The 50180-nt window shown below is 67.7% G+C and carries 50 protein-coding genes and 2 pseudogenes; 26 read left to right on the forward strand and 26 right to left on the reverse strand.

All coding sequences use genetic code 11. The features are described 5' to 3' along the window. Positions 1 to 164 (reverse strand): annotated as a pseudogene (locus C8K36_RS25295) (3-ketosteroid-9-alpha-hydroxylase); the annotation flags it as partial. Between the two features lie 267 nt (positions 165 to 431). On the opposite strand from C8K36_RS25295, the gene C8K36_RS22915 reads away from it, so the two are divergent. Further along, entirely contained in the window at positions 432 to 1274 is an 843-nt protein-coding gene (locus tag C8K36_RS22915) for an alpha/beta hydrolase (RefSeq protein ID WP_258195565.1), read from the forward strand. 29 nt (positions 1275 to 1303) lie between these two features. On the opposite strand, the gene C8K36_RS22920 is transcribed toward C8K36_RS22915, so the two are convergent. Continuing rightward, positions 1304 to 2194 (reverse strand): D-alanyl-D-alanine carboxypeptidase family protein, encoded by an 891-nt coding sequence (locus C8K36_RS22920; RefSeq protein ID WP_107987352.1) that lies wholly within the window; start codon positions 2192 to 2194, stop codon positions 1304 to 1306. Positions 2195 to 2295: 101 nt separating this feature from the next. Here C8K36_RS22920 and C8K36_RS22925 point away from each other — a divergent pair, with 101 nt between their 5' ends. Further along, the gene (locus tag C8K36_RS22925) at positions 2296 to 2991 is read left to right on the forward strand and encodes a response regulator transcription factor (protein ID WP_107987353.1); all 696 of its coding nucleotides are present in this window, start codon (positions 2296 to 2298) and stop codon (positions 2989 to 2991) included. After that, positions 2988 to 4400 (forward strand): sensor histidine kinase, encoded by a 1413-nt coding sequence (locus tag C8K36_RS22930; RefSeq protein ID WP_107987354.1) that lies wholly within the window; start codon positions 2988 to 2990, stop codon positions 4398 to 4400. Before C8K36_RS22925 ends, C8K36_RS22930 begins: the two co-directional genes overlap by 4 nt. Here C8K36_RS22930 and C8K36_RS22935 read toward each other — a convergent pair. Continuing rightward, entirely contained in the window at positions 4345 to 5814 is a 1470-nt protein-coding gene (locus tag C8K36_RS22935; protein ID WP_107987355.1) for an NAD-dependent epimerase/dehydratase family protein, read from the reverse strand. The two genes, C8K36_RS22930 and C8K36_RS22935, sit on opposite strands and share 56 nt — an antisense overlap. Beyond that, on the reverse strand, positions 5811 to 7037 hold the full coding sequence (locus tag C8K36_RS22940; RefSeq protein ID WP_258195566.1) for an aminotransferase class I/II-fold pyridoxal phosphate-dependent enzyme: 1227 nt from the start codon (positions 7035 to 7037) through the stop codon (positions 5811 to 5813). The genes C8K36_RS22935 and C8K36_RS22940 overlap by 4 nt, the downstream gene beginning before the upstream one ends. A 262-nt stretch (positions 7038 to 7299) precedes the next feature. Between C8K36_RS22940 and C8K36_RS22945 the strand changes: the two genes are divergently transcribed. After that, positions 7300 to 8415 carry an acyl-CoA dehydrogenase family protein gene (locus tag C8K36_RS22945; protein WP_107987357.1) on the forward strand — a complete coding sequence of 372 codons (1116 nt, stop codon included), beginning with the start codon at positions 7300 to 7302 and terminating at the stop codon, positions 8413 to 8415. Positions 8416 to 8467: 52 nt separating this feature from the next. Here the strand turns inward: C8K36_RS22945 and C8K36_RS22950 are convergent, their stop codons facing one another. Further along, entirely contained in the window at positions 8468 to 9658 is a 1191-nt protein-coding gene (locus C8K36_RS22950; RefSeq protein WP_146176528.1) for an RCC1 domain-containing protein, read from the reverse strand. A gap of 110 nt (positions 9659 to 9768) precedes the next feature. Continuing rightward, positions 9769 to 10746 carry a DUF2889 domain-containing protein gene (locus C8K36_RS22955; RefSeq protein ID WP_107987359.1) on the reverse strand — a complete coding sequence of 326 codons (978 nt, stop codon included), beginning with the start codon at positions 10744 to 10746 and terminating at the stop codon, positions 9769 to 9771. Positions 10747 to 10931: 185 nt separating this feature from the next. Here C8K36_RS22955 and C8K36_RS22960 point away from each other — a divergent pair, with 185 nt between their 5' ends. Beyond that, positions 10932 to 13532, forward strand: a complete 2601-nt coding sequence (locus C8K36_RS22960) for a helix-turn-helix transcriptional regulator (RefSeq protein WP_107987360.1) — start codon at positions 10932 to 10934, stop codon at positions 13530 to 13532. 45 nt (positions 13533 to 13577) lie between these two features. Further along, on the forward strand, positions 13578 to 15200 hold the full coding sequence (locus tag C8K36_RS22965; protein WP_107987361.1) for an MFS transporter: 1623 nt from the start codon (positions 13578 to 13580) through the stop codon (positions 15198 to 15200). Between the two features lie 4 nt (positions 15201 to 15204). Here the strand turns inward: C8K36_RS22965 and C8K36_RS22970 are convergent, their stop codons facing one another. The 6 genes from C8K36_RS22970 to C8K36_RS22995 are packed head-to-tail and all read right to left on the reverse strand — an operon-like array spanning position 15205 to position 20709. Continuing rightward, positions 15205 to 16122 carry an urease accessory protein UreD gene (locus tag C8K36_RS22970; protein WP_107987362.1) on the reverse strand — a complete coding sequence of 306 codons (918 nt, stop codon included), beginning with the start codon at positions 16120 to 16122 and terminating at the stop codon, positions 15205 to 15207. Then, the gene (gene ureG / locus C8K36_RS22975; RefSeq protein ID WP_107987363.1) at positions 16119 to 16733 is read right to left on the reverse strand and encodes an urease accessory protein UreG; all 615 of its coding nucleotides are present in this window, start codon (positions 16731 to 16733) and stop codon (positions 16119 to 16121) included. The genes C8K36_RS22970 and ureG overlap by 4 nt, the downstream gene beginning before the upstream one ends. A 20-nt stretch (positions 16734 to 16753) precedes the next feature. Next, positions 16754 to 17443, reverse strand: a complete 690-nt coding sequence (locus C8K36_RS22980; RefSeq protein ID WP_107987364.1) for an urease accessory protein UreF — start codon at positions 17441 to 17443, stop codon at positions 16754 to 16756. Between the two features lie 7 nt (positions 17444 to 17450). Further along, entirely contained in the window at positions 17451 to 19622 is a 2172-nt protein-coding gene (ureC, locus tag C8K36_RS22985) for an urease subunit alpha (protein WP_107987365.1), read from the reverse strand. 18 nt (positions 19623 to 19640) lie between these two features. Continuing rightward, positions 19641 to 20399, reverse strand: a complete 759-nt coding sequence (locus C8K36_RS22990) for a sirohydrochlorin chelatase (RefSeq protein ID WP_107987366.1) — start codon at positions 20397 to 20399, stop codon at positions 19641 to 19643. A 4-nt stretch (positions 20400 to 20403) separates the two neighbouring features. Continuing rightward, the gene (locus C8K36_RS22995) at positions 20404 to 20709 is read right to left on the reverse strand and encodes an urease subunit gamma (protein ID WP_107987367.1); all 306 of its coding nucleotides are present in this window, start codon (positions 20707 to 20709) and stop codon (positions 20404 to 20406) included. A 348-nt stretch (positions 20710 to 21057) separates the two neighbouring features. Here C8K36_RS22995 and C8K36_RS23000 point away from each other — a divergent pair, with 348 nt between their 5' ends. The 5 genes from C8K36_RS23000 (at position 21058) to C8K36_RS23020 (ending at position 26110) form a co-directional block, all read left to right on the forward strand. Next, positions 21058 to 22662 carry an ABC transporter substrate-binding protein gene (locus tag C8K36_RS23000; RefSeq protein WP_107987368.1) on the forward strand — a complete coding sequence of 535 codons (1605 nt, stop codon included), beginning with the start codon at positions 21058 to 21060 and terminating at the stop codon, positions 22660 to 22662. Positions 22663 to 22742: 80 nt separating this feature from the next. After that, positions 22743 to 23696: an ABC transporter permease gene (locus C8K36_RS23005; protein WP_107987396.1), complete on the forward strand. Its 954-nt coding sequence runs from the start codon at positions 22743 to 22745 to the stop codon at positions 23694 to 23696. Further along, positions 23689 to 24525 carry an ABC transporter permease gene (locus tag C8K36_RS23010; RefSeq protein WP_107987369.1) on the forward strand — a complete coding sequence of 279 codons (837 nt, stop codon included), beginning with the start codon at positions 23689 to 23691 and terminating at the stop codon, positions 24523 to 24525. The genes C8K36_RS23005 and C8K36_RS23010 overlap by 8 nt, the downstream gene beginning before the upstream one ends. Next, the gene (locus C8K36_RS23015; RefSeq protein ID WP_107987370.1) at positions 24522 to 25448 is read left to right on the forward strand and encodes an ABC transporter ATP-binding protein; all 927 of its coding nucleotides are present in this window, start codon (positions 24522 to 24524) and stop codon (positions 25446 to 25448) included. Before C8K36_RS23010 ends, C8K36_RS23015 begins: the two co-directional genes overlap by 4 nt. Then, the gene (locus tag C8K36_RS23020; RefSeq protein ID WP_107987371.1) at positions 25445 to 26110 is read left to right on the forward strand and encodes an ABC transporter ATP-binding protein; all 666 of its coding nucleotides are present in this window, start codon (positions 25445 to 25447) and stop codon (positions 26108 to 26110) included. Before C8K36_RS23015 ends, C8K36_RS23020 begins: the two co-directional genes overlap by 4 nt. Here the strand turns inward: C8K36_RS23020 and C8K36_RS23025 are convergent. After that, positions 26088 to 26651, reverse strand: a complete 564-nt coding sequence (locus C8K36_RS23025) for a dihydrofolate reductase family protein (RefSeq protein WP_107987372.1) — start codon at positions 26649 to 26651, stop codon at positions 26088 to 26090. The genes C8K36_RS23020 and C8K36_RS23025 overlap by 23 nt on opposite strands. Positions 26652 to 26725: 74 nt before the next feature. Between C8K36_RS23025 and C8K36_RS23030 the strand changes: the two genes are divergently transcribed. Next, positions 26726 to 27292 carry a TetR/AcrR family transcriptional regulator gene (locus C8K36_RS23030; RefSeq protein WP_107987373.1) on the forward strand — a complete coding sequence of 189 codons (567 nt, stop codon included), beginning with the start codon at positions 26726 to 26728 and terminating at the stop codon, positions 27290 to 27292. A gap of 24 nt (positions 27293 to 27316) precedes the next feature. On the opposite strand, the gene C8K36_RS23035 is transcribed toward C8K36_RS23030, so the two are convergent. From C8K36_RS23035 to C8K36_RS23045, 3 genes are all read right to left on the reverse strand, one after another. Continuing rightward, positions 27317 to 28882 carry an acetyl-CoA hydrolase/transferase family protein gene (locus C8K36_RS23035; RefSeq protein WP_107987374.1) on the reverse strand — a complete coding sequence of 522 codons (1566 nt, stop codon included), beginning with the start codon at positions 28880 to 28882 and terminating at the stop codon, positions 27317 to 27319. Positions 28883 to 29045: 163 nt separating this feature from the next. After that, positions 29046 to 29372, reverse strand: coding sequence for a branched-chain amino acid transporter permease (locus C8K36_RS23040; RefSeq protein WP_107987375.1), 327 nt, complete (start codon positions 29370 to 29372; stop codon positions 29046 to 29048). Beyond that, a complete protein-coding gene (locus C8K36_RS23045; RefSeq protein WP_258195567.1) occupies positions 29365 to 30099 on the reverse strand; it encodes an AzlC family ABC transporter permease in 735 nt (244 codons plus the stop codon). Before C8K36_RS23045 ends, C8K36_RS23040 begins: the two co-directional genes overlap by 8 nt. A gap of 79 nt (positions 30100 to 30178) precedes the next feature. On the opposite strand from C8K36_RS23045, the gene C8K36_RS23050 reads away from it, so the two are divergent. Together C8K36_RS23050 and C8K36_RS23055 are read left to right on the forward strand one after the other, a co-directional pair. Beyond that, positions 30179 to 30613, forward strand: a complete 435-nt coding sequence (locus C8K36_RS23050; protein WP_107987377.1) for an Lrp/AsnC family transcriptional regulator — start codon at positions 30179 to 30181, stop codon at positions 30611 to 30613. A 514-nt stretch (positions 30614 to 31127) separates the two neighbouring features. Next, positions 31128 to 31952: a M23 family metallopeptidase gene (locus tag C8K36_RS23055; RefSeq protein ID WP_107987397.1), complete on the forward strand. Its 825-nt coding sequence runs from the start codon at positions 31128 to 31130 to the stop codon at positions 31950 to 31952. Between the two features lie 77 nt (positions 31953 to 32029). Here the strand turns inward: C8K36_RS23055 and C8K36_RS23060 are convergent, their stop codons facing one another. From C8K36_RS23060 to C8K36_RS23080, 4 genes are all read right to left on the reverse strand, one after another. Continuing rightward, entirely contained in the window at positions 32030 to 33568 is a 1539-nt protein-coding gene (locus tag C8K36_RS23060) for a fatty acyl-CoA synthetase (RefSeq protein ID WP_107987378.1), read from the reverse strand. 89 nt (positions 33569 to 33657) lie between these two features. Continuing rightward, a complete protein-coding gene (locus tag C8K36_RS23065; protein ID WP_107987379.1) occupies positions 33658 to 34029 on the reverse strand; it encodes a nuclear transport factor 2 family protein in 372 nt (123 codons plus the stop codon). Beyond that, positions 34026 to 34922: a helix-turn-helix domain-containing protein gene (locus C8K36_RS23070; protein ID WP_107987380.1), complete on the reverse strand. Its 897-nt coding sequence runs from the start codon at positions 34920 to 34922 to the stop codon at positions 34026 to 34028. The genes C8K36_RS23065 and C8K36_RS23070 overlap by 4 nt, the downstream gene beginning before the upstream one ends. A 358-nt stretch (positions 34923 to 35280) precedes the next feature. Then, complete coding sequence (locus C8K36_RS23080; RefSeq protein ID WP_107987382.1) at positions 35281 to 35874, reverse strand: TetR/AcrR family transcriptional regulator; 594 nt, start codon at positions 35872 to 35874, stop codon at positions 35281 to 35283. 189 nt (positions 35875 to 36063) lie between these two features. On the opposite strand from C8K36_RS23080, the gene C8K36_RS23085 reads away from it, so the two are divergent. From C8K36_RS23085 to C8K36_RS23115, 7 genes are all read left to right on the forward strand, one after another. Next, positions 36064 to 37254: a phosphotransferase family protein gene (locus C8K36_RS23085; RefSeq protein ID WP_107987383.1), complete on the forward strand. Its 1191-nt coding sequence runs from the start codon at positions 36064 to 36066 to the stop codon at positions 37252 to 37254. Next, positions 37254 to 38414, forward strand: coding sequence for a hypothetical protein (locus C8K36_RS23090; RefSeq protein WP_107987398.1), 1161 nt, complete (start codon positions 37254 to 37256; stop codon positions 38412 to 38414). The genes C8K36_RS23085 and C8K36_RS23090 overlap by 1 nt, the downstream gene beginning before the upstream one ends. Positions 38415 to 38442: 28 nt before the next feature. Then, entirely contained in the window at positions 38443 to 39390 is a 948-nt protein-coding gene (locus tag C8K36_RS23095; protein ID WP_107987384.1) for a tyrosine-protein phosphatase, read from the forward strand. Between the two features lie 269 nt (positions 39391 to 39659). Further along, positions 39660 to 40067, forward strand: a complete 408-nt coding sequence (locus C8K36_RS23100) for a VOC family protein (RefSeq protein WP_107987399.1) — start codon at positions 39660 to 39662, stop codon at positions 40065 to 40067. A gap of 92 nt (positions 40068 to 40159) precedes the next feature. Beyond that, entirely contained in the window at positions 40160 to 40894 is a 735-nt protein-coding gene (locus C8K36_RS23105; protein ID WP_107987385.1) for a polyprenol monophosphomannose synthase, read from the forward strand. A gap of 108 nt (positions 40895 to 41002) precedes the next feature. Continuing rightward, positions 41003 to 41404, forward strand: coding sequence for a hypothetical protein (locus tag C8K36_RS23110; protein WP_107987386.1), 402 nt, complete (start codon positions 41003 to 41005; stop codon positions 41402 to 41404). 91 nt (positions 41405 to 41495) lie between these two features. Next, positions 41496 to 41999: a hypothetical protein gene (locus C8K36_RS23115; RefSeq protein ID WP_146176529.1), complete on the forward strand. Its 504-nt coding sequence runs from the start codon at positions 41496 to 41498 to the stop codon at positions 41997 to 41999. Between the two features lie 13 nt (positions 42000 to 42012). Here the strand turns inward: C8K36_RS23115 and C8K36_RS23120 are convergent, their stop codons facing one another. After that, positions 42013 to 43203, reverse strand: a complete 1191-nt coding sequence (locus C8K36_RS23120) for an amidohydrolase family protein (RefSeq protein WP_107987400.1) — start codon at positions 43201 to 43203, stop codon at positions 42013 to 42015. A gap of 45 nt (positions 43204 to 43248) precedes the next feature. Between C8K36_RS23120 and C8K36_RS23125 the strand changes: the two genes are divergently transcribed. Then, the gene (locus C8K36_RS23125) at positions 43249 to 44622 is read left to right on the forward strand and encodes a glutamine synthetase family protein (protein WP_107987388.1); all 1374 of its coding nucleotides are present in this window, start codon (positions 43249 to 43251) and stop codon (positions 44620 to 44622) included. Positions 44623 to 44636: 14 nt separating this feature from the next. On the opposite strand, the gene C8K36_RS23130 is transcribed toward C8K36_RS23125, so the two are convergent. From C8K36_RS23130 to C8K36_RS23140, 3 genes are all read right to left on the reverse strand, one after another. Then, on the reverse strand, positions 44637 to 45347 hold the full coding sequence (locus C8K36_RS23130; RefSeq protein WP_107987389.1) for a DUF3592 domain-containing protein: 711 nt from the start codon (positions 45345 to 45347) through the stop codon (positions 44637 to 44639). A gap of 94 nt (positions 45348 to 45441) precedes the next feature. Then, on the reverse strand, positions 45442 to 46038 hold the full coding sequence (locus tag C8K36_RS23135) for a CHAP domain-containing protein (RefSeq protein ID WP_107987390.1): 597 nt from the start codon (positions 46036 to 46038) through the stop codon (positions 45442 to 45444). Between the two features lie 106 nt (positions 46039 to 46144). Next, entirely contained in the window at positions 46145 to 46729 is a 585-nt protein-coding gene (locus tag C8K36_RS23140) for an AMIN-like domain-containing (lipo)protein (RefSeq protein WP_146176530.1), read from the reverse strand. A 74-nt stretch (positions 46730 to 46803) separates the two neighbouring features. Here C8K36_RS23140 and C8K36_RS23145 point away from each other — a divergent pair, with 74 nt between their 5' ends. Both C8K36_RS23145 and C8K36_RS24945 read left to right on the forward strand, forming a co-directional pair. Continuing rightward, positions 46804 to 47418: a class I SAM-dependent methyltransferase gene (locus C8K36_RS23145; protein WP_107987392.1), complete on the forward strand. Its 615-nt coding sequence runs from the start codon at positions 46804 to 46806 to the stop codon at positions 47416 to 47418. Between the two features lie 123 nt (positions 47419 to 47541). After that, positions 47542 to 48531 carry a LolA family protein gene (locus C8K36_RS24945; protein WP_181319694.1) on the forward strand — a complete coding sequence of 330 codons (990 nt, stop codon included), beginning with the start codon at positions 47542 to 47544 and terminating at the stop codon, positions 48529 to 48531. A 26-nt stretch (positions 48532 to 48557) separates the two neighbouring features. Here the strand turns inward: C8K36_RS24945 and C8K36_RS23155 are convergent, their stop codons facing one another. Next, positions 48558 to 48869, reverse strand: coding sequence for an integrase core domain-containing protein (locus C8K36_RS23155; protein WP_107987393.1), 312 nt, complete (start codon positions 48867 to 48869; stop codon positions 48558 to 48560). A gap of 197 nt (positions 48870 to 49066) precedes the next feature. Between C8K36_RS23155 and C8K36_RS23160 the strand changes: the two genes are divergently transcribed. Next, complete coding sequence (locus tag C8K36_RS23160) at positions 49067 to 49360, forward strand: hypothetical protein (RefSeq protein WP_107987394.1); 294 nt, start codon at positions 49067 to 49069, stop codon at positions 49358 to 49360. A gap of 136 nt (positions 49361 to 49496) precedes the next feature. Here the strand turns inward: C8K36_RS23160 and C8K36_RS23165 are convergent, their stop codons facing one another. Next, positions 49497 to 49841: a transposase gene (locus C8K36_RS23165; protein ID WP_107987395.1), complete on the reverse strand. Its 345-nt coding sequence runs from the start codon at positions 49839 to 49841 to the stop codon at positions 49497 to 49499. Positions 49842 to 49953: 112 nt separating this feature from the next. Here C8K36_RS23165 and C8K36_RS25300 point away from each other — a divergent pair. Next, positions 49954 to 50180 (forward strand): annotated as a pseudogene (locus tag C8K36_RS25300) (HNH endonuclease); the annotation flags it as partial.

The raw sequence follows: 50180 nt of genomic DNA on the forward strand, positions 1-50180 counted from the left end.
GCGAAGACCACCAGCTTGGTGCCGAAGGCGTGGATCGAGTGCGGCTTGCCGTCGCGCAGGTCGCGCGTCAGCCCGACGCAGTGCCAGCCGCGCGCGAAGCGCTCCGGAGCCACGCCGGCCTCGATCATCCGAACTTCTTCGTTCTCCGTATCCATCGTCGTCATGACCGCTCCCCAAGTCCCTTTCAGTGAAAACGTTCGACCACCGATATCAATCATCCGTTTGATGATGTGTTCTGCTTCACACTGAAACACGTGTCAGTCGACTGTGGCACGAATCTCACTCAACGGGACCGAATCGGACCGTTTGTCCGCGATCGGTGACCAAAGTCCATACCGAAACGGCGATAACAGCTTCCGGCGACCATTCGGCCGAGCATCGTATTAGCCAGCACTGGGTACACATTCCACGATCTGGAAGGACCCGAAACCATGCCCGACACGCCAGACTTCCCGCACCCCGTTGTCGACGCTCCGCCGGTCATGTTCATCCACGGCCTGTGGCTGGCCGCGTCCTCGTGGGATCCGTGGCAAACGAGATTCGGCGCCGCTGGATTCCACACGCTGGCACCCACGTGGCCCGGTGAGGCGCCGAGCGTCACCGATGCCCGCGCGCATGCCTCCGACCAGGCCGGCAACGGCATCGACGAGGTCACCGCCCACTTCGCGGAGGCGATCGCACCACTGGATCGGAAGCCGATCGTGATCGGTCATTCGTTCGGCGGCCTGATCGCGCAGATACTGCTGGCCGCGGATGTCGCCGCGGCGGCCGTGGCGATCGACCCTGCACAGATCCAGGGCGTCAAGGCGCTGCCCCTCGCCCAACTCCGTGCATCATTTCCGGTCCTCGGCAATCCCGCGAACGCCAGGCGCAGCGTCACCCTCACCCCGGACGCCTTCGCGTACGGCTTCGGAAACACGCTCGAACGCAGCGAGTCCGACGCTCTCTACGAGCACTGGGCCATCCCTTCCCCTGGCCGCCCGCTGTTTCAGGCGGCGCTCGCGAACTTCCTGCCCGGATCCCCCGCCCACGTCGACACGACCGCACGGCGCGGGCCGCTCCTGATCCTGGGCGGCGGCCAGGATCACACCGTCCCCGAATCGGTGAGCCGATCTGCGCACCACCGCTATCACAAGGCCGACACCGACAACGACTACATCGTGCTGGCCGACCGCGGCCACTCGCTCACCGTCGACCACGGCTGGCCGGACGTGGCCGACACCGTGCTGGACTGGCTCGCGCAGAAGGGCTTCGGAGCCCCCGTCAGTCACTGACCTCGGCCAGTCACTGACCGCGGGCGGCGTCAGCCCGCGGTGCCCGCGATCTCGTCGAGCAGACGGGACGCCCGGTCGATCGCATAATTCGCCGAGCGTCCCTCGCCCTGCACGGCCCCCACCACGAGGCGGCCGGAAGCACCGACCTTCGCCGCAAACAGGAACACCCCGCCCGCCTCGTCGGTCGTGCCCGTCTTGAGTCCCACCACACCCGGTCGGCCGAGGAGCCAGTTGGTGTTTCGGACCACCCCGACACCGGACAGCGTCGCCGAGTCCCGCGCAACGATCTCGGCGATCACCGGATGCCGCACGGCCGCCGCCGCGAGCAGCGTGAGATCGCGCGCGGTGCTCTTCGTCGTCGCCGAGAAGCCGCTCGCATCGGCGCCCACCGTCGTCGAACTCATACCCAGTGACCGCACCAACTCGTCTGCGGCCGTCCGATATTCGTCGAGTGAACCGAACACCCACACCGCCAGGGTGTCCGCCAGATTATTGGCAGACGGCAGCAGCATGCCGACGAGCATCTCGTACTCCGTCAGCTCCTGTCCGGCACCTACCGCAACCGCCGAACCGCCCCGCGCGGCGTAGTCGCGATAGAGGTCGGCGTCGGCCTCGGTCATCGTCAGCGTCGGACCGTCCTCACCGAGCGCCAGCGGCATTCGCGCGAGCACGGTCAGTGCGGTGATGATCTTCGCGGTGCTCGCGGCGGGTTGCGGACGCTGCTGGCGCACCCCACCCGTGCGGATCTCCCCGTTCGCGTCGTCGACGAAGGTGTACGCCGTCGTCGCGCCGTGCCGGGACAGGCTCATCGGTCCGCCCGAGCCCGGGCGCGCCATCACGTCGACGAACCACAACGTGGCCCCCACCAGCAGGATCACAACGGCGATCGGGAGGGCGACTCCCCTACGAATAGTGTGCATGGGTTCACCGTCGCGTCCGCGTGTCCGGATTCTGCGGGTGTTCTGTCACCGTTCTGCTACAAGGTGTGGCGCCGATTGTGCCGGCGCCTGTGGCCCGGAGGATGGGCGCCATGACTGCGGTGCTGCTGATCGAGGACGACGACAACCTGCGCGACGCGCTGAGCCTCGCCCTGCACCGCTACGGACACACGGTGACACTTGCCGCGAGCGGTGAGGCGGGACTGTCGGCACTGGCGGACGGGCCCGTCGACATCGTCGTGCTGGACGTGATGCTGCCCGGCGTCGACGGGTTCGAGGTGTGCCGGCGGATCCGCGGCCGCAGCACGGTCCCGATCATCATGCTCACCGCACGCGGTGAGGACGTCGACGTCGTGTCCGGGCTCGAGACGGGCGCCGACGACTACGTCGTCAAACCGGTCCAGCCCCGCATCCTCGACGCCCGGATCAAGGCCGTGCTGCGCCGCGCCGCGGTGGTGGCCGTGCCCGCCGTCGACCGCGAGGTGCACGGCGACCTCGTCATCGACCGTGACGCCCTGACGATCACCGAGGGCGATCGGCAGCCCGAACTCACCCGAACCGAATGGCAATTGCTACTGGCCCTCTCGGAGCGACCCGGTCAGGTGTTCTCCCGCGAGCAGCTTCTCGAGAGGGTGTGGGGTTTCGATCATCTCGGTGGCTCGCGACTGGTCGATGCGTGCGTGCAGCGGCTGCGGGCGAAGCTCGAGAAGGAGCCGTCCAATCCGCGCTACGTGCAGACGGTGCGCGGATTCGGCTACCGGTTCGGCCCTGTCGCATGAACATTCGACGTCCGGGGCTGCAGGCCCGGCTCACGGCCCTGGTCGCCGCGGTCGCGCTGATCGCCGCGGTGGCGACCTCCGCCGCGGTGTACCTGCAGGCGCGGTCCAACATCTTCTCGACCGCACAGGACCAGATCCTGAGCGGGTTCACCGACACGCTCGATTCGGCGATTCCGTGGTTCGAGCAGATGCAGCCCGAGCGAGACCTGTACGAGTTCTCGGGCATCGGCGACGGGAGCACGGCCTGGTCGGGCGACATCCACATCGATACGTGGCCCCCCGGTACTCCCGAGCCGCCGCAGGAACTGCTCGCCCGTCTGCAGCAGTCGGACCTTCCGGTGTTCCAGCGCGTCGACAGCGGGGGCTCGCCGCTGTTCTACGTCGGAGGCCGCGTCGGGGAGCGCGATCTGCCGTTGGGGGCGCCCACGTACGTCACCGCCGTGTTCGGCCTGGGCGAGGCACAGGCGCAGATCGATTCGCTGGAACGCCGCGCGGCCGCGGTTGCCGTCGTCGTCTCGGCGCTGGCCGCACTGATCGGGCTGTGGACCGCACGGCGACTGGTGTTGCCGCTGCGCCGGCTCAATGCCGCCGCGGCATCGCTGGTACCCGGCCAGCCGCGACAGGAACTCACCGCCGGAGCCAGCCACGAACTCGCAGAACTGGTGGCGACATTCAACCGTGCCGCGGCCGAACTCGACCGCACCGTTGCCGATCTCGCCGCCAAGGAGGCCGACGCACGACGCTTCGTCGCCGACGTCTTCCACGAACTCCGCACGCCCATCGCGGCGCTGGTGGCGGTCGCCGAGGTCCTCGACGAGGATGCCGAGTCGATGGATGCCGACACGGCACGGGCCGCACGCATCGTCAGCCGCGGCACCGAGCGACTGTCCCGGCTCACCGAAGACGTCATCGAGATCTCGCGCTTCGATTCCGGCCGTGCGGGTCTCGTCACCGAACCGCACGACCTCGTCGAGGTCGTGCGGGAATCGTTGCACACCCGCGGATTCGATTCCCGGGTGCACCTGGACGTCGACGGCCCCGTCGTGGCCGTAGCGGATCGGAGACGCATCGACATCGTGCTCGGAAACCTCGTGGCCAATGCGTTCGCGCACGGGCGTCCTCCGGTGCAGGTCAGCTTGCACGCCGACGGCCACGACGCGGTAATCACCGTGACCGATCACGGCATCCCCATCTCGGCGGACGTGCGCGCGCACCTCTTCGAGCGGTTCTACAAGGCCGACGCATCCCGCGGCCGGACCGACGGCAGCGGAATCGGGCTGGCACTCGCCCAGGAGAACGTGACTCTCCACGGCGGAACCATCTCTGTGACCTCGGATTCCACGGGCAACACCTTCACAGTCCGGCTACCCCGCGCAGCACACGTGGCAACAGCGGATCCGCGGGATTGACCGGCGTCCGGATGACGCGACCGGTCAAACATGCTCGCAGCCGGGCGATCCGGCTCTTGCGACATCCCGAGTCCGTAGTCGACGAGTGAAGCACCACCGGGTGTCCGCCGAACCAGTTGCGCGCGTACGACACGGCGGATTCCACGGCCTCCGCCACCGACGCCGCCGAGAGCCGTCCGCGCGGGCCGGTGCTCAACCCGTGCCCCGGAAGATCGAGCAACACCACGTCGAAGCCGTCGCGGGCCAGCGCCGCCGCGGTGTTCGTCAGGTAGCGCGCGTGCAAACCCGGCGGCGCCGGAACCACCAGGGTGCGTCCGCTCCGCTCCGCTCCCGCGGCATGGATCTCCAGGTGCACGGACCCGCCACGGACGTCGACCTGCGCATGCTCGACCCGGCCGGTCTCGGCAGCTGTGAAGGTGGTGGCCGGTTCCAGCGCAGCCTCGCACGCCACTCTCCGCCTGAGCGCATCCACGTCGCGCAACAACGACTTGCCCCGCAGCAGGATCATCACGGCCGCGGCCTCGCGCGCGCTCAGCGTCGGCCTCCATCCCGTCGCTTCGGCGAATCGCCGCGAGCTGACGACCGTCTCACCGGCGGTCACCCACTGCCCGGAGAATGGACTCAGACCCAGCCGGAACGCGATGTTCGCGACCACGATCGCGGGCCCCTCCGGCACGTCGAGCAGACGCTGCCCCTGCATGGCCGCCAGCTCACGCACCATCACCCAACCGTCGGGTCCCACGTTGAACGGTCCGACCAGGTCGCGTTTGACGGCCCGATGGAAGGCGTCGGCGAGGTCACGCTCGTGCAGGAACTGGTAGGCCGCCTCGTCGGCGCGGGGGAAGGCGCCCACCGGCGCGGTGAGTTGGTCGATGCCGTCGTTCGAGAAGCTGGGCCCCACGACGTACGTGCACCGCAGCAGCGACACCGCCATCTCGCCGGGATGCCGGCGTAGCCACCACTCGACGTAGTGTTCCACCTCGGCCTTGTCGTGAAAGTAGTAGCGGTCGGGATCACCTGCCGGGTAGACGCTCTCGTCCACGGGCTTCGGGCGCAGTTCGGGACCGTACGCGTTGACGCTCGACGCCACCACTACCCGTCGGACACCCGCGCGGTGCGCGGAATCGATCACGTTGCGGGAGCCCCGCAAGTTGATGTCGTGCGTCTGCGCCTTGTCCCGGATCTCCTCCACCACGAACGCAAGGTGGACCACCACGTCGCAGCCGCGGAACACCTCGACGAGCCGTTCCTCCCGGATGTCCATCGCAACGGACTCGAGCTTGTCGTCGACGATCCTCGGCGCTCGGCGAGCAATGCCGACAACAGATTCCACCTCGGGATCAGCCAGCAGGACCGGCAGGATCACGGCGGCGAAGTCGCTCGTCGCGCCGGTCACAGCGACCCTCAAACTCATTTCGCGCCCTCGGCCACGGTCTGCGAGATGACGTCCACGGCGGACCGGAGGTGGTCGTCGGTGTGGGACGCCATGACGCACAGCCGGAGCATCGCGCCCGTTCTCGGCACCGCCGGATGCAACGCGGCGCTCGTGAAGATGCCTCGATCGAACAGACTGCGCCACAGCGCAATCGCTTCCATCTCGTCACCGACGTGCAACGCGATGATCGGAGACGTGGCGGTGCCGCCGTCAGGAACCGGGGACTCTGCCCCGACGTCGAGCCCCGCCTCCACCAATCCGGTACGCAACGTCGACGCGTTCGCGAGCGCACGATCGGCGCGTTGGGCACCCTCCTCGCTTCGGATCAGGCGAACCGCTGCCAGAGAGGCGCCCACGGCGGCGGGAACGCCGGACGTCGTGAAGAGGAAAGCCCGCGCATGGATCCGCAGCGAATCGAGCAGATCGTCCGATCCGGCGATGAATCCACCTGTGGAACTGGGGCTCTTCGAGAGCGACGCCATGCGGATGTCGGTGTCGTCGGCGACGCCGAACAGTTCGGCAGCTCCGGTGCGCCGGTCGCCGAAGATGCCGAGGCTGTGCGCCTCGTCGATCATGAGTGCCGCGCGGTGCCGCGTGCACACCGCCGTGATCTCCGCGAGCGGAGCCAGATCGCCCTCCATCGAATACAACCCGTCGACGATGACGAGCACCGCGCCGCCACCCTCGATCGGCTCGGACAGCACGCTGTCCAGGTCTGCGACATCGTTGTGCCGGAACTTTCGCACGGTGGCACCCGACAGCACCGCGCCGTCACGGATCGACGCGTGCGCCGCCGCGTCGACGACGATCATGTCGCCCTTGCCCGCGACCGCGCTGATCGTCCCGAGATTGGTCTGATAGCCGGTGGTGAAGACGATGGCGCCGTCGGTGCCGTGCCAGTCCGCGATTTCGGCCTCGAGCTCGAGATGGAGATCCATGGTGCCGTTGAGGAGTCGGCTTCCGGTCACGGCGCCGCCGAAACGATCGAGCGCGTCCTGCGCTCCCCGCCGGATCGCCGGGTGATCCGCCAAACCCAGGTAATTGTTCGAGCCGAGCATGATCTTGTCGGTGCCTTCCACCCGGACGACGGGCCCGGTCGCCGATTCCATCACCCGGAAGTAAGGGTTCACATCGGATTCGCGGGCCGCCCGCAGCAGGTCCACCCGCTCGTCGCCGTCCAATCGCCGTATCAGCCGGTTCATCGCCATCGTTTCGAATCTCCTGACAGTCGTCTGGTTTCGAGTGCTCCGGCGAGTGATTCGGAACGCAGACACGTCTGGATGGGCAGACGAACAAAGAGGGGTGATTTGGGAGCGATGTCCGAAACATGAGGAAATGCCGTTGATTTGGATCCCCGTCGACGCGGACAGACCCATCCGAACCCGCCCACGCTCCGAACCACAAATTGCACGATCCGCCGACCGGACGCACCGAGCTGTCCGGTCCCGACCGCAGAGGAGTGCCATGACCCGCCTGCTGAGCCGCGAACGCGAAACGCTGCAGTCGTACCTGCCCGGTCTCGTCGACTACCTGGACCGCACCCCGTTGCTCGAACTCGAGCGCAGGGGAAGCGACGCGATCGCACAGTTCCGTGACAGCGGAGGAACCGCACTGACCATTCCCGCCGAAGAAGGCGGGTTGGGCGCGTCCGCGTTGGAAGCGGTTCGGGCGCAGCGGGCGATCGGAAGTCGCTCTCCGTCCCTCGGGGCCGCGAGCACGATGCATCACCTCTCGTTGGCGACGTTGGCCGAGTACGCCCGCAGTTCCACCGAGGAGGACCGCGCCCTGGTCCGATCTCTCGTCGAACAGCGCACCGTCGTCGCGTCCGGATTTTCGGAGGGCGTCACGGGCGGCAGCGTTTTCGTCCCGACGATGCGGGCCGAACGCCGCGGCGACACCTATGTGGTGAACGGGAGCAAGAAGCCGTGCAGTCTGTCGACGTCGATGGACCTGCTCACGGCCAGTGTGGCGGTCGAATCCGGGGAACGCGCGATCGCGTTGATTCCCGCGACCGCGGCGGGGATCACGGTGCGCCCCTTCTGGGACAGCCCCGTCCTCGCAGGCGCGGAGAGCGACGAGGTGCTCCTCGAGGACGTCGAGATTCCCGCCGATTTCGTATTACTCAACGGCGCCGATGATCCGGACGGCCGGCACGAGATGACCGGCTATCTGTGGTTCGGAATGTTGGTGACCGCAAACTATCTGGGGGCGGCGAGCGCACTGCTCGAGCGTCTTCTCGACGCCGACAAGGGCGACTTCGAGGGCTACACCCGAGCCGCCGCCGACATCGAGAACGGCATGGCCGCCGTCGAGAGCATCGCCCGAGCAGTCGACGCCGGCGAGCGCGGACAGGACATCTCCGTACGTCTCCTGCTGTGCCGCATTGCTATCCGCGAGTCACTGGTGCGCGCTACCGCTGTGGCCATCGAATCCCTCGGCGGCATCGCGTTCATCAAGTCCCCCGACATCGCCTACCTCGCGGCGGCGATCCACGCCTTCGCATTTCATCCGCCGTCACGGCGATCGGTCTCCGAGTCGCTCGCCCGGTATCACGCGGGCGACGAGTTCGCGTTCGTGTAGCGACTCGACCGCCTGCCGTCCCGGGAATCGCGACCCCGGGACGGCTTTCGCATCAGCTACCCACGAACGCCGTCAGTGAACCGAGGTCCAGCGCCACCGCCGAACCTGTGCACGACAACCCGAACGTCGCGGACGAGAACGGGGACGACGACGCCGAACCCAGGCCCGACGAGAGGGACCCGGTCGAGGCCGATCCCGTCGCACAGTCGTTCGGTTCGAACTCCTGCGCGGGTGGCGCGGCAATCGCCAGCGTGTGATAGTCACCGCCTGCGATCGCGGTGTACCGCAGGCCTTCCGGTGCCGACTCGAACTCGCCGGCCTGCCCGTGCCAGTTCTTGCCCCAGCCGACGATACCGCCGTCCGAGGTGAGCGCCAGCGAATGGTACTGACCTGCCGCGACTGCGGTGAAGGTCTGGCCCTCGGGCGGTTCCGGCGCCGCGTCCTGGCCGTAGCGTGCGTAGCCTCCGGCGACGACGCGGCCGTCCGACGTCAGCGCCAGCGAATGCGACTCGCCCGTCGCGATCGCGACGTACCGCTGTCCCTCCGGTGCGGCAGGCAGATGAATGTTCGACGTGTTCGCACCGCCTGCCCAGTCCTGACCGGCACCGACGACCTCGCCGGTCGATGTCAAGCCGAGCGAGAAGTGCTCGCCCGCCGCGATCGCGGTGTACGTACGGTCGGTCGGCAGGTCATTCTCGTCGAACTCGCCTGATCCGAACGCCCGCGCCTGACCGGACTCCGTGAGCGCGAGGGAGTGCTCGTAGCCCGCGGCGATCGCCGTGAACCTCTCGGTCGAATCCGCCGGGCCCGAGCATTGACCGGATGTGTCGTCGCCGAAGCACACGACATCGCCGGTCGAGGTGAGGGCGAGCGAATAGTCCGGGCCCGCAGAGATCGCCGTGAACCGTTCACCGGTCGGCGTCGGCGGGGCGGTCGACTGCGGAGCGCTCCCGACACCCACGATCCGGCCGGACGACGTGAGCGCAATCGAGTGCTCACGCCCGCCTGCGATCGCGGTGTACGTCTCGCCGGTCGCCAAGGCCGGAAAACCGAGTTGTCCGAAGTCGCGTTCACCTTCGTAGTCGTCGGGTTGCCCACCCCAGGCGTGGATCTCACCACCCGGCGTCACCGGCACGCCGACGGGCGCGCCGGCAGCCGGCGCCGCCAGCACCGACAATCCCGCAACCGCGAGCACTGGGGCCGCCAGCCCGCGCATCAGCCGGCGTCGTGTCTCGAGCTCCACGTGCACTTCCTCCCGACGAGTCCGATTGGCGCCGACGGGTACTCCCGGCCGGCACTCGCATCATGACGCGCGGAGACAGTCGAATATCGAAGAATCAGACGAATTGCCGCTCAGTGCGCGAGGCTTCGGAGCAGGTCGTTGAGGTGCGTGCACGTATCCACTCCCCGGAACTCGCGCCGCACCTCCGCCTCGACGTCGCTGAGCGCGACCCCGACCAGTCGACCCGCACTGCCCACCGCACCCGGGCAGTCGGACCACGGCAACACGCGAGGCGTCGCCACCGCATCCCGGATGACGCCGGTCGCGGCATCGGCGGTGACGGCGAGTTCGTACTCGTGGATCACCGTCTCGACACCGTCGACACGCATGTACGTGTCACGGAACATCGCGTCGATCCGGATTTCACCGTTCTCGGTCCAGCGGTCGATCCTGCGCCGCCGACGCATCGCGTGAATTCCCAACTTCGGAGGCGTGCGCCGGAAGGCGTCGTCGAGCGGTGGCGCGACCGGACCGTCCGCGACCGGCCCGCGCCCACGCACCGCAATCGTCGCGATGAGCGCCCCTCCGCTCGCGTAGCCGGCGCATTGGTCGCCGACGGGTACGTAGCCGGTCCCACCGGCACCGGCACGCGGGTCCAGTTCGCGTTCGGCCGACACCGCGTGACCCGAGATCAAGGTGCCCACCGGAACGTCGTCGAGCAACAGGGCGAGCGGCGCATTCTTCTCGGAAGCGCCACCAGCAACGACGGACCCGACACGTCCGCGGAAACCCGCGATCGCCGACGACCCGACGAGGGTGTCCAGTCCCGACAGGTGAGGCGAGGTCTCGAGACGGGTGATCGTGCGTCCGTCGTGATAGTCGACGGTGGCCTCGAGAGTCGCTCCCGCGCGAACGGACTCCGCCGCAGCCGCATCGATCTCGAAGTACCGGGCCCACCCGCTCAGTTCGAGTGGGCCGGCCGCCCCGCCCCGACGCACAAGATCGAGACGCGTGACGAGACGCGTCGAATTCGCTCGAGCGACCGGCACATCGGCGCGCGGCCCACGAACAACGCCGTGCAACGCGGGATCCGGATCGTGCTCACTCATAGGATCGACCGTGCCCCATGCCGACGACCTGATCAACCGAAGGTCCCATCGGACGGAAGTCGAGGGTAGCGAGTGTCCCGGATGGTGCAGTTTGCAATGATCGTATGAAATAGGTTGTCGAGAGACCTCCCGAACCCGCCGTCGTCATGGGGATCGTGTGAGCCGAAACCGAGGGTGGTTTCCAGATGAGAGAGCGCCGAGAGAGCAGCGCCACGGGCCCGAAGCTCAGCCGCGGTGCCACATGGGTGCCGCCGCGCAAGCGGCTCCTTGCGCGTCTGGACCGGAACTCACCGATCACGGTGATCCGTGCACCACGGGGTTTCGGCAAGGTCGATCTCGTCGTGTCGTGGCTCGATTCTGCTCGATCGGAATTTCGTGCAGTGCTGTGGATTCCCGCGCCCGCGGAACCGATCACGTCGGAGGCGTTCTGGCAGTCCGTGATCGAACGCCTACGCTCGGCGGGCATCGTCGCGGAGGATTCCGGCCCGAGCTCCGACGGCATGCCCGCGGCCGGGAAGGTGCGAGAGTCGCTGGCTCGCAGCGGGGCACCGGTGCTGCTCGTGCTGGCCCGCGTCGATCTGGTTCACGACGGCCGGATCGAGGACGAGATCCTGCATCTGCTCGATCGGTGCCACAACGTCAACGTCGTTGCGACCGCCTGCGACCGGTCACTGTTCGGCGATCCCGTCACCATGGAGCCGACCCACGAACTGATTCTCGCCCGAGACCTGCTCTACACCCGCGAGGATGCGGCCGAACTGTTCGATCACGCCGAAATCGCGCTCAAGCACGGCGAACTGGATTACATACGCGAACGCGTCGGATCGTTGCCCGCCCTCATGCGCATCGCGGTCGTCGTCGTCAAGAACCTGCCCGACGTCCCGGAACGGCGTGAGCTGCTCGCGCACCGCCTCGACAGCACGATTGCCCGGTACGTGCAATCGACTGTGCTCGAACATCCTTCGATTGACGGTTACCGGGATTTCGTCATCTCCGTCGCGACCGCGCGGGTCATCACGGTGGACGTCGCCCGACGCCTCACCGGTGTCGGCGACGCCGCACAGCGCCTCCAGGTTCTTGAAACAGCCGGAATCGTCAACCATTGCGAGACGACGATCGAGGACGCGTGGGAGTTCGCGCCGGCCGTCCGGGACTGTCTCCTCGCCGCGCAGGAGCAGGCGGGTATCGACCGCGTCGAGAAGTTGACCCTTCTGGCCGAGCATGGCGTGCAGCGCGGGGACATCGCATCTGGACTCGCGTACGCCGTCGAGGCGGAGAACTGGGACCTCGCACTCGACCTGATCAACGACCACTGGGTCGGGCTCGTCGACTGCCACTTCGGCCAGCTGCGTTCGACTCTACGTCGGCTGCCGTCGGACCGACTCGATGCGTATCCCGCGATCAAGGCCGGACGCGACCTGTTCGTCCTGCTGGGCGCCCAGCCGACCATCCCCGCCGACGCGCTGCCGAACCAGCCCGCGGCGCTCGAGCAACTCGGCACCACCGAGAAGGCTCGGGACGCACTCAGCGTCGGGTGCGTCCAGACGATGATGCTCAGGCTCGGCGGCGAACACGAACGTGCGGCCGCATTGGCACGGCGGCTCACCCATCTGGTGCGGGGAGCGCTCGACACCAGGCCCGACGACATCGCCGGCCAGTTGCCGGTGATGCGCCTGCAGTGGGGCATCACGTACGAGCTTGCCGGAGCGTTCTCGGAATCCGCGGTGGAACTGAGGCTGGCACACCGCGGTGCGCTGGCGCAGGGAGTCGGCTTCGTCGCGCGCAACGCCGCAGGCAACTCGGCCATGAACTGGGCGGTGATCGGCGAACCACGTCGCGCCGAGGAATGGCTCGAACTCGAGGACGCACACCCCGACCCCGACGGCTGGCTCGAGCCCATGGTGAAGGTCGGCGGGCTCGTCGCCCGAGCCCTGGTGGCGATCGACCGACTGGACGTCGCGACCGCGGACCGTTGGCTCGACGAGCTCGGCGAGGCGTCTGAACGCGCCGAACTCTGGCCCTTCATCACCCTGGCGCACTGCCACCACGCACTGGCGACCGGACAGGCCTACACGGGCATGGCGGTGCTGCAGCGCGCGATCACATCGCACGCCGCGATCCTCCGCCCGGACTCGTTGATCGCGACAGTGATGGTGGCCCTCGAGATCGAACTTCGCCTGGCCCTGGGCGAAGGCAACCGCGCGCTGTCGATGCTCGGCGAGCGCAGCCTCGACGAGCCGGTACTGATCATCGCGGCGGCCCGCACCCACTTGCTTACCGGTAACCCCTCGACCGCCCTGGCGCTGTGCCGCAAGTGCGACTGGTTCAGCTACCCGTTCACCCGCAACCAACTCGAGGCGCTGCTCATCGAGACCGCCGCACACCGTGCCTTGAGCGAGCACGCCGCGGCGGCCCGGGCCTGGGCGCAGGCCGCCGCGATCGCGGACCGTACCGGACTCCTGGGGACGCTCGCGACGGTTCCGCGCGCATTGCTGGTCGAACTCGACGGGGCAGCGCAGACCCGGTCCACCGCGGTGGCCGCCTTCCTGGCGTCGGATGCTCGCGAGATATTCCCCGCGGCCGTCCATCACGTAGAACTCACCGAACGCGAGCGTGCCGTCCTCGCCGAACTCGCGAAGGGCCTGTCGACGCTCGAGATCGCGCGCACGCTGTTCGTGTCGACCAACACCGTCAAGAGCCAGTTGCGAACCCTGTACCGGAAGATCGACGCGCACTCTCGCGACGAAGCCCTCGAGATCGCGTACCGGACGGGTCTGATCGACTGAGGCCGATCGGCCCCGGGGATCGGCCCGGCCCTGCTTCAATCAGGTATGCCTGAAAGCACCGGGCATCGAACGGGTTCCCGGGCAATGCTCGTCCTGGCGACACTGTCGGCAGGACAGTTCCTCATGACCCTGGACAGTTCGGTCATGAACGTGTCGATGGCCATGGTCGCGTCCGACCTCGGCACCACGATCACCGGAATCCAGACCGCGATCACGTTGTACACACTCGTCATGGCCACGCTGATGATCACCGGCGGCAAGCTGGGGAGCATCATGGGCCGCCGCCGGGCGTTCGGCATCGGCCTCGTCATCTACGGCGCCGGGTCGCTGACGACGGCCCTGGCCCCCAACCTCGGCGTCCTGCTCGTGGGCTGGTCCCTGCTCGAGGGCCTCGGCGCCGCACTCATCATGCCCGCGATCGTCGCCCTCGTCGCCTCCAACTTCGCTCCCGAGAAACGTTCGGGTGCCTACGGTTTGATCGCGGCATCGGGGGCCGTCGCGGTGGCAGCCGGTCCACTGATCGGTGGGGCGGTCACGACATTCGCCTCGTGGAGGTACGTGTTCGCGGGAGAGGTCGTGATCGTGCTCCTGATCCTGCCGGTGCTGCGCCGGATCGAGGACGCGCCACCCAAGCGGGTTCGACTCGACGGTGTCGGGTCGGCTCTGTCCGTGATCGGCCTGGGGCTGGTGGTGTACGGCGTGCTGCGGTCCGGTGAATGGGGATGGCTGCGCAGCCGGCCCGGAGGCCCGGAGATCCTGGGTCTGTCCCCGGTCTTCTGGCTGGTCCTCGGCGGCATGCTCGTCGTCTACGCGTTCACGAGATGGGAGGCGTACCTGCTGCACCGCGGCCGTGAACCGCTCCTCGACACCCGGCTTCTCGGTAACCGGCAACTGTCCGGCGGGCTGACGATGTTCTTCGCACAGTTCATGGTTCAGGCAGGTGTCTTCTTCGCCGTCCCGCTGTTCCTGTCGGTGGTGCTCGAACTCAGCGCACTGCAGACCGGCATCCGGTTGCTCCCACTGTCCGTCGCCCTTCTCGTCACAGCGGTCGGCATCCCGAGGGTGTGGCCGCACGCCTCGCCGCGGCGGGTGGTCCGGATCGGGCTCGGCGCGATGACGGTGGGGATCGCCATCCTGGCCGGCGGCATGGATCCGGGCGCGAACGCCGGCATCGTCGCCGTGCCGATGCTGTTGATGGGCCTCGGACTGGGGGCACTGGCGTCCCAGCTCGGCGCGGTCACCGTCTCCGCGGTTCCCGACTCACGCAGCGCCGAGGTGGGCGGATTGCAGAACACCGCAACCAATCTCGGCGCGTCGCTGGGAACCGCGCTCATCGGATCGGTCCTCATCGCGACGCTCAGCGCGTCGATCGTCGCCGGAATCCAGAACGACCCGCGGGTGCCCGATGCCGTCCAGGAGCAGGCCACCACCGACCTCGCGAGCGGTGTGCCGTTCCTCAGCGACACCCAACTGTCGGGGGCGCTGAGCGACGCCGGCGTCGACCCGGCCGTCGCCGAGGCCGTCGTATCCGCGAACACCGACGCCCGCCTCGAGGCGCTGCAGGCCGCGCTCTCGGTCGCGGCACTGCTCGCCGTCGGGGCGCTGTTCTTCACCGGTCGAATTCCACGCCGACCCGTGGGTGCCGGCGACAGGGACGCCGACGACTGATCGGTCAGGTCCGCCGTATGTGCGGCGCCGGCACCCCGATCAGCAGGCGCCGCGCCGCGTCCCACGACCGGCGGACCACCTCGGTGACCGACTCGGTGTCCGGTCCGAGCACGCGAACCCACGCGCCGCAGTCGTCGGGCAGGACGCTCACGCCACCCCTGACCCCGTCTGCCGCAACCTCGAGCGCGGCGTGCAGGGTGTCGGCCAGAGCACGGGCATCGGCCAGCGGGGTGATCACGTAGAGCGTGCCCATGACGTCGTGGTCGCCGAAGACCGCAGGACCGGTCACGCCACCGTCCGACGGCTGCAACCTGACGGTGTCCACCGCGAGCAGGGTGCCGTCCGGACGGGAGATCTCGAGATCCGACGCGAACACGTCGTACTCGTGTCGCTCGTCGCGCGCCAACCGCCCCGCGAGGACGGTCTCACCGAACACGACCGTCGCCGACGGATCCACCGTGACCTCGGTCCGTTGATGCAGGCGCGCCCCGCCGAACGGGATGAGCGGCTCGGGCAGGTACTCGACGAAGGCCCCCTCCGCTGCCGTCAGTCGTACCGTCTGCGTCGCGTAGTCGGTGTCCATGCGCTGCACCTTCGTCGATGCCTGCGTCGTCAGATGCACGGATGTTCCGGGACCACAGTCGAATTCGAATCGCATTCGGTCACCCTGCACCAATCCGCCGCCCGTCGACATCAGGTACACGACGGGCAGGTCGGGCCGCTCGGGATCGACGTACAGCGGTCGCATGATCTGCAGCGGCGGCTGTTGCAGGCGGTGGGACATCTCCGTCCGATCGCCGATCAGGACGAAACCGAGTTCGAGGACACCGTTCTTACCGGGACTGCCCGGCGGCAGCGTCTCGGGTGTGCCGGCGTATCCGGCCACGATCTCCGGAACGTCGTCCTCGCGCGGCCCGATCACGGTTGTTTCCTGAACGTGTCGAGGAAGTCCGCGATCGCCTCGAGTCCTTGCCCCGTGAGGCAGTTGGTCAACTGGACGGGTCGGCCGTCGCGAACGCGGTACGCGTCGGACTCCATGACGGCGACGTCGGCGCGGACGTACCGCGCGATGTCGATCTTGTTGATCACCAACAGATCCGACTCGGTGATCCCGGGTCCACGCTTGCGGGGCATCTTCTCCCCCTCCGCGGTGTCGAGGACGAACAAGAACAGATCCACCAGGACCGGGCTGAAGGTCAGCGTCAGGTTGTCGCCGCCCGACTCGTAGAGCAGCGTGTCGACATCCGGGAACTGTTCCAGCAGTTCGGCACCCGCAGCCAGATTCATCGTCGGGTCGTCGCGCACCGCGGTGTGCGGGCACGCCCCCGTCTCGACGCCCACGACGCGGGCCGGGTCGAGGATGCCGTCGAGGGTGCGCCGGACGTGTTCGGCGTCCTCCTGCGTGTAGATGTCGTTGGTGATCACCGCCGGGCTGTACCCCCGCGCGGTCAGCACCGGGACCAGCGCCTCGATCAACGCGGTCTTGCCGGACCCCACGGGTCCGCCGATTCCGACCCTGAGAACATCGGTCATGCCTTCTCCTTCCACTGGTGTCAGCTGACGAACAGGCGGGCATCGGCCCGCTCGTGTCCGGCCGACATCACGTCGGCGACGGGCGTGCACCCGCCGAGATCGTTCAGGTTGCGACGCAACGCAGCAGCGGTGACCTCTTCGATCACGGGCGCCACGTCGGCCAGGATCCGTTGCGCTCGCAGATGATCGGTGAGCCGGAGTCGCAGTGCGGCACCGACGAGACTCGCCGCGAAGGCGAACAAATCCCCCGCCACGGCCTGTGCCGCGCCCACTCCACACGCCGCGGCAACCACCCCGGCCACCACCGGCTGAGTGCCGGGGGTCCGCTTGGCGGCCACGTCCTCTGCGAAGCGGTCGATCCTGTCGCGCTCGAACGTCTGTCGCGCGACGGACAGCATCTGGTGCCCGGTCCGGGTGCAGGCGCGCCGCAGTTCCCGGTTGAGTTTGGTCGCGTGCAGGCGCCGGTCCACGCGGAGCAGACCTTCGTGGTCGCCCGCCACGATGGCGGCGTGCGCGAGTGCCAACGCGGTCGCGTCGGCCGGACCCACCGAGTGGCGCAACAGATCCACCAGCAGAAAGGGAAGCGTCTCGGGCGTCACCGATCTGGTCTGCGAGTACCCCTCGAGGCCGTGCGAGAGCGTGTAGAAGCCTGCCGGGAACGACGAATCGGTGAGTTGCAGGGTCACGAGGAGGGTGGCCACGTCGATCATGACGCCCTCACACTATGTAGAACAGCTGGGTGAGCGGAAGGCGTTGCGCCGGTGCGATCGTCACCGTCTCGCCGTCGGCACGAACGTGATAGGTGTCCGGGTCCACGGTGATGTGCGGTGTCGCGGTGTTGCGGACCATGTCCTTCTTGCCGACCGAACGACATCCCCGCACCGCGACGACGGGACTCTGCAGACCGAGTTTCCCGGGCACGCCCGCATCGAGCGCAGCCTGCGACACGAATGTCAGACGGGTCGCCTTCATCGCCGCACCCAGCGACCCGTACATCGGCCGGTAGCGCACCGGTTGCGGTGTGGAGATCGATCCGTTGGGATCACCCATCAGCGACCAGCAGATCAGGCCGCCCTTGAGGATCAGGCTGGGCTTCGCTCCGAACGAGTGCACGGGCCACAGCACGATGTCCGCCAACTTGCCCGGCTCGAGCGACCCGACATGGTCGGCGACACCCGCCGCGAGCGCCGGATTGATCGTCGTCTTCGCGACATACCGCAGGATACGGTGGTTGTCGTTGCGGGACGTGCCGTCGGCGGCGGTGTCCTCGGGCAGCGGGCCGCGCTGGTCCTTGCAGTGGTGGGCAGTCTGGATCGCGCGGGTCCACGTCTCGCCGACGCGGCCCATCGCCTGCGAGTCGGACGAGAAGATCGAGATGACGCCGTCGTCGTGCAGCACCGTCTCGGCGGCGATCGTCTCCGCGCGCACCCGCGAGTCCGCGAACGAGACGTCCTCGGGGATGTCGTGGCGCAGGTGATGGCACACCATCACCATGTCGAGCAGTTCGTCGACCGAGTTGATCGTGTACGGCAGCGTCGGATTGGTCGACGCCGGAAGGACGTTCGGCTCGCCCGCGATCCGCAGGATGTCCGGCGCGTGACCGCCGCCGGCGCCCTCGGTGTGGAACGTGTGGATCGTCCGGCCGTCGATAGCGGCCAGCGTGTCCTCGTAGAAACCCGACTCGTTGAGGGTGTCGGCGTGGATCGCGACCTGGACGTCCATGTCGTCCGCGACACGCAATGCGGCATCGATGGTGGCGGGCGTCGCACCCCAGTCCTCGTGGATCTTGATCCCGCACAGTCCCGCCGCGATCTGCTCGGCCATCGCGGCCGGCAGCGACGTCGCCTTGCCGAGCAATCCGACGTTCACCGGCAGTTCCTCGAGGGCCTGCAGCATTCGGCCGATGTGCCACGCGCCGGGCGTGCAGGTGGTGCCCTTGCTGCCGTCGGCGGGGCCCGTGCCGCCGCCGATCATCGTGGTGACACCGTTGCTCAGCGCCTCCTCGACCTGCTGCGGGGCGAGGAAGTGGACGTGGGTGTCCACCGCGCCCGCAGTCGCGATCAGGTGCTCCCCCGAGATCACCTCGGTGCCCGGACCGATCACCAGATCCGGGTCCACGCCGTCCTGCGTGCGGGGGTTCCCGGCCTTGCCGATCCCGACGATGCGACCGGCGCGCACCCCCACATCACCCTTGACGACGCCGAGAACGCCGTCGAGGACCACGACATTGGTGATCACCAGATCCAGTACGCCGGATGCTTCCGTCGCGGTCGGATCCTGGGCCATGCCGTCCCGGATCGCCTTGCCGCCGCCGTAGACGGCCTCGTCGCCGAAGGCACCGAAATTGCAGTCGCGCTCGACCTCGACGACGAGGTTGGTGTCGGCGAGGGTGAACCGGTCGCCGACCGACGGACCGAACAGATCCACGTACGTGCGACGAGGCAGTACCGCAGGCTTCGGTTCCGGTCGGGCGACCGCTCGGTCGGGGCCGGATTCGTCGGCGGCGGAGACGAATCCGCGCTCACGGGCGCGACGAATTGCCTGCTCGCGGATGTCGGCATCGTCGAGGGGCATGACATCGTCTCCCCCGCCGTCGACCAGTCCGGCAAAGCCCGCAAGTTCACGTGTGCCGCCGTACTGGCACAGCGTGACCGTGCGGGTGTCGCCCGGTTCGAACCGGACCGCGGTGCCCGACGCGATGTCGAGGTGCATCCCGTAGGCGGCGGCGCGGTCGAACCGCAGCACCCGGTTGACCTCGAAGAAGTGGTAGTGCGAGCCCACCTGCACCGCGCGGTCGCCGACGTTCGACACGGTGACCACGACTCGGCGGCGGCCCGCATTGAGGGGCACCGGCTCGTCGGCGTACAGGTACTTCGCTCCCTCCGTCATGGGGGTGTCGCGTCCTTTCTAGTGGGTGTGGCCGTGACCGTGACCGTGAGCGTGACCGATGCCGGGGCCGGGGCCGTGGCTGTGGGCGAATCCCTGGCCGTGCTCGGCGCCCAGACCGTGGTCGATTCCGTCGTTCCCGTGTCCCGCCAGGTGGAGAGCGTCGGTCACCCGCGCCTCGACGACTCCGCGCAGCGCCGCGTCGCCGAGCAGGGGTCCGCCGTCGACCACTCCGTGGCGTGCAGGGAGACCGAGCCACGCAGGGACGACGGTGATCTCGGCGGCGCCCAACCGCCGGCATCGGTCGATCCCGTCGGCGAGGTCGGGGTCGCCGCCCAACAGCGCCACCTCCACCAGACCGACGGGTCCGAATTGTCGCACCAGCCTGGCGATTCGGAACAACTCGGCGTCCTCGAACGGGCTTCCCGCGGGTGCGCTGATCAGCAGCGCGTCGGTCGACGCCGCGACCGCGCGTCCGCGCAGCCATCCGACCAGGTGATCGGACTCCCCGAGCGGCCGCGCGAGCATCACCGGAGGTGAATCCGATTCCCTGCGAGCCCAACTCGCTGCGCGGGCCGCGTCCGCCACCAGGCCCGGATCGCGCCCGAGGGTCATCGGCACCACGCAGACCGGAGCGGACGACCCCACCCGCACCGCGTCGATCGCCTCGGTCAGGGCGCGCCCACCTGCGACGACGATCCACTTCGGATCGATCCGGCGCAGGTACGCGGGGTCCGGGCACTCGTGACCACACACGAGGATCACGTTCACGGCGGTCATCGACTCACCCGCCGATCGGATCGTGACACGACACGAGCTTCGTGCCGTCGACGAAGGTGGCCTCCACCTGCACCAACTGGGTCATGTCCCGCACGCCGGGCATCACATCGTCGCTGGTCAGCACGTGTCGCCCCAGCTGCATGCACTCGGAGACGGTGCGGCCGTCGCGCGCGCCCTCGACAATGGCCTCGCTGATGAGCGCGACCGCCTCGCCGTGGTTGAGCTCGAGCCCCCGCGCACGGCGGCGTCGCGCCAGGTCGGCCACGACGTGGATGTAGAGCTTGTCCATCTCCCGAGGACTGAGGTTCATGTGCGGGCACTGTCCGTTCTCATCCGCGAAGGGATGCCTCGTAGGTGGGTGCCGCGAACCAGGAGAAGCGAACGGGATGACCCGATCGCGAGCGCATGCAGCAGCTTCTGTTCCTGGAATCTGGCGGCGCCCAACATCTTACAGATTCGCCACGAGCTATCAAGCTCAGCCCTACCGGCGGGGATTCCCTACGGGGAGGAGTGGCGTCACATCGATGAGTCCGGAATGTGGCCGTACCGAGCCGAATTCGACGATCCGACTTGCGCACGGCTGCTACCTTCTCATCTGAACAGCCCTTCAGATATCGGCTACGTTCTCCCCTTCTCCACATCCACCCTCGGGAGGATCATGAAACTCGTTCCAGCTCTTTCTCTTTTCTCACTCGTTCCGATCGCCCTGGCCGGCTGCAGCGCGCCGGCGTCATCGGAGGACGGCGACGACACCGCGCTCGTCCTCGCCGACGGCTACGAACTCGGCAACTACAACCCCGTCGCCGGCTTCGGCGAGGCCGGTGAGGCCAAGGTCTACGACGGTCTCGTCCGACTCGACGGTGGCCGGGACACCGGAATCCCCACGCTCGAGCCCGCACTCGCATCGCAGATGCCCGTCCCGGACTCCGACGCGAAGGTGTGGACCGTCCGGGTCCGCGACGGCGTGCGGTTCACCGACGGCACGACGTTGGGCCCCGAGGACGTCGTCGCGACCTACCGGGCGATCCTCGATCCCGCATCGGCGTCGCCGCTGGCCACGTCCTACGACATGCTCGAGGCGGTGGAGGCGACCGGACCCGACACCGTCGAGTTCCGGCTGGCGTACCCGTACGCGCCTTGGCCCACCAAACTGCTACTCGGCATCGCGCCGTCCGAACGTCTCACCGGCGGTCCGGCCGAGCAGTCGCCCCTCAACAGCGATCCGGTGGGCACCGGCCCCTACAAGCTCGTCTTGCTGCGTCCCGACCAGGCGATCTACGAGGCCAACGAGGACTACTGGGACGGCGCGCCGCAGGTGAAGAAGCTCACCGTGGTCTACGTGCCCGACGACAACGCCCGGGCGCAGCGGATGGCGGCCGGCGAACTCGACGGCGCGAACATCCCACCGCTCCTGGCGAACACATTCACCGATCGCTCCGGATACCAGGTGGTCGCCAACACGTCGGCGGACTGGCGCGGGGTGACGATGCCTGCCGACAACCCGGTCACCGCGGACCCGACGATGCGGATGGCCCTCAACCTTGCGGTGGATCGGCGGGGGATGGTCGACAACATCCTCGGCGGTCACGGCCGCGCGGCGTCGACCCCGGTGCCGGATGTGTACGGCGACGCCTACGCGCCGTCTGCGACCTTCGCGTTCGATCGCGCTCGCGCCGAGCAACTGCTGACCGACGACGGCTGGATCCCGGGCGACGACGGGGTCCGCGCCAAGGACGGCGTCCGCGCCGAGTTCACCGTCATGTACTTCCCACAGGACACCCTCCGCCGGGACCTGTCGCAGGCGTTCGCGTCCGACGCGTCGAGGATCGGGGTGCGTGTGAACGTCGAGGCGGTGGATCGCGGCGTCTTCCCCGGCCAGCTCACCGCCAAGGCCGGACTGCTCGGCGGCGGCGACCTGCCGTACGACCCGGACACGCAGTTGTACTCGACGCTGCACTCGTCGTACGCGCGGCCGGGGGTGGGCAGCGGCTACGACAATGCGTCCGACTACGTGAACCCGCAGATCGACCGCGCGCTCGACGACGCCCGGCGCAGCACCGACTCCGCGGCCCGCGCCGCCGACTACCGCACGGTGCAGACCTCGTACGTCGCCGATCCCGGCTACGTGATGCTGGTGTTTCTCGACCACACCTACGTGCAGCGTGAGAGCGACTGGACCGGATCGGCGCCGATCCTCGAGCCGCACAGCCACGGCGTCGATTGGGGCCCGTGGTGGAACCTGCGGGACTGGGCCCGTCCGTGACGACGACGTCCGCCCCTCCCGAGGCCGTGCCCGCCGAGCCCCGGCGCGGCCTCCGGGTCCGGCGTCGTGAGGTGGCCCGAATGGCATTGCGCCGGGTCGCTTTCGCGGCGCCGCTGCTCGTGGTGGTGTCGGCGGGGCTGTTCGCACTCGCGTCCCTCTCACCGTTCGATCCGCTCGCCGGGTATCTCGGCGACCGCTACCTCACCACCAGCGACGCCGATCGCGCGCGCCTGGCGAGCGAACTGGGTCTGCACGACCCGTGGTGGACCACCTACGGGCACTGGGTGAGCGGGCTGCTGTCCGGCGATCTCGGCGTCTCCCGCAGCTTCGGGCAACCGGTGTCGACGGTGATCGGCGAACGGCTGCCGTGGACGCTGCTGCTCGCGGGCCTGGGACTGGGCCTGGCCATCGGGCTCTCGTTCGTGCTCGGGGTGTGGTCCGGCGCCCGTCCGAGCGGTCTGCTGGACCGGGTGGTGGCCCCGCTCGCCTCCGTCATACAGGCCACCCCGCCATTCGTGCTGTCACTCGGCGCGGTCGCAGTCTTCGCGCTCTCGCTCGGCTGGCTACCCGTCGCGGGCCTCACCGACGCCGGCACCGATCCGACGGTCGGTCAGGTCGCCGAACACCTCGTGCTGCCGATGGTCGTGCTCGCGGTCTCTCAGGTGCCGTGGCTCGCGATGTCGGTACGCCAGTCGGTACGCGACACGATCGGGTCCGACGCCGTCCGCGGTGCCCGCGCCCGCGGCATCCCCGAACGCACCATCCTGCTGCGCCACATCGTCCCGGTCGCGCTGGGACCGTTCGCGACCGTCATCGGCCTGCGTCTGCCCGAGATCATCGTCGGCGCGGCCATCGTCGAGGAGGTGTTCTCGTGGCCCGGGATCGCGGGAGCGGTGGTCACGTCCGCGCGCGAACTCGACTTCCCGCTGCTTGCAGCGCTCACCGTCGGCACGACGCTGATCGTGCTGACCGGATCCCTGCTCGCCGATGTGGCCCTGACACTGCTGGACCCGCGGGTGAGCGCCGATGGGTAGGTTCGCTCGCATCGACCGACGACTGCTCCTGTCGGCGATCGTGCTCGTCGCGATCGTCGCGTACGCGCTCCTGGTGCCGTGGCTGGCCGGCGTCGACGATCGACTCACGGATTTCGCCGATGCACGACACGCTCCCAGCGGCGAGCACTGGTTCGGCACCGACAACGCCGGACGCGACCTGTTCGTCCGCGTCGCCGCCGGTCTGCGGATCTCGCTGCTCATCGCCGCGGTGTGTGCTGTGGCCTCGACCGTGCTCGGCACCGGGATCGGCGTGGCCGCCGCAACTTTCGGCGGCCGGACCGACCGTCTGGTGATGCGCGCTGTCGACGGCATCAATGCACTCCCACACCTGCTCCTGGGCATCGTGATCGTGGCCCTGTTCCGGGGGAACATTCCGGCGATCATCGCCTCGATCGCACTCACCCACTGGACGCAGGTCGCGCGCATCGCCCGCTCCGAGGTCCTCGGGGTGCGCGGTCGCGAGTACGTGGACGCCGCCCACCTCGCCGGCGCTGGACGTCTACATGTGATGCGACACCATCTCGCCCCGGCCGCGGCCGGACAGGCGCTCATCGCCGTCGTACTGCTGCTGCCGCACGCCATCTGGCACGAGACGACGCTGTCGTTCCTCGGTCTCGGCCTGCCACCCCACCAGCCTTCACTGGGAACGCTTCTGCAGGAGGCACGTTCGACGCTGCTCCTCGGCGGCTGGTGGACGCTGGCGTTTCCGTCGCTGCTGCTGATCGCGGCCACGCTCGCGGTTGCCGGGATCGGGGCTGCGCTGCGCGACCGGATCAGCCCACCGATCGTCGAGAGGACTCCACGATGACCGCTGCCCTCACCGTCGACGGCCTCACCGTCCGGATCCCGGTCGGTAGCGGAGTTGTGCACGCCACCACCGACGTGAGCCTCGACCTCGATGCCGGGCGCGTCCACGCCCTCGTCGGCGAATCCGGTTGCGGCAAATCGATCGTCGCCTCGGCCGCCTGCGGACTACTGCCGTCGCACGCGCGGGTGTCCGGGTCGATACGACTGAACGCAGACGGCGACTCGGTGGAGATGGTCGGCGCACCCGAGCGCGCACTACGGCCCGTGCGTGGACGCAGGATCGCCCTCGTTCCACAGTCGGCGGCGACGTACCTGACGCCCGTCCGCACCGTGGGCTCCCAACTGGACGAGACGAGGCGGCATCTCGAAAGCCGTTTCGGTGTAGTAGAACTTCTCGATCGCGTCGGACTGGCCGCCGGCTGCCGCGACCTGTACCCGCACGAGCTGTCCGGCGGGATGGCCCAGCGAGCGGCGATCGCGTTCGCGTTGGCGGGTGACCCGGAGGTGATCGTCGCGGACGAACCGACGTCGAGCCTGGACCCCGCTCTCACCGAGAAGATCCTGACCTTGCTCGACGCCTGCGCCGCCGCGGGGGCAGCCGTCCTGCTCATCACGCACGACATCGCCGCTGTCGCCGGGCACGCGGATACCGCCTCCGTGATGTATGCCGGACGGATCCTCGAATCCGGTCCGGCTGCAGAGGTTCTCGATGATCCCTGGCACGACTATACGAGGGACCTGATGGCCGCACTACCCCACAACGGGCTGCACCCCATGCCGGGATCGCCGCCCGAACTGACCGACCTGCCCGACGACTGCGTCTACCACCTGCGCCGACCCGGCTCCACGTTCTCGGGCGGCCCGACGCACCTGCTGCGCTCCGGCGACCGTGTGGTGCGCACGCGAGTGGGAGGCCGGCCGTGAGCCTGATCGCCGAGAACATCCGTGCCGGACACGATCCGGCGTCTCCCGTGCTCGACGGCATGTGCATCGAGATTCCACGCGGCCGAACGATGGGCCTGACCGGACCGTCGGGTGTCGGCAAGACCACGCTGGCCCGGGTGTGCGCACTGCTGCACCGCCCATGGTCGGGAACGGTGTGCGTCGACGGGGTGGAGGTGCCGACCCGCGCGGACGCACCGCCCGAGACCCGACGGTCCATCGCGATGCTGTTCCAGTCGCCGCGCCAGTCCACGTCGCCGCGTCTGACGCTCGATCGGATCATCGCGGAGCCACTCGCGCTGTCCCGCACACCACGCGGCGAACGGGATCCGGTGGTGCGTGACGCCGCTGCACGAGTCGGGCTCACCGCCGATCTATTGCGCCGGCGGCCGCATCAGGTGAGCGACGGACAGCTGCAACGCGTTTGCCTTGCACGAGCTCTGGTGCAGCGACCGCGCTACCTCATCTGCGACGAGATGACCGCGATGCTCGACCCTGCGACCACCGCGGCCCTCGTCGCGGTGCTACGTGAGGAGACGCGAGCAGGGCTCGGCGTGCTGGCCGTCAGCCACGACCACGCCCTGCTGAGCGCGTGGGCCGACCACGTCGTCGAACTCCCGGTCAGCGACGCGCGTACTCGGTGACCGCAACGCCGGACTCGAACGTCCGGGTGTCGACCACATTGAATGCACCGGGGCGGTAGGCGCCCGGCGCGAACATCGGGATGCCGTCGCCGAACAGCACCGGATGACGTTTGACGACGATCCGGTCGATCTCGTCGACGAGCAGGCTCGCGAGGACGCCGCCGCCGCACAGCCAGATGTCCGCACCGTCCGCACGCTTGATTTCGCGCACCAACTCGACCGGATCGGCGCCGGTCGCCTCGAGATTCTCGCCCTCGGCAGTGTTGTTGCGCGAGAACACGATCTGGCGAAGATGGCGGTACGGGCTCCGCACGCCGGGCAGACCGACCGCGTAGGTGTTCCACCCCATGAGCACGGTGTCGAACCCGGTGCACGGCTGCGCGATGCCGAGGTGCGCTGCGCCGTCGGTGGGCAGCGCGTCGGCGAAGCGTGCGAGGTCCGCCATGTGGTCGCCCTCGAGGTCGAACGCATCGAACTGCCCACCGGGACCGGCGATGTAGCCGTCGAGACTGGCGGCGACGTAGTACACGAGCTCACGCATTCCGACTCCAATCACTACAACTGTTGTGGACGACAACGTACAACACATGTAGTGGTTCCGCTAGCATGTCCCGCATGGTGCGCAACGACGAGCGTCGGCAGGCCCTCGCCGACGCGGGCCTGACGGTCCTGGCCAACCAGGGCGCCCGGGGGCTCACCCACCGTGCGGTCGATCGCGAGGCCGGCGTGCCCGCGGGGACGACATCCAACTACTTCCGCAGCCGGGACGCACTCGTCGCCGGGTTGGTCGAACGCATCGGCGAGCGACTGACGCCCGACGAGACGGTGCTGGCCGGGCTCTCCGCCCGGAAACCGAGTCGCGAACTGTTCGCCGACTACCTGCGCGACATCGTCCGGCGGCTCACCGAGAATCGCGAAGTGACCGTGGCACTGTTCGAACTCCGGCTCGAGAGCACCCGCAACCCGGAGGTCGCTGCGATGATGTCCGATTGGGGCAGAACGGGTTTCGAGGCCGATGTCGCGTACAACTCGGCCGCCGGTCTGCCCGGTGGCGCGCGCGAGATCGCGCTGTTCCACTACGCCGTCGACGGCCTCCTCCTCGACCGACTCACCACGCCGCTCATGCCCGACACCCCGACGGACGAGATCGTCGACGCCCTGGTCGCCGGGCTCCTGCCCTGATCGGCGGGATCGACTGCAGAACAGTCAGTTCCGGAACATCGACCCGGTCTCGTTGAACCGCTCGTGGAACGAGAGAGCCTCGCGGAGCAGGTGCGGGGTGTGGCCGGACGCCGGGGAACGCTCGGCCCGGTCGACGTAGTCGAGCAGCATCGCCCGGTACTCCGGGTGCGCGCACTTGTCGATGACGACGCGCGAGCGCTTGCGCGGGGACAGGCCGCGCAGATCCGCGAGACCCTGCTCGGTGACGAGCACCTGGACGTCGTGCTCGGTGTGATCGACGTGCGGGACCATCGGCACGATCGACGAGATCGCGCCGCCCTTCGCGGTGGATGGGCTCAGGAACATCGACAGGTAGCCGTTGCGGGCGAAATCGCCTGAGCCACCGATACCGTTCATGATCTTGGTACCCATGACGTGCGTCGAGTTCACGTTGCCGTAGATATCCGCCTCGAGCATGCCGTTCATCGCGATGATGCCGAGGCGCCGGACCACCTCCGGGTGGTTGCTGATCTCCTGCGGCCGCAACACGATGTGCTTGCGGTAGAAGTCGATGTTCGACATCAGTTCGTCGATGCCGGCCTCCGACAGCGCCAACGACGTCGCCGACGCATACCGCACCGTGCCGTGCTTGATGAGGTGCAGCATCCCGTCCTGGATCACCTCGGAGAAGCAGGTGAGCCCTCTGTGCGGCCCGGCGTCGAGACCCTGCAGCACCGCGTTGGCAACGTTGCCGATGCCGGACTGCAGCGGCAGCAGGCCGTCGGCGGGCAGGCGGCCCTTCGACACCTCGTACTCGAAGAAGTCGAGCACGTGCGCGGCGATGGCCTGGCTCACCTCGTCGGGTGGGGTGAGCGGGCTCGCACTGTCGCGGGCGTTGGTCTCGACGACCGCGACCACCTTCCTCGGATCGACCCGCAGCGTCGGTTGACCGATGCGGTCCTCGACCGAGGTGATCTGGATCGGCTTGCGGTACGGGGGCAGCGCGGTGCCGTAGTAGACGTCGTGGATGCCGGTCATCGCCTCGGGCACCCACGAGTTGACCTCGAGGATGACCTTGTCGGCGACGTCGAGCCAGGTCTTGTTGTTGCCGATCGACGCGGACGGGATCAGCTCACCCGACTCGGTGATGCCCGCGACCTCGACGACCGCCACATCGACGTTGCCGTAGTAGCCCTCCCACACCTGCTGCGCGACGTGCGACAGATGGATGTCGACGTAGTCCATCCGGCCGCTGTTGATGTTGCGGCGCGCGGTCGGCTCCGACTGGTAAGGCATCCGCAGTGCGATGCCGTCGACCTCGGCGAGCAGTCGCTCGGTGCCCACGGACACCGAGGCACCCGTCAGGAGGTTGATCGTGAAGTTCGATCCGGCGCCCCGCACGGCATGGATGCGGTCGGCGAGGGCCGGGACGATCGCCTTCGGCGTGCCCGCGCTCGCGAAGCCGCTGATCGCGACGGTGTCGTGGGGATGGATGAATTCGACGGCGGCCTGGGCGGAGGTCACCTTGTTCCGGAACACCGAGCTGCGGATCCTGCCCCCGCCCGAGGCGGCGTTCGACAGCGATCCGGATTCATCCACGTGCGACGTCACAGTGACAAGGCTAACTCCCGACACGCCGGTGAATTGCCCGCCTCACATCCATGAAAACCCTCTGACATGCGATTTTCGGCCCACGGCGCGTGTTCGGTGTCGACGACGCGGCCGGTCTGTGCGACGAGCGTGCGGATTCTCGCGACGAACAGCGTTCTTCAGTTCAGCCGAACACCCAGTTGGCAAGAACCATGTAAGCGGCAGTGCCCCCGACGATGCTGAGCAGCGCGTGCCGCCGCCACAGGTGCAGACCGATCGTCACGGCGAGCGCGACGGACGCGGGCACGAGCGACGACGGCGCGACCGAGACGTTCCGCAGCGTGTAGACCGCGAGGATCAGCATGATGCCGACGGGCATGTGGGCGCCGAGGTAGTTCACCAGTGCGGACGAGCGCAGTGGCGCGATCACCGCGAACGGCACGGCCCGCAGCGCGAAGGTGACCGCCATGATCACCGCGAGCGCCGACAGGATGTACGGGATGTCAGGCACGGGCCCGCCTCCGCCGCTCGAGCGCGAACCGGGCCAGCAGTGCCGCCACGAACAGCGCCATCGCGACCACCAGCATCTGCTCGCGCGCCACCACCAGCGCCACGAGCGCGCTCAGCAGCGCCAGGACCGGGGTCGGCACGTCGGAGCGCACCCGGAACGCGTCGACGGCCAGCACCACGAACAGCGCGGTGAGCGCGAAGTCGAGTCCGGCGAGCTGCATCGGGATCGCGTTGCCGACGACTGCACCGACGACACCGCCGAGCACCCAGTACAGCTGACAGAACACCTGAATGAAAAGGATGTGCCGGCTGCTCAGGGAACGGGGATCCTTGGCCGCGGCAACGGCGTACGCCTCGTCGGTGAGGGCGTACATGCTGTAGAGCCGCGCCACTGGCCCCTTCACCCGATGCAGCGGGAAGGACAGTCCGTAGAACACGTGCCGGAAATTGACGAGAAACGTTGTCATCGCCACCGACGCAAGCGGCGTGAGCGCCAGCACCAGACCGATCGCGAGGAACTCGAGGGAGCCCGCGTAGATCGTCAGCGAGAAGATGGGCGCCCACCACCAGTCGAACCCGGACTGGACGAGCAGCAGCCCGAACGCCAGGCCGAGCGGGAACAGTCCGAACCCGACGGAGACGGTGTCGCGGGCTGCGGCACGGATGTCGGACCGGTGCGAGAGGTCGGGCGTGGTCTCGAGGCCCGAAACGGGAAACGCGCTGGTCACGAGGAAATAATAGTGCCGAGCGCATGGCATGTGGTTGCCGGATATTGCCCAACGAGCCCGCTCGGCGCAATATTCTGCTGTGGATGATCTCGATCGCGCAATATTGCGTGAGCTGCACGCGAATGCGCGGCTCACGAACGCCGAACTGGCCGACCGCGTCGGGCTGACGCCGTCCCCCTGCCTGCGCCGGGTGCGACGGCTCGAGGCCGACGGGGTCATCGTCGGATACCGGGCCGTCGTGAACCCGGATGCCGTCGGACGCGGCTGCGAGGTGATCGTCAACGCCGAGATCGTCTCGCAGGACCGCAAGACCGTCGAGGCGTTCGAATCCCAAGTCGGCGCATTCGACGAGGTAGTCGAGTTCCGCCGGATGATCGGTCTGCCCGACTACTTCATCCGCGTCGCCGTCGCCGACCTCAATGCGTTCGAGGTGTTCCTGCGCACCAAGCTCATGGAACAGCCGGCGATCTCCAAGATCGAGTCGCACCTGACGATGAAGAAGCTCAAGGGGTAGGCCCGGATCCACCCGCTCCGAAGCGGCTCCCATCCGGCGGCCCCGCGTCCCAGTGCGGGGTCGAATTCGCGCGTCACCCTGCCGGACAGCGGGAGATCGCTGTCACATTCCGACCGTGCGGGCTGACAAGCCCGGCGTCGAAACCGCGCCTTTCGCGCGTCCGAACACGACCGTCCAGCCTGAATCTGTGTCACAGTGACGTAATTCTTCTCCCGCGATGGCTGACGGCGTCCTGACCTCGTACCACGCCGGCCCGACCCTCGATAACGACCGGTTGGCCCCAAGCTTGTTTCCGGCATTCGGACGCCCGAACTCGGCCGCCCAAACGCGCTGACCTGCGACTTTCCTGAATACCGGTCGGTTCTTACCTCATCAAGATAAAGATTCGATCACGGTGGACGAGTCGATACCTCTTTGTTACTTTTCCGTGACGAAAGACCCGAGGTCGCGGTTCCCGACTGGGCCGACCAGAGACACAAAAGAGGTAACCACTGTGGCCACTCCCCACAGGACGATGAGTTTCGAAAGCTTGACCGTCGCCCCGAAGTCCCTGCTCGGCCGCCGCTCCTTCAAGGCAACGGCAGTCGCCGTCACCACGGGCGCCCTCCTTGCCGGCAGCGTGCAGATCGGCGCGGCCACCGCGGCCGCCTCTCCCCTGCGCCTTCCCGCCGGCGACAACGTCCAACTACAGCTTCCCGCAGGCCAGTTCCTGCCCGGACTGAACGTCCCGTCGCTCGCGGATGCCTCGGGGACCGGACCGCACCAGTGGACCCCGACATCGGCCGCCTGGTGGAAGCCCGCGCCCAAGCTGCAGGCACCCGCCCCGGCGCCCGAGCCGCAGGCCGTCCCGATTCCGGCCCCGATGCCCGCGCCGCTTCCGCTGCCCGTCCCCGAGGCGGCTCCGGTCCCGGCCCCCATGCCGGCCCCCGTGCTGCTGCCGCCCCGCCCGGCCGTCGTCCAGCCGGTCGCCGGATTCCTGACCTCGAGCTACGGCCCGCGCTGGGGCACGCACCACAACGGCATCGACATCGGAGCCGACATGGGCACGCCGATCCTCTCGGCAGCCGACGGCGTCATCGTCGACGCCGGCCCGGCATCCGGCTTCGGACTGTGGGTTCGCGTCCAGCACACCGACGGCACCATCACCGTCTACGGTCACGTCGACACCTTCGTCGTGAATGTCGGCCAGCCCGTCCTCGCCGGTGATCTGATCGCCACCGTCGGCAACAGGGGACAGTCCACCGGACCGCACCTGCACCTCGAGGTCTGGAATCCGAGCGGCTATCAGGTCGATCCGCTGATCTGGTTGCACGACAGCGGAGTTGCCATCACCTGGTGACGGATACCCCCGCCACCTCGATCCACGCACGACGGCCCGGTCCCCCACATCAGGCGGGGCCGGGCCGCCGGACGCCGTCAGACCGGATCGAGCTCGGTCCGGAGCTCCCGCTTGAGCAGCTTGCCACTCTGATTGCGCGGTAGCGCCGCCACGAAGCGAATTCGCTTGGGTACCTTGAACGGTGCGATCCTGTCCCGAACATGATCGACGAGCACGTCGGCGGTCACCGCGTCCGGATCGACGTCGTCACGCAGTACGACGACGGCCGTCACCGCCTCGATCCACTTCTCGTCGGGCACCCCGATCACCGCCACCTCCGCGACCGCGGGATGCGTGTAGAGAGCATCCTCCACCTCGCGGGAGGCGACGAGGATGCCACCGGTGTTGATGACGTCCTTGATCCGGTCCACGACCGTGATGTACCCGGCGGCGTCCCGGGTCACCATGTCGCCCGAATGGAACCAGCCGTCCCGGAACGCCTCTGCGGTGGCCTCGGGATTCTCCCAATATCCCTGGCACAGTTGCGGAGAACGGTAGAGAACCTCCCCCGGTTCACCGTCGGGCACGTCGTTGCCGTCCGGGTCCACCACCCGGGTCTCGACGAAGAACACCGCACGCCCACACGACGACGGCCGCTGCTCGTGCTCGTCCGGGCCCAGAACCGTTGCGAGCGGACCGATCTCCGACTGCCCGAAGCAGTTGTAGAACCCCAGCGCAGGGTAACGCTCCCGTAGCCGGTTGAGCACGGTGACGGGCATGATCGACGCACCGTACTGCGCCTTCCTCAGCGAGGAGAGATCGCGCGTGTCGAGATCGGGGTGGGCCGCGAGTGGCACCCAGACCGTCGGCGCGAGAAACAGCGAGCCGATCCGATCGGCCTCGATCCGACGCAGAATCTCGGGAATGTCGGGCGACTGCATCAGGTGCACGGTCGCCCCGACCGACAGGTAGGGAAGCATGAACACATGCATCCCCGCCGAGTGGTACAGCGGCATGCAGATCAGCGGGTTGTCGTCGCAGCTCAGTCCCAGTGCGATCACCGACGACACGTACTCGTGTACCAGCGCGCCGTGAGTCATCATGGCGCCCTTGGGCTTCGATGTGGTTCCCGACGTGTAGAGCAGCTGAACGAGGTCGCCACCCGATGCTGCCGCGGCCACCTCCGGAAGGTCGCCGGCACGCGCCCACTCGAGCAGGGACGCGTCCTCGTCGCGGAGAGCGACGACGTGGTCGACCTCGACGTCGGCGCGCACCGATTCCAGGGTTGCCCGCAGCGCCGGGTCCACCAGCACGGCACGCGCGCCGGACTGCGACAGCAGGTAGTGCAGTTCGTCGCCGGTGAGCGCGTAGTTCACCGGGACGTGGACCAGACCGGCGCGGGCACAGGCCAGGAACCCGATGACGTACGCGTCCGAGTTGACGCCGTACCCGGCCACCCGGCCGCCGGGCGCCAGCCCGAGTCCGAGCAGGCGCCCGGCGGCGCGGGTGACGGCGTCGTCGAGTTCGCGGTAAGTCCAGTGGCGGTTGCCGAAGATCAGCGCAGTGCGATCGGGTTGCCTGGCGGCGGCCCGTCGGAGTACTCCGTCGACGGTATCGAGACGCGGATCCTCACTCATGTGACGCAGGTTATAGGACGTCCAACTATCGCGTAAGGGGTTTCTTTCCCGCCACCGTTTGTGTAGCTTCGCGGACCCCGCGCGCGAGGTCAGCCCCCGAACGCCGCGGTGATCGCTCCCATGTCGAAGTAGTCCCGCCATGCGGCGATCTTGCCGTCGACCACCTCGAACACACCCATCACCGGCAGCGGCGTCTCCTTGCCGAGTCCGCGGAGGACGTCGGTGCGCTCGTTCATCACGATGCCGTCGGACTCGACCTGCTTGTGGATCTGGAAGTCGATGCCGTCGAATGCGGCGAGGAAGCCCTCCAGGAACTCCTCGATCGCGTCGCGGCCCTTCACTGGATCCATCGGAATATTGTGGTACACCGCATCTTCGGTGAAGTAGCCGGCTATCACGGCGGGGTCCGGGTTCGACCACAATGCACAGAATTCGGTGACCAGTTCCTCGGCAGCGCTCATGCGTTCACTCCTGTTCGCGTATCCAGTTCCCGAGCGGTTCGGGTGAGGCTCTCCATGTAATGCGCCCGCTCGTCGCGGGTGACCGCGGATCTCAGCGGGCCGATCTGCAACTCCCACGCCGGGCGGCCGTCCGCCCCGAACACCGGCGCCACGAGATAGCTGACGGGGTGCGTCCGATCGCTCGCGAGATCAGCTGCGCTGTAGGGCCTTCCGCTGATACTGCCGAGCAGGTCCACCACACGACCGCGCAGCGCATTCCGCGAGGGGTCCTCGCCGAGATGTTCCACCACCTCAGCCAGCACGTCCAGCATTCCCGGGTCGGCCGCGCCGATCCCCCACATGCCGACCCCCGTGGTCCGGATCTGCTCGAGCACCTCCGCGGTCTCGGCGCGGACTGCGGCGGGTGCGGTGTCGAGCCAGGCCCGACGGCGTGCCGGGTCGGCAAACGCGATCACCGCCGCGCCCGCGGGCGCCCGCAGCGGCAACCCGGTGCCGGCGGAGATGCCCGCCGGTAGCCGTCCCCGGCCCGCGTCGACCGCGAGGAACGTCATCTCGCTGGTCGTCACGACGCCGAGCGCCGCACCGCAGTCGACCTGCGCCGCCAGCCTGGCGAGTGCCGCATCGAGCCCGGCGGGCACACCGGCCGCAACGCGCGCGGCCTCGCCCACGCCCGCGAGGCGCGGACCCAGTCGGTACCGAAGATCGGCATCGCGCCTCGCCCACCCGTGGGTGTCCAGGGAACCCAGCACAGCCCCCACGGTCGACCGGCTGAGACCGAGGGCGTCGGCCACTTCCGCGATGGTGCACGCGTCGTCCCGTCCGGCCAGCAATTCCATGATCGCCACCACCCGATCGGTGGGCGGCGATCCGGTTGCACCCTTGTCACGGTCCATGTTTCCTCCCACCCTCGCCACAGTAACCGATATTCGCCTACTGCGACACGAATATTCGTGTCGCTGCGTGGATGATCCCTTCGATGGCGACCGGTCCGGTACCGGGAAAGACATTGCAGGGCATGGCCGGCCGGGAGCATCGCGGCAACCGCGCCATCGTGTCGCCGCCGAACAGGCGCGGGTCGCCAGCCAGGTCGGTGCCGCACTGCGCGGACCCAATTCCCCGCTGGTGTAGTGGAATCAGCAGTAACGGCACACAGTAGCGGGACAATGGCGGTATGACTTCGTCTCGCCGCCTCGCACTCGTTTTTGCCATCGCGGTCGGCGCCTGGGGTATCTGGCCGGTTGATCCGGCCACTCACCGGGGCAGCACGCCGTTCAACAGGATGTCCACGAGCGACGACGCGAGCCGCCCCTGGTCCTCCACGTCGCGCACCGACTGAGCGAATATCGCGGTGCCCGCGATGAGGTCGAGTAGCACGTCGGGGTCGATGCCGTCGCGTAGTTCCCCCGCGTCGACTGCTCGAGAAAGCCGATTACCCAGTTCCTCACGGATCACCTCGAGTTGATCGGTGATGAGCGCCTTTCGCAGCTCGGGGTCTCGACGCCCCTCACTCATCAAGCCCGGCACTGCTTCTCGAGCCGCGGGGCCGCCGAACAGCGCCACCGCGCCGTAGGCGAGCCTGCCCAATTCCTCGGAGATCTCCTGATCGGAGACGTTCTCGGACTCCATCACCGGGTACACCGCGTCGTGCACGATGTGCGCCTTCGACGGCCAACGACGGTAGATCGCGGGACGGCCGACGCCGGCGCGGGTGGCGATCTTGTCGATCGAGGTTCCGGCATAACCGTTCTCGACCAGAAGTTCACGCGTTGCCTGCAGGACGGCCTCGTCGATCGCGGGGTTTCGTTGCGGCCCAAGCCGGTGTTGCGCTTGCCGCTGCCTGGACATCGAATGAAACCCCTTGCGTCGAAGTGTGATGGCCGTTACATTGTGTCACGTCGTAGTCGATACGCAATGTATCGACTAGAGCCGTCGCGCCCCGCGGACACCCCGAGGCTGTCGACCGATCTGCCGTTGGACCGCTCCACCGCAGCACGCCGCTCTCACCATGCTTCCCCGACCATCGAAGGGTCGCCCATGAGTTTCGAATACACGACCGAGGATCGCGACTACTCGGAGATGGCCAGGCCCGGCCAATCCCGAACGGATCCCGCCGAGCTGGCCCGTCGCCTGCAGGCCTGGCTGCGCACCAAGCTGCCCGCCGACGCCGAACCCGAGGTCACCGACGTCCAGGTGCCGGCCGCGAACGGCATGTCCAACGAGACGATCCTGTTCGACGCCGTGTGGCACGACGACGGCGAACGACGTCACCACTACCTGGTGGCCCGCATCGCGCCGGCGCCGTCGGGGGTGCCGATCTTCCCGTCCTACGACCTGGACCAGCAGTTCGAGGTGATCAAGGCCGTCGGCGCCCACTCGCCGGTGCCGGTGCCACGCGTCTACTGGTCCGAGACCTCACCGGACGCACTCGGCGGCGAGTTCTTCGTGATGGAACGCCTCGACGGCGTGGTTCCGCCGGACGTGATGCCGTACAACTTCGGCGACTCCTGGCTGTTCGCAGGCTCCCCCGCCGACCGCACCCGCCTGCAGGACGCGTCGGTGCGCATCCTGGCCGATCTCCACGCGATAGCCGCACCCGCGCAACTGTTTCCGAGCCTCGTTCCCGAGGCCGGCGCCGACGAGGTCACCGCGGATGCCGCGCTGCGCGCGCACGTCGACGGCCAGCGCCGCTACTACGAGTGGGCCACCGCGACCGGTCCCCGCTCACCGCTCATCGAGCGCGGCCTCGCTTGGCTGGACGCCAACTGGCCCACCGTCACCGGCCCCGCCGTACTGTGCTGGGGCGATTCGCGGATCGGCAACATCATCTACCGCGACTTCGAACCGGCGGCAGTGCTCGACTGGGAGATGGCCACCCTCGGCCCCCGCGAGATGGACCTGGCCTGGATGATCTTCATCCACAGGTTCTTCGAGGACCTGGCCACGATGGCCGGACTTCCGGGACTGCCCGACTTCCTGCGCCGCGACGACGTCGCGGGCACGTACCGTGACCTCACCGGACACGAGGCTCGCGACCTCGACTTCTACACGCTGTATGCCGCCTTGCGGCACGCAATCATCATGTTCCGCGTGCAGAGTCGCGCAGTCGCGTTCGGCCAGGCCGAGGCGCCCGCGGATCCGGACGACATGATCCTGCACCGGAAGACGCTCGAGGAGATGCTCGACGGCGTCTACTGGGACCGCATCGACAGCGAAGGAGCGGCGTGATGCTTTCACCCATGGACGACTACCCGGTGCACCAGATCGCCGAACCGATCCGTCACGTCGGCACGTCCGACCGTAATTTCTACGACCGCTACTACTTCAACTGTCACCCCGGCCTCGATTACGACGGCGAACCACTGTTCCTCATCGTCGGGCTCGGTCAGTATCCGAATCTCGGTGTGACGGACGGGTTCGCGGTACTGCGACGCGGAAACGACCACATCGTGGCCCGGGCGTCCAAGGCGCTCGGCTCCGACCGCATGGACGTCACGGTGGGGCCGCTACGGCTCGAGGTGCTCGAGGGCCTGCACCGTCTGCGTGTGGTGCTCGAGCCCACCCCCGAGGCGCCGGACCTCTCCTTCGACCTGACGTTCGAGTCGGACGTGCCGGCGTCGCTGGAGGCCAGACACTTCCACCGTCAGCTCGAGCGGGTCACGTTCGACACGCAGCGCTTCGTGCAGACCGGACGCTGGGCCGGAACCCTCACTGTGGATGGCGAGATCATCGAGGTGACCCCGGATACGTGGCGCGGCAACCGCGATCGCTCGTGGGGCGTGCGGCCGGTGGGTGAGGCGGAACCGCCCGGGCGCCGGGCCGATCCGTCGATCGCGGGTGAGCAGAACTTCTTCTGGATCTACTCGATCATGCAGTTCGAGGAGTTCTCGATCGTCGCGATCATGCAGGAGGACCGGCAGGGTCGCCGCGTCGTACAGGACGCGACCCGCATCTGGGCCGACCGGACGCGTGAGCCGGAATGGCTGGGCCGTCCGGAACACGACCTCACGTTCATCCCGGGGGGACGCGAGGTGGCGGCGGCCACGCTGACGTTCCACCGCCCGCAGGGCTACGGGAAGCCGGACCAGATCCTCACCGTTGCTTGTGAACCCGTCCTACCCCACTACCTCGGCGTGGGCACCGGCTACGGGCTGGAACAGGACTGGCGGCACGGCATGTGGCAGGGCGAACTCGTGGTCCAGGGCGTGCGCGAGAAGGTCGCAGACATCGAACCGTGGAAGAAGATGTTCTGTCCGGTCGACAATCTCGCTCGATTCACCCTCACCGAGAACGGCGAGCAGACCGTGGGCTCAGGCCTGTTCGAGGTCGCGATCATCGGGCCGTGCGATCGATACGGCTTCACCGGAATGGCTGACGTCGCGAACTGATTCACCCCACCCCCCGAAAGGACCCACAATGCGGATCGGTTCTTCACGAATGCTTGTGCGGACGGCAAGTTCCGCCACCACCGTTCTCCTCGCCGGTGGGCTGTTGTTCGCCGGGACGGGCGCCGCAACCGCACTCGATTTCGGCTCGCTCGCCACCGGTTCGTCCGGCTCCCTCGGCACCGGCTCCTCCAGCACACCAATCGATCCGACGGATCGTCTCGCCTCGATCGCGAACTTTCGCGACGTCGGCGGCAACGAGGGACACGGCTATGCAATCGGCTTCGGACAGCACCTGAAGCGCGGCGTCGTCTACCGGGCCAACGCCCTCTCGTCCGCCACTGACGCCGACCTGCAGACGCTCACCGATCTCGGCCTGATCTCCGTCCTCGACATGCGCGGCCAATCGGAGATCGACAACCCGTTCGTCGGTGGCCCCGACAAGATCCCGGCGGGCGCCGACTACAGCCATATCCCCATCGAGTTCGGGGATCTGGTCCAACTGGCGCAGACCATCCAGTCACCCGAGCAGGGCCGCCAGTACATGGTGGACGCGAACCGCAGCTTTGTGACAGACCCCCTCAAGCGAGCCGCATTCAAGCAGGTACTCACCGACATCGCGGACGCCCCCGGCCCGGCGGTGTTCCACTGCTCGGCAGGTAAGGACCGCACCGGATGGGTCGCGGCGCTGCTGCAGCAGATCGGCGGCGCGTCTGCCGACACCGTCATGGCGGACTACCTGCTCAGCAACGACTACCTGGCGGGGGTGAACGCGCGGACGCTCGCACAGATCAGCGGCGCCCTCGGTGAACAGGCCGCGCTCAACCTGACACCCGTTCTCGGTGTCGACGCGAGCTACCTCGAGGCCGGGCTCGCGCAGATCCGCGCCGACTATGGCAATGTCCTCGGCTACCTGACCGACGGGCTGGGTCTCGATACCGGGACGCTCGCGAAGTTGGCGATCAAGATGCGGGCCTGAGCTCGACAGAACTTTCGGAGCTCGGCCGGTCCTGCCCCCGATCGGGACCGGCCGGGCTCCGATTCATCTCAACGACCGACCAGAGCGCGGCGGCGCACCAGGACGGCCGTGAGCACGGCGAGCGCCGCGACCGGGGCAGGGCAGCGAGGGCCGAACCGGCCCGGTCGATGATCATCACCCGGCCGAACCTATCCGCGCCGGGCCATATCGGCGGTAGCGTCGTGCTGCGACACGATCGAGCACGTACCGGCGAACCTCAGGAGTATCCCGTGGCCTCTCGTCTCAACCCGTACATCAGCTTTCCCGGCACCGCGCGCGACGCGATGGAGTTCTACAAGGGCGTGTTCGGCGGCACCCTGAACATGAGCACGTTCGGCGAGTTCGGCGCGCCCGCCCCCGAGGACCAGATCATGCACGGCATGCTCGAGACCGGCAGCGGCTTCACGATCATGGGTGCGGACATCCCGCCCGGTATGGAACGCACGCCCGGCACCGACATGGCGGTCAGCCTCAGCGGCGACGACGCCGACGAACTGCGCGGCTACTGGACCGCGTTGTCCGGTTCCGGAACCGTCGACGTGCCCCTGGAGAAGCAGATGTGGGGCGACACGTTCGGAGCGTGCACCGACCGTTTCGGCGTCTCGTGGATGGTGAACATCACGGAACCGGCGTCCTGACTGCGACAACGGCCCAGGTGAGTTGCCATTGCCTGCATTCATGACCACACTCGCCTTTGCCCTAGACGACAGAGCGTGATCAGGAAGGTCCCATGGACAGCAGCTCGCCGAAGACGACCATCGTTGTGCCCACGTACAACGAGCGCGACAATCTGCCGAAGCTCGTCGAGCTGCTGGCGGCGCTGGAGGTCCCGGACCTGCACCTGCTCGTGGTCGACGACAACTCCCCCGACGGCACGGGTGAGATCGCGGAGAAGCTCGCGATCGATGCCACGTTCCCCATCGGGGTGCTGCACCGCACCGAGAAGGACGGCCTGGGGCGCGCCTACGTCGCCGGGATGACCCGTGCGCTCGCGGAGGGCGCAGACATCGTCGTGCAGATGGACGCCGACCTGTCGCACCCGGCCCACGTCATCCCCACCATGATCCGCACCCTCACGACCACCGACGCGGCTGTCGTCCTCGGCTCGCGGTACGTCCCGGGCGGCGCCGTGGCGAGCGACTGGCCGTGGCACCGCAAGGCGCTCTCCGCGTGGGCCAACTTCTACGTCAACGCGATCCTGCGCCTCGGCGTCAAAGACGCGACCGCCGGCTTCAAGGCGTGGCACGCCCGCACCCTCGAGGCCATCGACGTCGCGTCGATCCACAGCAACGGCTACTCGTTCCAGGTGGAGATGAACTACCGGACCACCAGCCGCGGCATGCGGATCGCGGAGGTCCCGATCCGGTTCGAGGAGCGCATCGAGGGCGTCTCGAAGATGAGCCTCGGTGTGCAGCTCGAGTCGGCACTCGTGCCGTGGAAGCTTCGATTCGGCAAGAAGCGCTGATCGGGGTCGATTTCACCCGATCCGGGTGAAAGAGCCGACGGGGCCGTGCCGATAGCGTGGCGGTGACGAACGATCCACCGTCGTCGACGTCGACACGAAGGGGTTCGTATGAGCTTCCCGCGCACGTCTGTCACCGTGGCCGCGCTGGCCGGCGCCGCGTGCCTGGCCTTCGCGCCCAGCGCCGCCGCGGCAACGACGTACCAGGTGACCGTGGTGCCGCCGATCGGCACCGTCTTCAGCAGCACGATCACGACACTCGCGGTGGTCGTGTCCCCCGCCCCGGGGGGCGCCGACGCCACCACCCCTGCGGTCCTGGACATCACCGAACCCGACGGCGACACGACCACCCTCACCGTTCCGCTGACACTCGGCGGCGCGACCCAGGCCATCCGGGTCCACGAGGCGGGCCGCTACACGGTGGTCGCCACATTCGCCCCGCCGACGAGCGAACCCGCCACCAGCACCATGCTGTTCGACGTGACACCGTCGCCGTTCGGTAGCGCGTCCTGAGCCAATTGGACTGCAGTGCAATGATTTGTGGGTCGATTCGTCTGCCGGAAACGCGGCTAATGCGCCAGCGGGGCGTTTACTGTCGCGAGGTATGAACTCCTCTCGGCTGTGGCCGACGCTCATTGTTGCAGCCGCCGCGATGGTGGCGGCCGGGTGCTCGTCCGCTGACCCGGCGGCGGAATCTTCAGCAAGTGAAGCGGTATCGGTGACCGTCGAGCCGGTCGCAGAATCAGACGGATGTGCCGCCGCACCGACGCTGCAGGACGCTCTGTACGGGCGCGACTGGCTTGACGCCTACAGACTGGACTCCTCCGCGGTTGCAACCCTTCGGCGGTGCCACTACTCGAGCACCGCGCAGGACCGAATCGACCTCGTGCCGCCGTCATCGGCCATCACCGACGGTGTCGAGGTGCAGCGGATCATCCTCTCGCTCCCTGAGTCGACCGACGTCGGCCACCGCTGCGGCCCTGGTGGAGACTTCGTCTACAACTTCGACGAGTACACCGTGCTCGACCAGTCCGAAACACCAGTCGCGGCATTCCAGATCAGCGAGAACGGCCCCTGCGGGATCAACAACGTGGTCCCTTCCAAGTGATGCCGTGGCAGGTCTAACCGGATCCCGTTCGATCGCCGAGGCGATAGGCCCTGCGCGCGTTTCCCTCGGCGATCATCCGCGCGACCCTGATCGCATCCGATTCCGTCCATTGATCCTGAGCAACCACGGTTTCCAGATACTCGGACAGCGCTTGCCGAAACACTTGCGCGCCGACGTGGAACAACTCGGGCAGTCCGTATCCGTCGGTGGAGAACAGCACCGAGCCGAAAGGGGCCAGCTCGAGCAGTTCCCCGAGAATCCGTGCTGCACCGGCAGTCCCGACGTTGTGTAGCGAAAGACCGACGTCGACGAACACATGGTCGAACACCTGCGCCAGGTAGCCGGCGTGGCGATGGAACGGGTAGTTGTGCAGCAGCATGATCGGGACGTTCAGGGCCGCCGTCGCGCGTAGCAGCGGCATCAGCAGGAGCGGATCGGCGCGGGCGAGGTCGATGTCGGCATCGCCGTAGCCCACATGAAACTGGATCGGCACTCGCGTGTCGAGGGCCGTCCAGATCAGGAACCGGGTGAGAGTCTCGTCGACCATTCGGGGCGGTAGACCACGCTCGATGTCCGACGCCCACCGCACCGACGCGGTGAAAACCGCAGCATCCGAAGGATGTTCGGGAGCGAGGTCCAGCCCCACCCGGTAGGCGGCGACGGTCTTGAACGCCACGGCCGTCCGGGCGGCCCGCTTCACCTGTTCACGGCACCGATCGGCGAAGTCCCGCGGACCGTGTTCGATCATCACTTGTTCGGCCAGCGCCTCGAGGCGGACCACCTCGTGCGCAGTGGCCCCAGTGCACGCCGCCAGTTCCTCGGGTGTGGTCGAGTGTTCCGGTGAAAAGCCCGTGTCGACGAGATACTCGGTCACGCCGGTCGAGCGCAGCAGCAGACGATTCACCTCGTCGGGGCCCAACTCCGCTCGGCGCGCGAGATAGGTGTCGGGGTCGGCGTGCGGCTCGAGGCCCAGCACCGGCGCGCACAGCCTGCGCACTGCAAACCCGATCTGGGTGTCGAAGAGGCTGCCGTGCCACGGTCCGGGGCCGTCGGCCTCGCACAGCAGCGACTCGAACTCGGGGCGAGTGAGCGGCGTGCGCACGATCCCGTGGCAGTGATGGTCGACGAGCGGGACAGCTCCGACCAGCGCCGCAATCCGGTCTCCACCGTGATTTCCGCGCGTATCGTCTCGGAATGGCGCCATCAGTGTCATTGTGCCGCCGATCGGGCCCGGTGCGAGGGGAATGCGATGGATCGACACGAACGTGACCGCAGGGCCCTCGAGGCCGCGCGGCTGACCCGGCAACTAACGGGGCGCGGTGTCGTGGGCGTCGCCCTCGTCTGGGTGGACAACAGCGGCGTCAGCCGGACCAAGGCCGTTCCGGTAGAGCGGTTCGAACGGGCCGCGACGTGGGGCGTGGGCGCCTCCCCCGTGTTCGACGCGTTCACCCCCGACGACACCATCGTCGCCGGCCGGTATGCGGGCGGCCCCGTCGGCGATCTGCGACTGCTCCCGGACCTCGATCGGGTCACGGTGCTGACCGCACTGCCGGGATGGGCGTGGGCGCCCGTCGACCGGTACACGCAGGACGGCGACCTGCATCCGCAGGACTCCCGCGGACTGCTGCGTCGTGCCGTCACGCAACTCGCCGAGGACGACCTGACGGCGAAGGCCGCGTTCGAGATCGAATGGGTGATCGGACGCGACGAGGACGACTTCGTGCCGGGCGCCCGCGGCCCCGCCTACGGGTTCACCCGATTCACGGAGCAGTCGGGCTACCTGGCCGACGTGTTGTCGGCTCTGCGTGACCAGGACGTCCGGGTGGAACAGATCCATCCAGAGTATGCGGCCGGCCAGTTCGAGGTGTCGGTGGCGGCGGAGGATCCGCTCGGCGCTGCGGACACGTCCGTACTGGTGCGCGAGACGATCCGAGCGGTCAGCATGCGGCACGGGCTGCGAGCGTCGTTTTCCCCCATGGTCGTTGCCGGCGGTGTCGGGAACGGCGGCCACGTACACCTGTCGCTGTGGCGGGAGGGAATCAATCTCCACAGCGGAGGAGACGGGCCGTGCGGGATCACCGATACCGCCGAGTCTTTCGCGGCGGGAGTGCTGGAGCGACTGCCCGCGCTCCTGGCCGTCGGGGCGCCGTCGGCCGCCAGCTACCTGCGCCTGGTGCCGGGCGCGTGGGCGGCCCCCTTCCAAGCCGTAGGGTACGAGAACCGTGAGGCCGCAGTGCGTTTGATCACCGGCAGCCTCGGCGACGAGAGCTGTTCCGCGAACCTCGAGGTGAAGGTGCTCGACCAGTCGGCCAACCCGTACCAGTGCCTCGCGAGCCTGCTGTTCGCCGGAATGTGGGGTGTTCGGGCAGGTCTGCGACTGCCTGAGTTGGTGGATGTCGATCCGGCAACACTGTCGGAAGAGGAACGCCTTCGCCGCGGAATCCGGCGCCTACCCGCATCGCTCACGGAGGCGACCGACGCGTTCGAGGCCGACGGGGTGCTCACACACGCATTCGGCAGCGAGCTCGCGGCCACTATCGTCGACGTCCGCCGCGCCGAGATCGCACGGTTCGCGGACGCGACCGACGAGGACATCGCCGCGGCGCTGCGGTGGGCGTTCTGAGGAACGCCCACCGATCAACCGTCGGCGAGTTCGACTACGATCCTCTTGTCGTTCCCGGGATCCTCGGGGTCGTACCAGAGCCGTGTCGACTGTCCGTCGACGACGGGAGACGCCGCGTGAATCACCATGTGGCGCTGTACCCATCGTTGGATGTTCGCATTGTCGGTGAAAGTGAAGGTCACGGTGGTCAAGATGCGATCGCTCTCCCGGAAAGCGGTATATCCCCTGTCGCTGACTACTGCAGTCGCAGTCGTTCCGGTCTGCCGCGCCTCCTGGTTGCGGACTCCACGCACACGTCTGCGGCGCGCTGTGACCAACCCACCTGCCAGACAGAGCGTCGCGACCAGCAGGCACCCGTATCCGACAGCAGACACGAGCGGAGCATCACCCATCTCCTGCCCGGCAACAAGCGCACCGGTCCCGGCGCCCGCCCAGGCCGCCGCAAACCCGTAGAGCAGACCGAAATGACGGGCCTTCAGCAGGATCGAAGCCCAGACGAGGAATCCGCTGATCGTCACCGGCAGACCGGCGAGTACGCCGACGAAGGCGAGCACCGACGGATTGAACGACTCGGGATCGACCCAACCGCCGAACATCGTCGGCCACCCATAACCGAGGCCCGCACCGCCCACGAACAGCAGGATCAGCGCAGTACCGATCCGTACTGCGCTCGGCGGACGGTTCGCGCGTGCGCGTCGTGCCGCGACCGGATCGATCGTGCTCATCGAACTTCCCCCTCGTTCCGCTCAGAGGCAGGCCCCTGACGGAGCATAGGCATCGCCTATGCGACAGCGCAGCACCGGACTCGGTGGAAGAGCTTCAGGAATCCAAGCGCCCGAACCCGACGACGGCACCGTCGGACTGCCAATCGAGGTCGTGCACCCGAATCTTGCCGAGTTCGTTTCCGCCGACCGTTGTGGCGGTGTCGCCGTCGACAGCGATCACGAAGTTGGTGTGCTGACCCAGGCGGAATTCGTTGTCGTACAGCACCACATCACCGGTCTTCGGTTGGTAGCCGTTGCCGACGGGCTCGAAGCGACCCTGCGACTCGTAGTACTCCTGCAGCGTGTAGACACCGGGGATGCGCCACGATCCGGAGTTCGGGTTCGAGAACGGCTCCCCGGCCTCCCTCATGACCCAGCTGACGAAGTTGGCGCACCACGGTTCCTTCACGCCCTCCGAGTAGAAGGTGCCGGGCCGCTGTTCGTCATGCTCGGCCGCGAGCAGGTCGACCACCTTCGCCTGCGGCACCGTCAGCGCCGTTCGGTCCACATCGGGGAAGGACGCCGTGTCCCACGGCAGGTAACGCGCGGGAGCGAACCACAGCACGGCACCCGCCACCAGGATCAGCACCGCGACCGCGGAGGCGATCCACGCGGCGAGGCGACGTCGGCGGGCGACGGGTTGTGCGCTCATACTCTCGAATGTAGCCGGAAACGCGACGATAGCCGGGTGACCACGGACTTTCTCACCAAAAACACAAAGTAGACGCCGTTACCCGAACCGTGGGCGCCGGCCCCTCTCAGCCCAACTCGACGATCAGTCGGGGCGGATCGTCCACGGCAACAACCTCGAACGCAACATGATCGTCACCGATCCCTATGAAGGACTGTGTGATTCCGTTCGTATCCCTGGCATCGGGTAGTAGATAGAGCTGAGTCACCCGGGCCCCTTCCGGACCCACGAGCGGTGTTGGTTCACCGTAGAGATGCCGCGCGGGCAGCGCGGTATCCATGATGTCGACCTGCAGGATCGACCGTCCGGCAACCGAGAGTTGCGGGCCACCGCGATACGGATGGGCCTCGGCGACATAGCCCACCTTCCAGAACGGGATGCCCGCGCCGGCGAATCGGTAGACGACGCGCTCGATGCCGGTTTGCGGATCGACTTCCACCCGCACATCGTCGACAGCGGCCGTGGAGATTGTCCCCGGCGCGGACACCAGGTCAGTCGAGGACGGCGGTGGAGTTGGGCCGAAATGGACACGGCCGGTGCGGTCTGCCGGGATCGACTCGGTTACCGAACCAGACTGCAGCGCTTCCTGACCGGCGGCGCAGCCCGGTAGAGCTGCCACACAGACAACCATGCAGACGACCACGAGCTTCACCCTCGACACGGCTCCCCCTCCGGATACACGCGACGTTACACTCACACCCGCGATCGTCTGGGAAGCTTCGAAGCATGGAACAGCCGGGATACGACGCCCTCGCGAATCTGTACGCGGAGACCTTTCCGAACCCATATCTGACACCACTCGAACGTCAGGTCATCGCCGCCTTCGCCGACCTCGTGCAGGAATCCCCCACTGAGGGAGTTGTGCTGGATGTGGGATGCGGGACCGGCGATGTCACGGCCGATCTCGCCGACAAGGGCCTCGACGTCCTCGGTATCGATCCGAGCATCGAGATGCTCTCGATCGCCCGGCGCAAGTACCCACACCTCGACTTCATCCACGGCGACGCACACCTCGACGAGCTCCCTGATGTGACGATCCGGGCCATCCTGGCAAGGTTCAGCCTTATTCACATACCTCCGTCGGAAGTGGCTGCGGTACTGGACTACTGGTCCACACGGATATCGTCCGGCGCGCTCGTTGTGGTCGCCTGCCAGAGCACCGACGCCGCCGGCGAGGTCATCGAGTTCGACCACGTCGTTGCACGGGCCTGGCGCTGGCACCCTGATCGACTTGCCGCGACACTTGCCGACGCCGGATTCGACGAGGTCTGGCGGACAGTCAGCCGACCGGACGCGAACCATCGATTCCCCGAAGTGCACCTCGTTGCACGACGCCGATGAACGACGGCTCCACTCCTGTCTTGCGTCAAGAAGGTGGCAGAGATCCGGCTAATGACTCACGTAGCGCGTCGCCGTGTATCTCGCGTCCCTGGTCTGGCGTCCCTCTCACTCTAGGGTTGGAGAATGACGGATTGGACCGAGGTTCTAGCGGCGCTCAGCGAGGGGCCTGATCTCCCACTTAGAGGGACGATTCGGGAACTCGGCACCCCAGCGAAGCCCGACCGGGTCCTCTTCGCGGGTGAGGGCCCACCCATTGTGGTGAGACCCGGAAACGGGTGTCGAATTTGGCGGGACGGTGGTCGGCTACGTATCGAGCACCCTGACGGGCGCCCGATCTTCATCACCGACGGCGCCCAGGCGTGGCAATTCACCGCTGACGACGGGCAACGTCCGCGTACTGCCGCTCTGGACAGTGTCCGCTTCCTGGGCCTCAACCAGTACTTGGTGCGGCGACGAACCCCTGCAGAGTGGGCTGGGGAGCACCTCACCCACCCACTCGGCGCTGTTGTTGACGCAGAAGTTGAAGGACGGCGTTGCTGGACAGTTGAGCTCGCTCCGCCGACAGACGAAGCAGAGCTTCTGCGGGTCTGGGTCGACACCGAATCCGGCCACGTACTTCGTTTCCGCGCCGAGCCCTCAGGCCAGGAGTCGCAATACGTCGACCTCACTGTTGGCGAGCAGCTCGTCGACGAGTTGTTCACTTGGGGTGGACCAGTATTCACCCCCGAGGAATACGAACAGATACTCCGCGAACGACGTCACGTCCGCGAACAGGAGCAGCTGGAATGGTTTACCGAAACCATCGCACCGTCACCGATTGCCGCTCGGGCACAGGTGGACTTCAGCCCAACCTGGGTGCCATTCCTCAACCCCGAAACCGGGGCATTCGACGCATCCGGACATCGGACGATGCTGGCACGCCGCCCACGCAGGAGCGAAAGCTGGCTCCCACCCTGGGGCACGGTCCACTACGTCTGGTCGACACCTCAGTGGGATTGGGCCGCCGCAGTCTTCGACGCCGAACTCGACGACGAGGCGATCAGCCAGCTCCAACAGCAGCTCCATGCCGGGGACACCGTAGACCGACAACGCCGGATTGATCCGGACGAGTAGGGCCGTTTGGACGAAATACGCGGCCCTCATGTGCTGCTACGTCTCCCGCAGAGGTAGGCATGTTGCGGAGTCTGATTGGACAGCGCCTGGTGCGGACGGATGCTGTTGTAGATATGGCGGTAGCGGTGGACTTCCATGTCGAGGGCGTCGCCATCGCCGATGATGCCGCGGTAGAGGTGCTCGTATTTCAATGTGCCGGAGAATCTCTCGATCACACCGTTGGTTTGCGGTGATCGGACGCGGGTGCGGACGTGGCGTAGCAGTGGATCGTCGCCGGTGAACAGTCCAGCGAAGGTGCCGCTGCGGAAGCAGGGGCCGTTGTCGGAGACGAGAGCGATCGGTGCCGGGGCCTGGCCGCACGGTGTCGGTGTCGTCGACGACGACGACGACCATCACGCCGCGGTCGCCGCGCAGGTCGCCCAGCTCGAGAACCCGCTGCGCTTCGGTGACCGCGAGATCGACGCACGCGACGGCGTCGGCGGCGGTGGCGGTCGGGGTGACCGTGATGGCGAGGCAGTATTTGGTGGCGTAGTCGATGACCGCGCAGATCCGCCAGATCCCGCCGCCGGTGGTTTCAAACTCGAAGAAGTCGGTCTGCCACACCCGGTTCCTGACCGTCGGCGGATTCGTGAACACCCTCCGCCGAAGTTTCGCCCAGACCCTGCGGTCGGCGCGGAACCCGGTCGGCAGCAGCAGCCCGCGACGCCGCAAAGCCCGCTCGACGGTCGAGTCCGACACCTCGTGGCCGTCGGCGCGCATGAGGGCGGCGATCTTGCGGTGCCCCCAGGCTGGCCAGTCCTGCGCGTACTTCGCGGACAGTGCCTCGTAGCGGTCGACCTTCGGTGCCGGCCACGGCCCCTTCACCGGGTCGCCGCCGCGGTGTCGGGTGAGGCGGCGGCGGTAGGTGCGTTCAGGGATCTGTGCGAGTGGTGCGAACCTCGAAACCGGCAGCCCGGCTGCCTCTCTCAGGGATTCGAGGGTTGCGAAGGGACCTCGTCGACCAGCTTCGCGCCGTGCTGCCAGATCCGCAGCTGCACCGTCGCCTCCGCCAACGCCAGCTTCAGCTGCTCGTTCTCACTGCGCAGACGGCGCTCCTCGACGCTGCCGCGGCGTCCAGCCGGGCCGGACGGTTGTTCCTCGAGCCGCTGCCGGCCGGCATCGACGAACTGCTGCTTCCACTTCGACACCGACATGTCCGACACCCCGTGCCGGCGGGCCGCCTCGGCACCGGACATCTCCCCGGACAGCACCGCCAGTACCACCCGCATCTTCACCTCGACCGGGATCTTCGTTCGCCGTGACCTCGCCATACGCCTCCCGCTTCCGGCTCGTGCCCGGATCGTAAACACCGGGACCCTGCCAGAAAGTCTGACGCAGCAGAACCCCATTGACTCGAACATAAGTTCGAAATAGACTCAGAGCATGAATCCGGGGGGAATCATCGAACCAAGCGCAGCGCTATCGCTGAACGCCGACGACGCGCGCCGTCTCCCCGAGGCGCAGATGTTGCAGTCCACTCTCGACATCTCACACGAGATCGAGCGCCTGGAAGCATTGCGGGTCACCATGGTCGCCGAAATCGACCAACGGCCAGTCTCATTCGACACCCTCGGGTTCCGCAGCGTCAAACTCTGGCTCGCAGCGAACAC

Origin of the sequence: Rhodococcus sp. OK519 (assembly GCF_003051005.1) — a bacterium.
Classification (GTDB): Bacteria; Actinomycetota; Actinomycetes; order Mycobacteriales; family Mycobacteriaceae; genus Prescottella.

Coding starts and splice junctions, on each gene's coding strand:
- C8K36_RS22915 (WP_258195565.1), top strand. CDS start 432: ATGCCCGACACGCCAGACTTCCCGCACCCCGTTGTCGACGCTCCGCCG.
- C8K36_RS22920 (WP_107987352.1), bottom strand. CDS start 2,194: ATGCACACTATTCGTAGGGGAGTCGCCCTCCCGATCGCCGTTGTGATC.
- C8K36_RS22925 (WP_107987353.1), top strand. CDS start 2,296: ATGGGCGCCATGACTGCGGTGCTGCTGATCGAGGACGACGACAACCTG.
- C8K36_RS22930 (WP_107987354.1), top strand. CDS start 2,988: ATGAACATTCGACGTCCGGGGCTGCAGGCCCGGCTCACGGCCCTGGTC.
- C8K36_RS22935 (WP_107987355.1), bottom strand. CDS start 5,814: ATGAGTTTGAGGGTCGCTGTGACCGGCGCGACGAGCGACTTCGCCGCC.
- C8K36_RS22940 (WP_258195566.1), bottom strand. CDS start 7,037: ATGAACCGGCTGATACGGCGATTGGACGGCGACGAGCGGGTGGACCTG.
- C8K36_RS22945 (WP_107987357.1), top strand. CDS start 7,300: ATGACCCGCCTGCTGAGCCGCGAACGCGAAACGCTGCAGTCGTACCTG.
- C8K36_RS22955 (WP_107987359.1), bottom strand. CDS start 10,746: ATGAGTGAGCACGATCCGGATCCCGCGTTGCACGGCGTTGTTCGTGGG.
- C8K36_RS22960 (WP_107987360.1), top strand. CDS start 10,932: ATGAGAGAGCGCCGAGAGAGCAGCGCCACGGGCCCGAAGCTCAGCCGC.
- C8K36_RS22965 (WP_107987361.1), top strand. CDS start 13,578: ATGCCTGAAAGCACCGGGCATCGAACGGGTTCCCGGGCAATGCTCGTC.
- ureG (WP_107987363.1), bottom strand. CDS start 16,733: ATGACCGATGTTCTCAGGGTCGGAATCGGCGGACCCGTGGGGTCCGGC.
- C8K36_RS22980 (WP_107987364.1), bottom strand. CDS start 17,443: ATGATCGACGTGGCCACCCTCCTCGTGACCCTGCAACTCACCGATTCG.
- ureC (WP_107987365.1), bottom strand. CDS start 19,622: ATGACGGAGGGAGCGAAGTACCTGTACGCCGACGAGCCGGTGCCCCTC.
- C8K36_RS22990 (WP_107987366.1), bottom strand. CDS start 20,399: ATGACCGCCGTGAACGTGATCCTCGTGTGTGGTCACGAGTGCCCGGAC.
- C8K36_RS22995 (WP_107987367.1), bottom strand. CDS start 20,709: ATGAACCTCAGTCCTCGGGAGATGGACAAGCTCTACATCCACGTCGTG.
- C8K36_RS23000 (WP_107987368.1), top strand. CDS start 21,058: ATGAAACTCGTTCCAGCTCTTTCTCTTTTCTCACTCGTTCCGATCGCC.
- C8K36_RS23005 (WP_107987396.1), top strand. CDS start 22,743: ATGGCATTGCGCCGGGTCGCTTTCGCGGCGCCGCTGCTCGTGGTGGTG.
- C8K36_RS23010 (WP_107987369.1), top strand. CDS start 23,689: ATGGGTAGGTTCGCTCGCATCGACCGACGACTGCTCCTGTCGGCGATC.
- C8K36_RS23015 (WP_107987370.1), top strand. CDS start 24,522: ATGACCGCTGCCCTCACCGTCGACGGCCTCACCGTCCGGATCCCGGTC.
- C8K36_RS23025 (WP_107987372.1), bottom strand. CDS start 26,651: ATGCGTGAGCTCGTGTACTACGTCGCCGCCAGTCTCGACGGCTACATC.
- C8K36_RS23030 (WP_107987373.1), top strand. CDS start 26,726: ATGGTGCGCAACGACGAGCGTCGGCAGGCCCTCGCCGACGCGGGCCTG.
- C8K36_RS23055 (WP_107987397.1), top strand. CDS start 31,128: ATGAGTTTCGAAAGCTTGACCGTCGCCCCGAAGTCCCTGCTCGGCCGC.
- C8K36_RS23060 (WP_107987378.1), bottom strand. CDS start 33,568: ATGAGTGAGGATCCGCGTCTCGATACCGTCGACGGAGTACTCCGACGG.
- C8K36_RS23065 (WP_107987379.1), bottom strand. CDS start 34,029: ATGAGCGCTGCCGAGGAACTGGTCACCGAATTCTGTGCATTGTGGTCG.
- C8K36_RS23070 (WP_107987380.1), bottom strand. CDS start 34,922: ATGGACCGTGACAAGGGTGCAACCGGATCGCCGCCCACCGATCGGGTG.
- C8K36_RS23080 (WP_107987382.1), bottom strand. CDS start 35,874: ATGTCCAGGCAGCGGCAAGCGCAACACCGGCTTGGGCCGCAACGAAAC.
- C8K36_RS23085 (WP_107987383.1), top strand. CDS start 36,064: ATGAGTTTCGAATACACGACCGAGGATCGCGACTACTCGGAGATGGCC.
- C8K36_RS23090 (WP_107987398.1), top strand. CDS start 37,254: ATGCTTTCACCCATGGACGACTACCCGGTGCACCAGATCGCCGAACCG.
- C8K36_RS23095 (WP_107987384.1), top strand. CDS start 38,443: ATGCGGATCGGTTCTTCACGAATGCTTGTGCGGACGGCAAGTTCCGCC.
- C8K36_RS23105 (WP_107987385.1), top strand. CDS start 40,160: ATGGACAGCAGCTCGCCGAAGACGACCATCGTTGTGCCCACGTACAAC.
- C8K36_RS23110 (WP_107987386.1), top strand. CDS start 41,003: ATGAGCTTCCCGCGCACGTCTGTCACCGTGGCCGCGCTGGCCGGCGCC.
- C8K36_RS23115 (WP_146176529.1), top strand. CDS start 41,496: ATGAACTCCTCTCGGCTGTGGCCGACGCTCATTGTTGCAGCCGCCGCG.
- C8K36_RS23120 (WP_107987400.1), bottom strand. CDS start 43,203: ATGGCGCCATTCCGAGACGATACGCGCGGAAATCACGGTGGAGACCGG.
- C8K36_RS23125 (WP_107987388.1), top strand. CDS start 43,249: ATGGATCGACACGAACGTGACCGCAGGGCCCTCGAGGCCGCGCGGCTG.
- C8K36_RS23130 (WP_107987389.1), bottom strand. CDS start 45,347: ATGAGCACGATCGATCCGGTCGCGGCACGACGCGCACGCGCGAACCGT.
- C8K36_RS23135 (WP_107987390.1), bottom strand. CDS start 46,038: ATGAGCGCACAACCCGTCGCCCGCCGACGTCGCCTCGCCGCGTGGATC.
- C8K36_RS23145 (WP_107987392.1), top strand. CDS start 46,804: ATGGAACAGCCGGGATACGACGCCCTCGCGAATCTGTACGCGGAGACC.
- C8K36_RS24945 (WP_181319694.1), top strand. CDS start 47,542: ATGACGGATTGGACCGAGGTTCTAGCGGCGCTCAGCGAGGGGCCTGAT.
- C8K36_RS23160 (WP_107987394.1), top strand. CDS start 49,067: ATGACCGCGCAGATCCGCCAGATCCCGCCGCCGGTGGTTTCAAACTCG.
- C8K36_RS23165 (WP_107987395.1), bottom strand. CDS start 49,841: ATGGCGAGGTCACGGCGAACGAAGATCCCGGTCGAGGTGAAGATGCGG.